At 68.0% G+C, this 56524-nt stretch carries 47 protein-coding genes and 3 pseudogenes (1 of these 50 cut by a window edge); 24 read left to right on the forward strand and 26 right to left on the reverse strand.

Annotated features, from left to right (window positions below):
- The 3 genes in view from ACFQ7Q_RS01080 to ACFQ7Q_RS01090 are tightly spaced (each overlapping or abutting the next) and all read left to right on the forward strand, a layout consistent with a single transcriptional unit that may run on beyond the window.
- Positions 1-92: the 3' end of an acyltransferase gene (locus tag ACFQ7Q_RS01080; protein WP_383547997.1), read on the forward strand. It extends 1075 nt beyond the left edge of the window; 92 of the gene's 1167 nt are visible here — the last part of the coding sequence; its start codon lies off the left edge, out of view; its stop codon occupies positions 90-92.
- Positions 85-1416, forward strand: a complete 1332-nt coding sequence (locus ACFQ7Q_RS01085; protein ID WP_383548000.1) for a sensor histidine kinase — start codon at positions 85-87, stop codon at positions 1414-1416. Before ACFQ7Q_RS01080 ends, ACFQ7Q_RS01085 begins: the two co-directional genes overlap by 8 nt.
- Positions 1413-2090 carry a response regulator gene (locus tag ACFQ7Q_RS01090; RefSeq protein WP_383548003.1) on the forward strand — a complete coding sequence of 226 codons (678 nt, stop codon included), beginning with the start codon at positions 1413-1415 and terminating at the stop codon, positions 2088-2090. Before ACFQ7Q_RS01085 ends, ACFQ7Q_RS01090 begins: the two co-directional genes overlap by 4 nt.
- 79 nt (positions 2091-2169) lie before the next feature.
- Here ACFQ7Q_RS01090 and ACFQ7Q_RS01095 read toward each other — a convergent pair whose 3' ends face one another.
- The 5 genes and pseudogenes from ACFQ7Q_RS01095 to ACFQ7Q_RS01115 all read right to left on the reverse strand — a co-directional run bounded on the left by ACFQ7Q_RS01095 (position 2170) and on the right by ACFQ7Q_RS01115 (position 6682).
- Complete coding sequence (locus ACFQ7Q_RS01095) at positions 2170-2991, reverse strand: hypothetical protein (protein WP_383548006.1); 822 nt, start codon at positions 2989-2991, stop codon at positions 2170-2172.
- On the reverse strand, positions 2991-4265 hold the full coding sequence (locus ACFQ7Q_RS01100) for a VWA domain-containing protein (RefSeq protein WP_383548008.1): 1275 nt from the start codon (positions 4263-4265) through the stop codon (positions 2991-2993). Before ACFQ7Q_RS01100 ends, ACFQ7Q_RS01095 begins: the two co-directional genes overlap by 1 nt.
- A gap of 107 nt (positions 4266-4372) precedes the next feature.
- Positions 4373-4473, reverse strand: a pseudogene (locus tag ACFQ7Q_RS01105) (flavodoxin family protein); the annotation flags it as partial.
- Between the two features lie 150 nt (positions 4474-4623).
- Positions 4624-5262 (reverse strand): annotated as a pseudogene (locus tag ACFQ7Q_RS01110) (IS5 family transposase); the annotation flags it as partial.
- Between the two features lie 52 nt (positions 5263-5314).
- Positions 5315-6682, reverse strand: a complete 1368-nt coding sequence (locus ACFQ7Q_RS01115) for a TerD family protein (RefSeq protein WP_383548011.1) — start codon at positions 6680-6682, stop codon at positions 5315-5317.
- Positions 6683-7330: 648 nt separating this feature from the next.
- On the opposite strand from ACFQ7Q_RS01115, the gene ACFQ7Q_RS01120 reads away from it, so the two are divergent.
- The 6 genes and pseudogenes from ACFQ7Q_RS01120 (at position 7331) to ACFQ7Q_RS01145 (ending at position 12530) form a co-directional block, all read left to right on the forward strand.
- Positions 7331-7930, forward strand: a complete 600-nt coding sequence (locus tag ACFQ7Q_RS01120; protein ID WP_383548014.1) for a TetR/AcrR family transcriptional regulator — start codon at positions 7331-7333, stop codon at positions 7928-7930.
- Positions 7931-8005: 75 nt separating this feature from the next.
- Positions 8006-9228 (forward strand): annotated as a pseudogene (locus ACFQ7Q_RS01125) (acyl-CoA dehydrogenase family protein).
- Positions 9225-10040 carry an SDR family NAD(P)-dependent oxidoreductase gene (locus ACFQ7Q_RS01130; protein ID WP_383548016.1) on the forward strand — a complete coding sequence of 272 codons (816 nt, stop codon included), beginning with the start codon at positions 9225-9227 and terminating at the stop codon, positions 10038-10040. The pseudogene ACFQ7Q_RS01125 and the gene ACFQ7Q_RS01130 overlap by 4 nt, the downstream one beginning before the upstream one ends.
- Entirely contained in the window at positions 9977-10795 is an 819-nt protein-coding gene (locus tag ACFQ7Q_RS01135) for an SDR family oxidoreductase (RefSeq protein WP_383548019.1), read from the forward strand. Before ACFQ7Q_RS01130 ends, ACFQ7Q_RS01135 begins: the two co-directional genes overlap by 64 nt.
- Complete coding sequence (locus ACFQ7Q_RS01140) at positions 10795-11865, forward strand: phosphotransferase family protein (protein ID WP_383548022.1); 1071 nt, start codon at positions 10795-10797, stop codon at positions 11863-11865. The genes ACFQ7Q_RS01135 and ACFQ7Q_RS01140 overlap by 1 nt, the downstream gene beginning before the upstream one ends.
- Positions 11866-11882: 17 nt before the next feature.
- Positions 11883-12530, forward strand: a complete 648-nt coding sequence (locus tag ACFQ7Q_RS01145) for a histidine phosphatase family protein (RefSeq protein ID WP_383548026.1) — start codon at positions 11883-11885, stop codon at positions 12528-12530.
- 46 nt (positions 12531-12576) lie between these two features.
- Here ACFQ7Q_RS01145 and ACFQ7Q_RS01150 read toward each other — a convergent pair whose 3' ends face one another.
- Positions 12577-13182 carry a TetR/AcrR family transcriptional regulator gene (locus tag ACFQ7Q_RS01150; RefSeq protein ID WP_383548029.1) on the reverse strand — a complete coding sequence of 202 codons (606 nt, stop codon included), beginning with the start codon at positions 13180-13182 and terminating at the stop codon, positions 12577-12579.
- A 100-nt stretch (positions 13183-13282) separates the two neighbouring features.
- Between ACFQ7Q_RS01150 and ACFQ7Q_RS01155 the strand changes: the two genes are divergently transcribed.
- A complete protein-coding gene (locus ACFQ7Q_RS01155; protein ID WP_383548032.1) occupies positions 13283-14533 on the forward strand; it encodes an NADH:flavin oxidoreductase/NADH oxidase family protein in 1251 nt (416 codons plus the stop codon).
- A 708-nt stretch (positions 14534-15241) separates the two neighbouring features.
- Here the strand turns inward: ACFQ7Q_RS01155 and ACFQ7Q_RS01160 are convergent.
- Complete coding sequence (locus ACFQ7Q_RS01160) at positions 15242-16840, reverse strand: succinic semialdehyde dehydrogenase (RefSeq protein ID WP_383548035.1); 1599 nt, start codon at positions 16838-16840, stop codon at positions 15242-15244.
- Between the two features lie 22 nt (positions 16841-16862).
- Positions 16863-17783, reverse strand: coding sequence for an acetoacetate decarboxylase family protein (locus ACFQ7Q_RS01165; protein WP_383548038.1), 921 nt, complete (start codon positions 17781-17783; stop codon positions 16863-16865).
- 849 nt (positions 17784-18632) lie between these two features.
- Here ACFQ7Q_RS01165 and ACFQ7Q_RS01170 point away from each other — a divergent pair.
- The gene (locus ACFQ7Q_RS01170; RefSeq protein WP_383548040.1) at positions 18633-19838 is read left to right on the forward strand and encodes a helix-turn-helix domain-containing protein; all 1206 of its coding nucleotides are present in this window, start codon (positions 18633-18635) and stop codon (positions 19836-19838) included.
- Positions 19839-20147: 309 nt separating this feature from the next.
- On the opposite strand, the gene ACFQ7Q_RS01175 is transcribed toward ACFQ7Q_RS01170, so the two are convergent.
- Entirely contained in the window at positions 20148-21395 is a 1248-nt protein-coding gene (locus tag ACFQ7Q_RS01175) for an NADH:flavin oxidoreductase/NADH oxidase family protein (RefSeq protein WP_383548043.1), read from the reverse strand.
- A 103-nt stretch (positions 21396-21498) separates the two neighbouring features.
- Here ACFQ7Q_RS01175 and ACFQ7Q_RS01180 point away from each other — a divergent pair, with 103 nt between their 5' ends.
- On the forward strand, positions 21499-21627 hold the full coding sequence (locus tag ACFQ7Q_RS01180) for a hypothetical protein (protein ID WP_383548045.1): 129 nt from the start codon (positions 21499-21501) through the stop codon (positions 21625-21627).
- 201 nt (positions 21628-21828) lie between these two features.
- Here the strand turns inward: ACFQ7Q_RS01180 and ACFQ7Q_RS01185 are convergent, their stop codons facing one another.
- Both ACFQ7Q_RS01185 and ACFQ7Q_RS01190 read right to left on the reverse strand, forming a co-directional pair.
- Positions 21829-22803 (reverse strand): alpha/beta hydrolase, encoded by a 975-nt coding sequence (locus ACFQ7Q_RS01185; RefSeq protein WP_383548048.1) that lies wholly within the window; start codon positions 22801-22803, stop codon positions 21829-21831.
- Between the two features lie 325 nt (positions 22804-23128).
- Complete coding sequence (locus tag ACFQ7Q_RS01190) at positions 23129-23731, reverse strand: TetR family transcriptional regulator (RefSeq protein WP_383548051.1); 603 nt, start codon at positions 23729-23731, stop codon at positions 23129-23131.
- A gap of 203 nt (positions 23732-23934) precedes the next feature.
- On the opposite strand from ACFQ7Q_RS01190, the gene ACFQ7Q_RS01195 reads away from it, so the two are divergent.
- The 8 genes from ACFQ7Q_RS01195 (at position 23935) to ACFQ7Q_RS01230 (ending at position 29778) form a co-directional block, all read left to right on the forward strand.
- On the forward strand, positions 23935-24651 hold the full coding sequence (locus ACFQ7Q_RS01195; protein ID WP_383548053.1) for a type 1 glutamine amidotransferase domain-containing protein: 717 nt from the start codon (positions 23935-23937) through the stop codon (positions 24649-24651).
- Positions 24652-24700: 49 nt separating this feature from the next.
- Complete coding sequence (locus tag ACFQ7Q_RS01200; RefSeq protein ID WP_383548056.1) at positions 24701-26134, forward strand: aldehyde dehydrogenase family protein; 1434 nt, start codon at positions 24701-24703, stop codon at positions 26132-26134.
- Positions 26131-27237 carry a saccharopine dehydrogenase family protein gene (locus tag ACFQ7Q_RS01205; RefSeq protein ID WP_383548059.1) on the forward strand — a complete coding sequence of 369 codons (1107 nt, stop codon included), beginning with the start codon at positions 26131-26133 and terminating at the stop codon, positions 27235-27237. The genes ACFQ7Q_RS01200 and ACFQ7Q_RS01205 overlap by 4 nt, the downstream gene beginning before the upstream one ends.
- A 270-nt stretch (positions 27238-27507) precedes the next feature.
- Positions 27508-27675: a hypothetical protein gene (locus ACFQ7Q_RS01210; RefSeq protein ID WP_383548062.1), complete on the forward strand. Its 168-nt coding sequence runs from the start codon at positions 27508-27510 to the stop codon at positions 27673-27675.
- 5 nt (positions 27676-27680) lie between these two features.
- The gene (locus ACFQ7Q_RS01215; RefSeq protein ID WP_383548065.1) at positions 27681-28280 is read left to right on the forward strand and encodes a sulfite oxidase-like oxidoreductase; all 600 of its coding nucleotides are present in this window, start codon (positions 27681-27683) and stop codon (positions 28278-28280) included.
- Positions 28280-28981, forward strand: a complete 702-nt coding sequence (locus ACFQ7Q_RS01220) for a ferredoxin reductase (protein WP_383548068.1) — start codon at positions 28280-28282, stop codon at positions 28979-28981. Before ACFQ7Q_RS01215 ends, ACFQ7Q_RS01220 begins: the two co-directional genes overlap by 1 nt.
- Before the next feature lie 32 nt (positions 28982-29013).
- Positions 29014-29298 (forward strand): DUF6510 family protein, encoded by a 285-nt coding sequence (locus ACFQ7Q_RS01225; protein WP_383548071.1) that lies wholly within the window; start codon positions 29014-29016, stop codon positions 29296-29298.
- Positions 29299-29325: 27 nt separating this feature from the next.
- Positions 29326-29778, forward strand: coding sequence for a DUF5709 domain-containing protein (locus ACFQ7Q_RS01230; protein WP_383548073.1), 453 nt, complete (start codon positions 29326-29328; stop codon positions 29776-29778).
- Between the two features lie 21 nt (positions 29779-29799).
- On the opposite strand, the gene ACFQ7Q_RS01235 is transcribed toward ACFQ7Q_RS01230, so the two are convergent.
- From ACFQ7Q_RS01235 to ACFQ7Q_RS01255, 5 genes are all read right to left on the reverse strand, one after another.
- Complete coding sequence (locus ACFQ7Q_RS01235; protein ID WP_383548310.1) at positions 29800-31140, reverse strand: MFS transporter; 1341 nt, start codon at positions 31138-31140, stop codon at positions 29800-29802.
- A gap of 69 nt (positions 31141-31209) precedes the next feature.
- Positions 31210-32310 (reverse strand): phosphotransferase family protein, encoded by a 1101-nt coding sequence (locus ACFQ7Q_RS01240; RefSeq protein ID WP_383548313.1) that lies wholly within the window; start codon positions 32308-32310, stop codon positions 31210-31212.
- Positions 32310-33548: an acyl-CoA dehydrogenase family protein gene (locus ACFQ7Q_RS01245; protein ID WP_383548076.1), complete on the reverse strand. Its 1239-nt coding sequence runs from the start codon at positions 33546-33548 to the stop codon at positions 32310-32312. Before ACFQ7Q_RS01245 ends, ACFQ7Q_RS01240 begins: the two co-directional genes overlap by 1 nt.
- Before the next feature lie 58 nt (positions 33549-33606).
- Positions 33607-34389, reverse strand: coding sequence for an SDR family oxidoreductase (locus ACFQ7Q_RS01250; protein WP_383548078.1), 783 nt, complete (start codon positions 34387-34389; stop codon positions 33607-33609).
- 5 nt (positions 34390-34394) lie between these two features.
- Positions 34395-35969 carry an AMP-binding protein gene (locus ACFQ7Q_RS01255; RefSeq protein ID WP_383548081.1) on the reverse strand — a complete coding sequence of 525 codons (1575 nt, stop codon included), beginning with the start codon at positions 35967-35969 and terminating at the stop codon, positions 34395-34397.
- 357 nt (positions 35970-36326) lie between these two features.
- Between ACFQ7Q_RS01255 and ACFQ7Q_RS01260 the strand changes: the two genes are divergently transcribed.
- On the forward strand, positions 36327-36953 hold the full coding sequence (locus ACFQ7Q_RS01260; protein ID WP_383548084.1) for a TetR/AcrR family transcriptional regulator: 627 nt from the start codon (positions 36327-36329) through the stop codon (positions 36951-36953).
- A 53-nt stretch (positions 36954-37006) separates the two neighbouring features.
- On the opposite strand, the gene ACFQ7Q_RS01265 is transcribed toward ACFQ7Q_RS01260, so the two are convergent.
- The 5 genes from ACFQ7Q_RS01265 to ACFQ7Q_RS01285 form a co-directional block, all read right to left on the reverse strand.
- Positions 37007-39007 (reverse strand): neutral/alkaline ceramidase, encoded by a 2001-nt coding sequence (locus tag ACFQ7Q_RS01265; RefSeq protein WP_383548316.1) that lies wholly within the window; start codon positions 39005-39007, stop codon positions 37007-37009.
- Positions 39008-39313: 306 nt separating this feature from the next.
- Positions 39314-40312, reverse strand: coding sequence for an alanine racemase (locus ACFQ7Q_RS01270; RefSeq protein WP_383548087.1), 999 nt, complete (start codon positions 40310-40312; stop codon positions 39314-39316).
- Positions 40299-41702 carry a D-arabinono-1,4-lactone oxidase gene (locus ACFQ7Q_RS01275; protein ID WP_383548089.1) on the reverse strand — a complete coding sequence of 468 codons (1404 nt, stop codon included), beginning with the start codon at positions 41700-41702 and terminating at the stop codon, positions 40299-40301. The genes ACFQ7Q_RS01270 and ACFQ7Q_RS01275 overlap by 14 nt, the downstream gene beginning before the upstream one ends.
- A 76-nt stretch (positions 41703-41778) precedes the next feature.
- Positions 41779-43245 (reverse strand): aldehyde dehydrogenase family protein, encoded by a 1467-nt coding sequence (locus tag ACFQ7Q_RS01280; protein ID WP_383548092.1) that lies wholly within the window; start codon positions 43243-43245, stop codon positions 41779-41781.
- A 241-nt stretch (positions 43246-43486) separates the two neighbouring features.
- A complete protein-coding gene (locus ACFQ7Q_RS01285; RefSeq protein WP_383548095.1) occupies positions 43487-44056 on the reverse strand; it encodes a TetR/AcrR family transcriptional regulator in 570 nt (189 codons plus the stop codon).
- A gap of 147 nt (positions 44057-44203) precedes the next feature.
- Here ACFQ7Q_RS01285 and ACFQ7Q_RS01290 point away from each other — a divergent pair, with 147 nt between their 5' ends.
- Positions 44204-46429, forward strand: coding sequence for an MMPL family transporter (locus ACFQ7Q_RS01290; RefSeq protein ID WP_383548098.1), 2226 nt, complete (start codon positions 44204-44206; stop codon positions 46427-46429).
- A gap of 397 nt (positions 46430-46826) precedes the next feature.
- Here the strand turns inward: ACFQ7Q_RS01290 and ACFQ7Q_RS01295 are convergent, their stop codons facing one another.
- Positions 46827-47939, reverse strand: coding sequence for a PucR family transcriptional regulator (locus tag ACFQ7Q_RS01295; RefSeq protein ID WP_383548101.1), 1113 nt, complete (start codon positions 47937-47939; stop codon positions 46827-46829).
- 205 nt (positions 47940-48144) lie between these two features.
- Here ACFQ7Q_RS01295 and ACFQ7Q_RS01300 point away from each other — a divergent pair, with 205 nt between their 5' ends.
- Positions 48145-49632 carry a long-chain fatty acid--CoA ligase gene (locus tag ACFQ7Q_RS01300; protein WP_383548103.1) on the forward strand — a complete coding sequence of 496 codons (1488 nt, stop codon included), beginning with the start codon at positions 48145-48147 and terminating at the stop codon, positions 49630-49632.
- Between the two features lie 160 nt (positions 49633-49792).
- Here ACFQ7Q_RS01300 and ACFQ7Q_RS01305 read toward each other — a convergent pair whose 3' ends face one another.
- Positions 49793-51265 (reverse strand): catalase, encoded by a 1473-nt coding sequence (locus ACFQ7Q_RS01305; RefSeq protein WP_383548106.1) that lies wholly within the window; start codon positions 51263-51265, stop codon positions 49793-49795.
- Positions 51266-51630: 365 nt separating this feature from the next.
- Here ACFQ7Q_RS01305 and ACFQ7Q_RS01310 point away from each other — a divergent pair, with 365 nt between their 5' ends.
- Entirely contained in the window at positions 51631-52590 is a 960-nt protein-coding gene (locus ACFQ7Q_RS01310; protein WP_383548109.1) for an NAD(P)H-quinone oxidoreductase, read from the forward strand.
- Positions 52591-52743: 153 nt separating this feature from the next.
- On the opposite strand, the gene ACFQ7Q_RS01315 is transcribed toward ACFQ7Q_RS01310, so the two are convergent.
- From ACFQ7Q_RS01315 to ACFQ7Q_RS01325, 3 genes are all read right to left on the reverse strand, one after another.
- A complete protein-coding gene (locus ACFQ7Q_RS01315; protein WP_383548111.1) occupies positions 52744-53676 on the reverse strand; it encodes a LysR family transcriptional regulator in 933 nt (310 codons plus the stop codon).
- A gap of 421 nt (positions 53677-54097) precedes the next feature.
- Positions 54098-55282, reverse strand: coding sequence for an MFS transporter (locus ACFQ7Q_RS01320; RefSeq protein ID WP_383548114.1), 1185 nt, complete (start codon positions 55280-55282; stop codon positions 54098-54100).
- Positions 55283-55334: 52 nt separating this feature from the next.
- Positions 55335-56012: a TetR/AcrR family transcriptional regulator gene (locus tag ACFQ7Q_RS01325; protein ID WP_383548116.1), complete on the reverse strand. Its 678-nt coding sequence runs from the start codon at positions 56010-56012 to the stop codon at positions 55335-55337.
- Positions 56013-56524 lie beyond the last annotated feature (512 nt).

The following is a 56524-nucleotide window of genomic DNA, read 5'->3' on the forward strand; positions in this document are numbered from 1 at the left end:
GCGTCGCCGCGTTCCGTACGTACGAACAGGGCGGCCGCCGCCCCGCCCGCGAGAGGCGACCCGAGGTGAGCAAGGAGATCCGACGTGCCTAGGCTGGACGCAGCGGACGAGGGGGAACAGGTGGGGGAGGGTTACGGGCGGACCCTGATGGGCGCCCTGGGCCGGGTGCCGCGCACCCTGCGCGAGGACCTCTGGACGATGGCCCGCGACCCGCTGCCCCGCCAGGCGTGGTTCGGCTGGCTGCCGCACGGACACCTCGTGCTGCTCGCCCTCGTCGCGGGCCTGGCCAAGATGGCCGAGTACGTCAGCGCCATACCGGACCTCACGGGACCCGTGCAGCTGCTCATCGTCCTCCAGGCCGCGGCCCTGGTCCTCGCGCTGAGCCGTCCCGTGCCGGCCTGGTGGCTCTCCACGGTCACCCTGTTCCTGACCGCGGAGATCGCCGAGTCGACCGTCGGACCCGACCTGGTGTGGCCCTGGAGCGTCTGGGGCATCGTGGTCCACACCTTCGTGGTGCTGCTGCTCGCCCTGCGCGTCCCACTCCGTGTCACCGTCGTCACCCTCGTGATCACCGTGCTGTCCGGAGTGGTCAACACCGTTGTTCCCACGGGCTTTCCGCACAACGAGGACCTCGGCGGCGGCGCCATCGCCTTCGCGACCGCGGCGGTGGTGGGAGCCTCGCTGCGGATGAGCCGAGTGGCGCGGACCCAGCTCGTCGCCCAGGAGGTCATCACCGCCGAGGAACGGTCCCGGCGCACGCTTCTGGAGGAGCGCGGCCGGATCGCCCGCGAGCTGCACGACGTCGTCGCCCACCACATGTCGGTCATCTCCATCCAGGCCCAGGTCGCCCCCCACCTGGTCGAGAACCCCTCCGACGAGCTGAGGGAGAACCTCGCCGGCATCCGGCAGAACGCCGTCGAGGCGCTGACCGAACTGCGCCGGGTCCTGGGCGTCCTACGGGCGGAGGACCCGGCAGCCGACGGTGTGCCGCACACCCCCCAGCCCACCCTGGACAGGCTCGACGAACTCCTCGACAACGTCCGTGCCGCCGGGCTCACCGTCGACGCGACCACCACGGGAGAACGCCGTCCGCTCTCGCCGGGCGTCGAACTCTCCGCGTACCGCATCGTCCAGGAGGCGCTGAGCAACGCGATGCGGCACGCGCCGGGGGCGAGAGTCCGGGTGGAGACCGGCCATCTCGCGGCCGGGCTCACCCTCCGGATCACCAACACCCCACCGAACCGACGCACCGACCTCTCCGCGGCCCCGCTCTCGCCGGGCCTCGGGCACGGCCTGCTCGGCATGCGCGAGCGCACGGCCATGCTGGGCGGCGAACTCACAGCAGGACCCACTCCGGACGGCGGCTACGAGGTGACCGCCACCCTCCCCATCGAACTCCGCAAGGACGGCACATGACGAGCAGTACGATCCGGGTCCTCATCGTCGACGACCAGATGATGGTCCGGCAGGGCTTCACCGTGCTGCTCGACGCCGAGCCCGGCATCCAGGTCGTCGGACAGGCCGTGGACGGCGAGGAGGCCGTCGCCAAGGTCGCCGAACTCGCCCCCGACGTCGTCCTGATGGACATCCGGATGCCCGGCATAGGCGGCATCGAGGCCACCCGCCTCATCACCGGGCCCGCCGACGCCGCCGTGAAGGTGCTCGTCCTGACCACCTTCGACCTCGACGAGTACGTGTACGAGGCGCTGCGCGCCGGCGCCTCCGGGTTCCTCCTCAAGGACGCCTCGGCCGACGAACTCGCCCATGCGGTACGGGTGGTGGCGGGCGGCGACGCACTGCTCGCGCCCAACCTCACGAAGCGCCTCATCGCCGAATTCTCCCGGCTGAGCGCGGGACCCCGAGCCCCGCGCCTGGACCGCGTCGGCGATCTGACGGAACGCGAGACCGAGGTCCTGAGCCTGATCGCCAACGGGCTCTCCAACGCCGAGATAGCCTCCCGGCTGGTCGTCGCCGAACAGACCGTCAAGACCCATGTGAGCCGCATCCTGATCAAGCTCGGTCTGCGTGACCGGACCCAGGCGGCGGTGTACGCCTACGACACCGGCCTGGTCCGCCCGGCCGGCCACTGACGCACGCGGTACCGCGCTCAGGAAAGGGGAGCGGCCGCGACTGTCCAGGACAGCCGCGGCCGCTCGTTCGGTCCGGTCGTCAGACGGCCGGAGGTACCCGTGACGGGCGGCCGGAGCCGCGGGTCAGGGAGTAGCCGCCGATGCCGGCGAGCGCGCCGAGGACTCCGCCGACGGCGGTCCAGACCCATCGGTCGGACCACCAGCCCGAGGACCAGCCGTCCTCGGGAGCCCGCGCCTCGACCGCCGACGGCGTGTCGCCCGCGGCCGCGTCCTCCGTCGTGGCACCCGGCACCAGCGGCGCAGCGAGCGTGCCGTCGCCCGCGTACGCGCCGCCCTTCTCCGCGGAGACCGCACCCACCCGAGCCGTGAACGGCTGACCGAGGTCGTCCTCGGGGATGCCGGTGACCGTCAGCCGGACGTAATAGCTGCCGGGCAGCGGGTCGTTGTCCCAGGTCTCTGCCCAGGGGCGGACCGTGCGCAGGGTGCAGGACAGCTCCACGGAGCCGGCGTCCTTCGCCGCGTTCCGGGACTGCATCCCGTACATGCACGGCTGACGGCGGCGCAGTCCGTCGTAGACGTCGATCCGCCAGGTCGAGGCGCCGTGCCGGGCGGCGGCCTCGGGGAGCGCGACCGAGGCGGTCACGGTGGGCCGCTGCCCGGTGTCCGCGGGGAACACCCAGTAGAGGTAGTCACCCGTGGAGGCCTCGGCCGTGGCCTGCTGGCCCTGCTTGAACGCGGCGGCGGTGCGGAAGGTGGTGCCCGCCTCCGTCGGCCCGGCCGTCGCGGAGGCGCTCGCGCTGCCGCTCGGGGACGGCGTGTCCGCGAGGGCGGGCACGACGCCCGGGCCGAGGAGCCCGGCGCCCGCTAGGAGGACGGTGGTCAGCGTGCGTACGGTACGCATCAGTTGGTCCTCCAGACGGCGACGCGCCAGCGGGACACCCAGCCCCACAGCAGACCACCCACGAAACCGGCCAGTACCAGCACGCCGAGCAGCCACCAGCCACGTCCGAGGCCGAAGGCGGCCACGTCGGACGCCTCGTCGGGCGCGTCGACCAGGTCGACGGTCAGCTCGATCGGCATTCCCGGGGTCGTCTTCACCGACGGCGGCGCGGAGAAGGAGTTGCTGACCTGGAGGCAGACGGTCTCCGCCGCGGGCTTGCCGTCCGAGTCGATGTCGTCGAGCGGCGGCTTGGGATAGCGCAGACCGGTCGAGATGACGTCCGTACGTCCGTCGCCCGCCTCGGAACCCCGTACGACCTCACGGCCGTGCACGGTCACCGCGCGCAGCAGGACGCCGTAGTCGTCGTTGACGGCGCGGTCGGCGGCCACGCTCACCGAGGCGCGCAGCTCCTGTCCGGGCAGCACGTCGACGCGGTACCAGCGGTGGCGGCCGAAGACCTGGCGGTCGGTGTAGAGGCCGGGCTTGAGCTGCGGGGCGTCCGCGCAGCGCTCGGCGCCCTCGGTCGCCACCGGGGTGACCACCGGGTCCGCCGCACGGTCGACCAGCTGGCGGACCCTCTTGGAGAGTTCCTCGGTGTGCCTGACCGAGGTGTACGTACCGCCGGTCGCCTCGGCGATACAGGTGAGCTGCTGCCGGATCTTGGCGTTCGGCACCAGGCCCAGCGTGTCGATGGTCAGATGGATGCCCTTGGCGGCGATGTCGCGGGCCACCTCGCAGGGGTCGAGCGGGGCGCAGGTGTCCTCCCCGTCCGTGATGAGCACGATCCGGCGGGTGGCGTCACCGCCCTTGAGGTCCTCGGCCGCACCGAGCAGCGCGGGGCCGATCGGGGTCCAGCCGGTGGGGGCCAGCGTGGCCACCGCCGTCTTCGCCTCGGTCCGGTCGAGAGGGCCGACGGGGTAGAGCTGCCTGGTGTCCTCGCAACCCTTCTTCCGGTCCGGTCCGGGATAGTCGGCGCCGAGCGTGCGTATGCCGAGCTGCACCTCCTCGGGCACGGCGTCGAGCACCTCGTTGAAGGCCTGCTTGGCAGCGGCCATCCGGGACTGGCCGTCGATGTCGCGGGCCCGCATCGAGCCGCTGACGTCGAGGACCAGCTCGACCTTGGGGGGTTCCTTCGCCGCCGGTTCGTCGGCGGCGGCGCCGGTCGGGACGAGCCCGACGGCCAGGGCGGCGAGCAGCGCGCAGGCTCCGGTCGCCAGCCGTTTTCTCGTGATCATCTGCCGGATCGTAGGGATGATCGTCCGACAATCCAAAACGACGCCGTGCGCGGACTCCTGAGGAGGCGTCCGCGCGCGGACGCCGAGCGGTCAGGCCGACCGTGCCGGCGGTGTTCCGGGTTCGGGAAATCCGCTCGGCAGCCGGCGTCCCAGGCCGTGCGCTGGTTGCCGTGCGGGGGATGCCGCCCGCGCGCTTGAGCATCCCCGCCGGATAGGACCTGTCCGGCACCCGCCAGGTGTCAACGCGGCCGACTGGATCCCGGTGCGGAAGTCGCCGCCGCCCACCGGCGCCTCGTCCTCGAACGCTGAGGCCCCCGTGCCGCCCCTGTCTCCGACGCTACGAGCCGCCACTGACCGACCTGTCGGCGGGCTGCGGGATCACCGCACGGATACCTCGCCGCCGGCGATGCTCACGCATCGCGCGGGATGGATACGCGTGGTCCGCCAGAACGGCGTCTGGCCGGGTTCGCGGTCTTCCCGGCCCGCTTCGCGGAACACGGATGCCTGCCATGACCACCTCGAAGGCCGGCGCGTCGCCCGCCTGGCCCGCGGGGACGCGGAGGACCAAGGGCCGTGCATGGCTGTCGCTGACGAGATGGACCTTCGTACTCAGGCCGCCGCGGGAATGTCCGAGCGCGTGGTCATCGGGCTCGGCCCGAAATGACGCCCCCTTTCTGGCTTCGGCGGCGTGCTGGTGAGCCCGGCAGACGGTGGAGTCCACCGACACAGTCCAGCCGATTTCGTCAGCGTCGTCGGCCGCTGCCTGGAGCGCGGCGAGGATCCGTTCCCAGGTGCCGTCCACGGCCCACCTGAGCAGCCGTTTGTGAGCGGTCTGGAATGAGCCCAGCTCGTCCGACAGGTCCCTCCAGGGCAACCCGGTGCGGTACTTCCACGCGATGGCCTCCAGGGTTCGACGATGGTCGGCCCATCGCCGACCACGGACCGGATCGGCCGGCATCAACGGCTCGATCCGGTCCCACATCGCATCAGTGATCACCCACCGGACAGAAACATCCGATCAACCGACGAGCAGATCAAGGAGACACGCTCTAGCGACGCCATACCCTTCGCGCCCCTCGGGACGGCTCGCTCGGGTCAGCCGGATCGAGGGTGAGTTCCCACCGGTGCCTGCTCTTGTCGATGGTGACCAGGATGGGCCCGCTGGGCAGGGCGACCTTTTCCCGGACCCGGCGACCGTTCCACTCGTGCACGAGCCGCTTGGCAGGGAGCCTCAGGTCACTGGGGGAGTCACCCCAGTGGTAGTGCATCTGGAACCAGCCCTCGTGCGGGTCCTCCGCCCGCACCTTCAACTCGGCCGCGGGGCCGGTGTGGACGAAGACTTCCCGACCGCTGCCCGCGATGGTGCCGAAGTCCAGCGGCAGGGCTGCCGACAGGGGCAGGACGGTGAGCTGCCACGCCCCGGAGTTGCGCACCTTCAGGGTGAGCGGCCCGCCCTTGCGGTTGGGCACCATCAGGGTTCGGCCGTAGTGATCAGGCAGGTCGGACAGGAAGACATCGTCCTCGTGGCCGGATATCTTGACGGAGATGAAGTTGTACTCCTCCGTCCGTGCCTCCAGGATCACCGGCTCCCCGTCGGGCGGAAACGGCAGATCCACAGTGACCGTCTTCGCACCCTTGCCGCGATAGACGCACGGCTCGAACGCGAAGAAGCCGGTCGTCCAGGACGGGGGCTCGAGGGATGCGCCGACGGCGGGCGTCGCGGCGGCGTACGCGGGCGCGAACCCGGCGGGCGCGGAAACAGGCGGAATGGGTGAGGTGGGGTACGTCGCGGAATCGCTCGACGGGCCGGGCCCGGACGACACCTGGTCCGCCCTGTACACATCCGGCCCCGGTACCGACGGAGCCCCGGGAGCCACCACGCCGGAGCCCGTCTTGCCCACACCGGCGAGCGGCACTGGGCCGGACGTGGAGGGCACGGCCGGCGACGCCGAGGGGACCACCAGCGCCGGTGGTGACACCGCCGTCACCGCCCCCGCGCCCCCTACGTCCTGCGTCAGGCCCGCGAGCCCGTCTGCGTAGCCCTGCCCCACCGCGCGGAACCGCCATGCCCCATCGCGCCGGTACAGCTCACCCAGCACGAACGCGGTCTCGGTGGTGGCGTCCGTGACCGCGTACTGCGCGACGATGGTTCCGTCGAGCGTGCTCAACTGGGCGTAGAGACCGCGGACCTGTCCGAAGGTCCCGTCTGCGCAGGATCCGACTATCAGTACCCGCTGGACGTCGGGTTCGACGCGGAGCAGGTCCAACTCCAGCCATTCGGCGAGCTGTCCGGCGCTTTGTCCCGTGCCGACGTGCCGAACGGCGCCCGAGGGGTGGACGGGCCGGTCGTGGAAGACGATGTCGGCATCGCCGCGCACCGCTCCGGTCGCGTCGAGCAGAAGGGCCGCGGCTGACACGGTCGGCGCACCTGGCACCGACTGTCGGCCCACGGCAACACGCAGAGGGACGGCGGGGGCGGGCGCGTTCGCACCCTTGATCATGTGCGTCATACGGCACATGGTGGCATTGGGGCAGACACCAGGAGAAGATCTCCGGCGCGGCACACGCCATTCCAAACACGCCATTTCAACAGGGCACTTCGTCAAGGTCAGCGGGATCGCAACGCTCCTGTCGCTCGCCGCTGAAACAGGCCGGAGGAAGATTCGGTGCTCTTCGCGTCGCCTTCAGTGCTCGGTTGCGATAGTCCGGGCGGCGGCCGAACGCAGTGCCACCGCAGGACGACAATGACGCGCGGGTCGCGGTGGAGTCGCTTCACCTTCCAGTAGTCGAGTCAGGTCCACACGTCAGGCTCGTCGCCCTCGGCGGCGAACCACGCCGGGCCGACGGGCGTGGGATTCTCCAGCTGTCGGGCGGTGTGACGTGTGTCAGCGGTAGAACTGCCGGAGTTCCTGATGTGTGCGCCGTGTACATTAATTGCATGAGTGAGCGGTGTCAACATTCGGTGGGCTCGTCCAGATCTGCTGCCCAACAGGCGGCTGACCTGGAGATTGTCGGGCGATGCGCTTGCTTGTCGAGCATCGCTCAACAAGCTATGGTCGGCGGCCATGACTGCGAAGTCCGTACCGGCCCGTGTACGGCTGAAGCCAGAAGAGCGCAGGGCTCAGCTGATCAGCATCGGCCTGCGCCTGCTCACCACCCGTCCCATCCATGAGATGTCCATCGACGAGGTGGCCGCCGAGGCGGGCATCTCCCGCGGGCTGCTCTTCCACTACTTCCCGACCAAACGGGACTACTACGTCGCAGTGGTCCAGGCGGGCGGACGTCGGCTGCTTCTTCACGCCAAGGCGCCGGACGAGGGAATGCCGACGCAACGGGTACGCGGGATCGTCGACGGCTTCGTGTCCTTCGTGCAGCGCCGCAAGAGCAACTACGTGGCCGTCGTGCGGGCCGCGGCGGGCGGCGACGAACTGGTGCTGGAAGTCTTCGAGGAAAACCGAGGGATCCTCACCGATCGTGTCCTGGAGGCCGCCGGGGTCCAGACGCCTACGCCGCTGCACCGGCTGGCCGTGCGCGGCTGGCTGGCCATGGCGGAAGAGATGGCCATCAGCGCCACCGACGAGGTCATCGCCAAGGCCGACCTCGTCGATCTCCTTGTGAGCGGTCTGGAACGGATCATGGAACGGTTCGCCACGGGCCACCACTGACATCGACGGGCAAGCACCCCCCCCGCATGCACGTCTGCTCGCTCACTGAGCGATGCTCGACAAGAATGGAAGCGCATGGACTTCGGACACTCACCCAAGACACGCCAGTACATCGAGCGCGTCAGCGGATTCATGACGTCGCAAGTCCTGCCGCGCGAGCGGGAGTACGTCACGGCGCTGCGGGATGAGAACGACCGCTGGGCGTCCATCCAGTCCATCACCGAAGAAATCAGGGCCAAGGCGAGAACAGCCGGGCTGTGGAACCTGTTCCTCCCCGACCCCAGCCATGGCGCCGGTCTCACCAACACCGAATACGCGCCCCTGGCCGAACTCATGGGCCGCTCGCTTATAGCGCCCGAGATCTTCAACTGCAACGCGCCCGACGCCGGCAACGCCGAAGTCCTGCTCCACTACGGCAGCGACGAGCAGCGCCGGCGCTGGATGGAACCACTGCTGCGCGGCGAGATCCGCTCGGCCTTCTGCATGACCGAGCCGGACGTGGCCTCCTCCGACGCCGCCAACATGGTCGCCACCACCATCGTGGACGGCGACACCATCGTCCTCAACGGCCACAAGTGGTGGAGCACGGGCATCGGGCACCCGGACTGCCGCTTCGTCATCTTCATGGGCCCTGCCGATCCCGAAGCCCCGCGCCATGCCCGCCACTCCATGGTGCTCGCCCCCTCGAGACCCCCGGCGTGCGCATTGAACAGATGCTGCCTGTGTACGGCTACCTCGACGAGCCCTACGGTCATGGAGAGGTGTCCTTCTCCAACGTCCGCCTCCCGTCGGACGCCGTCATTGCCGGCCCGGGCCGCGGCTTCGAGATCGCCCAGGGCAGGCTCGGCCCCGGACGCATCCACCACTGCATGCGACTCATCGGACTCGCCGAGAACGCCCTGGAACTCGCCTGCAAGCGGGCGGTGTCCCGCACCGCCTTCGGCAAGCCGCCGAGCAACCTCGGTGGCAACCGCGAACGCATCGCCAAGGCCAGGATCGCCATCAACCAGTCCCGGCTCCAGGTCCTGCATGCCGCCTGGCTCCTGGACACGATTGGCGCCGCCGGCGCCATCAGCGAACTGTCCCAGGCCAAGGCGGCCGTTCCGGCAATGGCCTGCGAAGTGATCGACATGGCGATCCAGCTCCACGGCGGCGCAGGCCTCTCCGACGACTTCCCCCTCGCCGCCTCCATCGCCGCCGCCCGCGCCCGACGCCTGGCCGACGGCCCCGACGAGGTCCACCTCGGCGTCATCGCCCGCGCCGAACTCGGCCGATACCGCACCCGGGACGCGGCATGAGCAAGCGCGTCCTTATCACCGGCGGGACTTCCGGACTCGGGCGCGCCCTGGCCGAGCGCTACGCCGCCGCCGGAAACCGTGTCCTGATCGCTGACTCCAACTGCCCGGACGAACTGCCCGCGGGAGCGGTCTCGTTCATCCGTCTCGACGTGCGCATACACGACGACTGGCAACGTGCCCTTCGCTGGTGCGAGAACTACTGGGACGGCCTGGACATCCTGGTCAACAACGCCGGAGTCACAGCAGCCGGACGCATCGAACAGCTCCAGAGCGATGACTGGGACTGGATCCTCGACATCAACCTCAAAGGCGTCGCCAAGGGTTGCCAGACCTTCGTCCCGCTGTTCAAGCAGCAGGGCAGCGGTCACATCGTCAACATCGCCTCCTCCGCCGGCCTGCTGAACACACCCGGCGCGACCTCGTACAACGCCTCGAAGGCCGCCGTCGTCTCCCTGTCCGCAACCATTCGGCAGGAACTGGCACCCTTCGGAATCAGCACCACCGTCATCTGCCCCGGCCCCGTCCGTACCAACCTCAGGGCAGAACTGCACAGCCCAGACCCGGGCTTGGCCGAACTCGCCGACCAAGCGATCCAGGGCTCCTCCCACACCGCGGAGCGGGTGGTCAGACGGATCGCCGAGGCAGTCGACAAGAGGAACTTCCTCGTCCTCACTCATCCCGAAGACCGGCGTGCCCTGTGCCTCAAGCGGCTGTTCCCGCGGGTGGCGGACGCGCAAGCCGCAAGGAGATGGCGGCGCACAGCCATGAAACTCAAGGCCCGCCACCCCCAGGAGCAAGGGGAGGCGGCGTGACCCTGAGGGGCAAGATACTCATCACCGGGGCGAGTTCAGGCCTTGGTGAGCGGATGGCCCGCATCTTCGCCGCCCAGGGCCGCGATCTCGCACTGTGCGCGCGCCGCACCGACCGTCTACAGGCAGTCCGCGATGAACTTCTCGCCGCCCACCCGGGCATCAAGGTGTCCATACGCAGCCTCGACGTCAACGACCACCAGCAGGTCTTCCGCGTTTTCCGCGCTCTGCGTGAAGACCTGGACGGCCTGGACCGGATCATCGTCAACGCAGGCCTGGGCAAGGGAAAGCCGATCGGCACCGGCCACTTCGACGCCAACCTGCAGACCGCCCAGACCAACTTCACCGCGGCTCTCGCCCAGTGCGAGGCCGCCATGGAGGTCTTCCGCGCCCAGAGATCCGGCCACCTTGTGGTCGTCTCGTCGATGAGCGCCATGCGCGGCCTTCCCCGCAACCTCACGACATACGCGGCCAGCAAGGCCGGCCTCTCCGCCCTGGCCGAAGGCATCCGGGCCGAGATGACCGTCACCCGCACACCGGTCGCCGTCACCACACTCCACCCCGGCTACATCGCCACCGACCTGAGCGCGGGCGCGGCCAGGACCCCACTGATGACGTCCACCGAGAAGGGAGCCCGCGCCATGGTCAGAGCCATCGAACGCGAGCGCCCCGAAGCAAAAGTGCCCGCCTGGCCCTGGATACCCATGGGAATCCTCATACGCCACCTGCCCCTGCGACTCGTGGCCAAGGGGAGCTGATGAACGACACGAAGCAGAGCGCTGTCCGCGCCGAGGACGCATTCGACGTCGAAAGCACGCACGCCTGGCTGACGCAGCAGATCGAAGGCCTTTCAGGCCCCAGCCCCGACGTCGTGCAGTTCACGGGCGGCGCTTCGAACCTCACATACCTGCTGAGCTATCCGCACCTCGGCACGGAACTGATCCTGCGCCGCCCGCCAGTGGGCAAGAAGGCCGGCTCCGCGCACGACATGGCCCGCGAGTACCGCGTTCAGCAGGACCTGAAGCCCGTCTTCCCGCTCGTTCCCACGGTCCGGGCTCTGTGCCAGGACCCCAGCATCATCGGCTCCGACTTCTATGTCATGGACAAGGTCCCCGGGCTCATCCTCCGCGGCACACTCCCGCGCGGCATGAACCTGGGACCGGATCGGGCCCGGTCGCTCTCGGAAGCCTTCGTCGACACCCTTGCCGACCTGCACCGGGTCGAGCCTGCAGCGGCCGGACTCACCGACCTCGGCAAAGGGGAAGGCTACGTCCGCCGACAGGTCGAAGGCTGGACCCGCCGCTACGCACAAGCCCGCACCTGGAACACGCCCAGCTTCCGGCGCGTGACGGCCTGGCTCGCCGACCACCAGCCCGACGACGCCGCCATCTGCGTCGTCCACAACGACTGGCGCCTGGACAACCTCGTCCTCGACGAGCAGTCCCTGCAGGTCACCGGAGTTCTCGACTGGGAACTGGCCACCCTGGGCGATCCGCTGATGGACCTCGGCAGCTCCATGGCCTACTGGGTACAGGCCGACGACGGCCGCATAGCCCAGACGATGCGCCGCCAACCCAGCCATCTGCCCGGCATGCTCACCCGAACAGAGATCGTCGAACGGTACTGCGACCGGACGGGCCTGTCAGCCGAGAACTGGCCCTTCTACGAGGTCTTCGGCCTGTTCCGGTTGGCCGTGATCGCCCAACAGATCTACTACCGCTACCACCACAAGCAGACCCGCAACCCGGCCTTCCGCAACCTCTGGATGGCCGTCAACCACCTCGACCGCCGCTGCCGCTCCACCATCCGCCGCACCGGCGGCAGCTGACAGGCAGGAAGACCTCTATGCCCCTCATCTGCCTCGTCCGCCACGGCCAGGCGTCCGCCGCCACCGACGACTACGACGTTCTGTCCAGCCTCGGCCGCACTCAGGCTTCCGCCGCCGGCCAGGAACTCGCCCGCCGAGGACTGCGTGACCCGTACCTCGTCGCCGGCACCCTCCACCGCCAGCGTGACACGGCCCGTATCGCTGCCGAAGCAGCCGGATTCCACGGACCGCTCCACCAGGACGCACGCTGGAACGAGTACGACCACATAGCCTTGCTGGACCGGTACGCTCTGCCCCGCGGCAAGGAGCGGTCCATGCAGGACTTGCTCGATCACGCCCTGACGGCATGGATGAAGGACGCCGGCCCCGCCGAAGGCGGCACCTGGACCGCGTTCGAGGAAGGCGCCCGCGCCGCGCTGGCCGAGCTGCCCGCCGCGCTCGGCCGGGGACGCGATGCAGTCGTATTCACCTCGGCCGGCCTGCTCGCCGCAGTATGCGGTGCACTGCTCTCACTGCCGAACGAAGGCGTCGTCGCACTCAACCGCGTAGCCGTCAATGCATCCATCACCACCCTGGCAGTAGGCGGATCCGGGACCACCCTCCTGACCTTCAACGAGCACGCCCATTTCGCCGGTGACCGTCGACAGATGCTCACCTACCGGTGAACCCGCCGCCTGACGTGCCGGCATGGAGCATTCCCGTCCCTGCTGGTCAGCCGGCCGCGACCGCCGCCTGGATTGCGGGGGCGGCGGCGAACAGGGCAAACACGGAGCCGCGGACCTGCTTGGCGACGACCTCCGGAGTGGAGGCGTCGAGCTTTCCGTCGAGGTGCAGGAACGCCAGGCCGTGAACGAGAGCCCACACGGTGGTCGACAGCGCGTCGGTGTCATCTGCGCCGGGGAAGGCGTCGCGAACGATGCCCCGGACGTACGCGGAGATGGCTTCCGTCGCAGCGACACGTTCCTCGCTGGTCGGATCGCAGGGCTCGGCGAACATGGCACGGAACAGCGCAGGGTGCTCAAGTGCGAACTGGACGTAGGCGACGGCGACAGCGGCCAGGTCGTCCGGGGTCGACGGGGCGGGATGGGCCGCCGTCAGGTGCTCGGCAAGCTCCCGATACCCCTCTGCGGCGACCGCCGAGACGAGCGCTTCGCGGTCCGCGTAGTGACGGTAGGGGGCCGTGGCGGAGACGCCGGCCCGACGTGCGACCGCACGCAGGGACAGGCCCGCGCTGCCGTCCTCCTCCAGTAGTTCCCGCGCTGCCCGCAGGCAGGCAGCACGCAGATCACCGTGATGGTACGTGCTGTTCTGTGACATGGGCCACACTCACTCTCTTAATGTACTCACTGCTTACATTGCAGCCCTAATGTGAACGGTGCATACATCATAAGTGATCGAAATGGAAGAGGAAACTGGGATGACCAGTGAGCTGTTCTCTCCGCTGCTGCTGCGCTCCGGGCAGGTACTGAAGAACCGGATCGCCAAGGCGGCCATGGAGGAGAACATGGCTGCCGACGGCCAGCTCCCCGGCGAGCAGGTGCTCACCCTTTACCGCCGCTGGGCTGCAGGCGGTGCCGGTCTGGTGATCACCGGCAACGTCATGGTCCACGCCGAAGCGCTGACCGCCCCCGCCGGGATCGTCCTCGACGAGCAGTCGCCCCTCAAGCCCTTCACCGACTGGGCGAAGACGGCAAAGGCCGGCGGAGCGTCGGCCTGGATGCAGATCAACCACCCTGGCCGACAGGTCGCCTCCGACATGCCCGGCGTCGTGTGGGGCCCAACCGACATCGGCGTCAACATGGGCAAACGCAGCAACCGCTTCGGCCGACCGACCGCCATGAGCCCCCAGCAGATCGACGACACCGTGACAAGGTTCGCCGTCACAGCCCACCGTGCTGAGAAGGCAGGCTTCGACGGTGTCGAGATCCACGCCGCCCACGGCTACCTCCTCTCACAGTTCCTCTCTCCCCTGGTCAACAAGCGCACCGACCGCTGGGGCGGCTCGCTGGAGAACCGGGCCCGGATGCTGCTGGACATCGTCTACTACGTCCGATCGTCCGTCTCGCCGGCCTTCGCTGTGGCCGTCAAACTCAACTCCGCCGACTTCCAGCATGGCGGCTTCGAACCCGATGACGCCCGCCAAGTGATCGAGATGCTCGAACCCCTCGGCGTCGACATGGTCGAACTGTCCGGCGGCAGCTACGAAAGCCCCGCCATGACCGGCCGCCCTGCCGACAACCGGACCCAGGCCCGCGAAGCCTACTTCCTCGACCTCGCCAGGGACCTCGTCAAGACCAGCCCGCTGCCGCTGATGCTCACCGGCGGCATCACCCGCCTCGTCACCGCAGAGCGCGTCCTCGACAGCGGCGTCGCAGTCGTCGGCATGGGCACCGCGATCACCCTCACTCCCGACCTCCCCAACCGTTGGAAGCACCACCGTGAAGCCGACCGCATGATGGAACCGGTGACCTGGTCCGACAAATCCCTCGCCTCCGCCGCCAGCATGGCCCGGGTGCGCCACCAGATGCGCCGCATCGCCCGTGGACGCAACGCCAAGTTCGGCACCAGCCCAACGCTCGCCCTCATATCCGAACGCCGCAGGCAGCGCCGTGCCCTGCGCAGGTACCGCGTCTGGCTGACCACGACGAGGAGGCCGAAGCCGAGGTGAGTCGCACGACGTGGCCAGAAGACTTCCCGAGTCGCCCGGCCCCCTAGGCTCACTGCTCGGTCAGGCGTACCAGCCATGAGGCGACCGCTAAAGCACAGGCCCCACCATGCCGCTTTGGGGGCGTATGTCAGCCTCCTTGGCGGCGTGCGCCATCGCTGCGCCCCTCGTATAGCTCCCGGCGCGGCTATGGAAGCGGTCGTGTTTCGTGAAGTCGGAGCTTGGGTGACCTTTCGAGGCGAGCAGGCCGTCGGCGCCTGCCATTTCCGGCAGGACCTCGACGCTGGAAGCGCCCCGGACATAGCGAGAAGCCTCGGCTTCAGCCGGGGAGGAGTCACTCCATCGTTGAACCGTTCGGGGAGCGCCGGGAGGCCGGATGTGAACCTCCCGGACCGCTACCGACCTGCGTGAGCGGCGCAACGCTGCGCCCGTGCCGGCGCACTGTCCGGGCTGTGCAAGGCCGGTGAGGGGCGATCCGCGGAAGGCGGCCCAGGTCCCTTGTGGTGGCAGGGAAGACGGGTGCCGACGCTTGGTGACGAGGGCTATGCGTCCGAGTTCCATGTGGTTGCGGGAAGCAACGGTGATTCGAACGGCGGCGTGCCGCAGACAGATACAGGCTTCGACCAGTTCATTGGTCTCGAAGGGTGAGACGACGGACTGGTCGAAGCCTGTATGCATGTTGGGCGGACGCTGCTTGGGGGCGATCGCTGTTCAGCGCATGCCTATGGCCTTCATGACCTTGAGCGTGCCAGTCAGCATTTTGGCCCAGGTTTCGGGGGAGATGCTGGTGGGCGGATAGAAGCCCTGAAGGCGCTGGTGGGCGACGGTCTGGGCTTCGGTGTACTTGAGGATGCCGTCTGCGCCGTGACGTCGGCCGAGTCCGGAGTCGCCCATGCCTCCCATGGGAGCATCGATGCTTCCCCAGGCTGCGGCGAAGGCCTCGTTGACGTTGACCGTGCCCGCGTGCACGCGAGCAGCGACAGCCCGGCCGCGGGCGCCGTTGCGCGACCACACACTGGCGTTCAGGCCGTAAGCGGTGGCGTTGGCTCGTTCGATGGCCTCGTCGACGTCGCGGAAGGAGTAGACGGAGACGACCGGGCCGAAGGTCTCGTGGCTGTGGAGCGTCATGTCGGGGATGACGTCGGTGAGGATGGTCGGCTCGTAGAACAGGGGACCGAGGTCGGGGCGCGCCTTGCCGCCGGCGAGCACGGTGGCGCCCTTGGCGATGGCGTCGTCGACGTGTTCGGTGACGGTCTTGAGCTGGGACGGGGTGGTGAGGCTGCCGACGTCGATGCTGTAGTCGTACGCGGCGCCGATCTCGAGCTTCTTGGTCCGTGCGACGAACGCGGCGACGAACCTGTCGCGGATGCATTCGGCCACGTAGAGACGCTCGATGGAGACGCACAGCTGCCCGGCGGAGGGGAAGCAGGCGTTGACGGCGCCTTCAGCGGCCTTCTCGATGTCGGCGTCATCCAGGACGATCATGGCGTTCTTGCCGCCGAGTTCGAGGGAGGAGCCGATGAGGCGCTTGCCGGCGTCGCTCGCGATCTGACGCCCGGTGGCGGTGGAGCCTGTGAACATCATGTAGTTGGCGTTGTCCATCAGCGCACCGCCGATGGAACTGCCCCGGCCGATCACCATCTGCCACACATCGGCCGGCAGACCCGCCTCGTACATGAGGTTCATGGACCACAGGGCGGTGAGGGCGGTCTGGGTGTCGGGCTTCTGCACGACGGCATTGCCGGCCATGAGCGCTGCGATGGTGTCGCTGGCGGCCATGCTGAGCGGGTAGTTCCACGGCGAGATCACGGTGACGACACCCTTGGGGTGACGCAGCTCGGTCGTGTGGGTCAGCAGCGGGATCGCGCCGCGGCGGCGCTTGGGGCTCAGGTACTTGCCGGCGTTGCGGGCGTAGTAGCGCGAGACGATGCCGATGTCGACGACCTCGAGGTAGGCGTCGCGGCGGGTCTTGCCGTTCTCGGCCTGCATCAGGTCCAGCGCCTCCTCCTGCCTGGCCAGGACGAGGTCGTGGTAGCGCAGCAGAATCCGCTTGCGCTCGGCGATCGAGGTGGCAGCCCAGGACTTCTGCGCGATCCGCGCCCGCCCGAATGCGGCCGCGACGTCCTCGGGGGTGGAGACGGGGAAGTCGGCCAAGGGCACGCCGGTGTAGGGGGCGCTGGTGGTGACCCGCGCGGCGTTCGGTGCGGCCGAGACCCGTGCGGTCAGCTGCGCGAGCAGGGCCGGGGTGATGGACGCGGGCAGGCCCAGTCCGCGGGCGACCGTGGGGCGGCTGGCGTGGTCGGTGACCATGGCAGAACTCCTTGCTTTGCTGCTACTTGTTCCGGCTCTGGACCGATGTGGGCACCGGCATGTGGAGGGCGGCCTGGCCCTCGGTCATGACGTCGAACTGGATGGTCCGCCCCGGCTTGAGCGACCGCAGGTCGTCGGACATGCGGCCCTCACCGAGCTGAAGGGTGATGCCGCGGGTGCTGCGCGTCGTGCCGGCGTTCAGCACGTTGGTCTGGTTCAGAGTGGAGTGCCACGCGCCGTCGATCGTCGTGTACGAGGTGAGCGAGCCGACGCGCTCCCCGCTCACATAGGCCCTCTGGGTCGGGGTGTCCGCCAGGAGCGACAGGTCGACTCCGCCGGCGTCGTTGGCCACGCGGGCGGTCGTCCGGTTGCCGTTGATGTCGACATCGAGCCCGGTGACCCACTTGGGGAAGCCGTAGCCGTCGTGGCCGCGGACCTGGGCGATGTCCGAACTCACGGGCAGGGACAGCACGTAGGAGCTGAGGTGCTCGTTCTTCAGGCCGGAGACTAGGTCGAAGAACCCGAGCTTTCCATGCCGGGCGGGCTTGACCGCGATGCCGACGGCCGCTTCGGTGTAGAAGTCGATGTCGCACACGTCGTACCGGAAGAACATGACCGAGACCAGGCCGAGGCCAGGCACGATCTCCAGCGGCGAGAGCTCCTCGGGCAGTCGCCTGCGGATCGCTCGGGACGGCGCCGTCATCGTGAGCCGGGCGGTGGAGACCGTGTAGTAGAAGTTCGGGGTGAGCGTGGAGCCGATCGGAGAGTCGACCCTGATCTTGGGCAACTGGCGAAAGAAGTCCACGCTGCTGACACGGGGGTCGCGGGCGATCTCGTCAAGGTCGGGGTTCATCCGGTAGCGGTCGTACATGCCGCCCTTCGGGACCGTTACCTCACGGCCGCCCAGGTCGACCTTGACGGTGTCCTTCTGCGTCGAAGACATGCGAGGGTTCCTCCTTCTGATGTGAGCGGTGTATACATGACTGTAAGGGACTATGTAAGCACCGTCAACAATGGAGTGCGGGAATCTTGTGGACGGATCGACGGCCGAACCGAAGCGGCGTTCCGCCACCTTTCGCTGGGCTCTTCGAGCGAGGAAGCGCCAGTGTCGGGGGCCTGCGCCTCCGCTGCCCTTGCTCGCGGGTTGACCGTTGTGGAGTACGGGACCTGGAGGAGCTGCCCCTTGCGCTGCCGTTTCAGGGAAATCTGCAGGTTGGAAGGCCAAGGTGCGCTCTGCGATCCCCGCCTGCGCCTGCGCTATCCGATGGTGGGCGGTGCTCCGCTTGTGCTGCCGCCCCCCGGGACTCAGGTGTCCCGCACTGCGTGGGCCATCGCCCGTGTGAGGCGCGGCGTTCCCTCTTTCACATCGCGGGCAGAGCCCTTGACTCGGCGCGCGGACTCAGTAAATCCTGCCCTTACCGAGCGATCGCTCGGTAAGGGCGGGCGGTCTTGCGAAGTGAGCAGCGCGGACGGGCAGTTGCGAGACGCAGGCCCGAGCAGCAAACCCTGCGAAGGACGGCCAGAGCCGGCCGCAGGGCGCCGATGACCGGGGAGCGTCCCCTGGTCTGAATCGTGAGGAGCTGGCCATGTCACCTGGGACTTTGACCGGAGCCAGACGAAAGATCATGCGGGTACCCCTGGACGGGCCGGGTCTGAGAACCCTCACCTTCGCCGACTCCCCGACGAGAGCCACAGGGGGAACCGCATCCGCTTCCCCGGCGCGCACTCAGGCCGGCCCTGGGTTAGTACCGGACATCTCTCGGACCACCCGCAACACGACCCCACCGAACCGATGAACCGACTCGCCTGGAGCGCCGTACCCAAGCCGCTCGTCGAGCAGTTCACCGCCTCCGCGCTGGCTGAGTCGGCCAGCCTGGCCGAGGCAATCCTCCACGACATCCGCGACAACTTCCCGCAACTGCATCTCGTGGAAGACGAATCCGGCGCGCCCAAGGCCCTCCTCGGAATCCAAAGCGCCCTTGAGGGCTTCGTCCTCCACCTCGTGTCAGGGACGACTGCCCCTCGCTTGCCTTCAGGGGTGTTTCAGGAGTTCGGAAAGGCAGAGGGGCTGAGCGGACGCAGTCTCGATCTGCTCCAAGCCGTGTACCGGCTCGGCGTCAGACTTGCCTGGCGCAGGTTCGCCGAGATCGGCCAGCAGATCGACATTGCCGCGCCGGCCATGTACGAACTCGTAGAGGCTGGCTTCACCTACCTCGACGGACTGGTCGAGCAATCGGTCCGAGGCTACGCCGAGGCGATGGCCAGGCAGGAGAGCGAACGCCTGCAGCTGCAGCGGGCACTGATCGACGGATTGTTGTCCGGTCACCACTCCGACCCCGCGACTGCCCTAGCGGCTCTCTCCACACGCATCGAGTGGGAGATGCCGAGCACTGTCGCCGTCGGCTTGCTGCTCAGGCCAACACGAGAGGCGGTCACGCCAGCCCTGGGGCAAGGCATTCTCCTCGACATGGAGAGCGAGCAGCCGCGCATCCTCATCCCTGCCCCGGACGAAGCAGGCCGAGCCGACCACGTCCGCCGGGCTGTCGTCGGCTGGTCGGGCATGATCGGACCGACGGTGCCCCTCGCGGATGCGCAGGCCTCGCTGCGCTGGGCGGAGAGCGGCGTGCAACTGATTCAGGACGGGCTCCTGCCCCGTGGTGAGGTCCAGCGCTGCACCGACCACACGGAGGAGCTCATCCTGCTGCCTTCCTGCGACCTCATCGATGCTGCAGCCCTGCGCCTGCTCGCACCGCTGAGCGAGGTCGGCGCGACCCAGGCACGCCATCTGGCCGTGACCCTTCTGGCCTGGATCGAAACCTCCGGCAGCGCCACGGACATCGCCGATCAGCTGGGCATCCACCCTCAGACCGCCCGCTACCGCCTTCGTCAGCTTCGCGAACTGTGGGGAGACAGCCTCAACGACCCTGACCAGCGATTCGAGATGCTCCTCGTCCTGCGCTCTCAACGCCTGCGAGGCACACTGTTCGGTGGCGAGTAGGAGCCGCCTCACCCGCAGGAGACAGGCGCCGTCGACGCAGCGCAAGGCGAAGAAGCATCACGCCGAAGCCTTAAGGAGACCGGCGAGAAAGGCGGCTCTCGGCTCAATGGCGGCACGCGAACAGCTCGATCACGACTGGATGAGGGCGCCCGCCTATGTGATCGCGTGGGGCGCCTCATGAGATCGGGTGCCTTGGCATAGGAGGCGACTCGCTGCAGCAAGCGCCGGACTCCGGGGACCGGCAGCGAGAAGATCGCCGATGGCGTCATGAGCGGACCGGTGTCCGCTGAGACGCCATCGGCGACCGTCTTAGGCCTCGGTAGCCCGGGGCTTGGCCAGCCAAGCGCGGTAGTTGCGCAAGGCGCGTTGCTGCTTGCGGCGTTCCGATATCAGGGCGATCGCCGGGTGGGTGCCGGGCTTGGGTTTGCGTCCACGGGCGAGCCGGCGCATCTGGTGGCGCACCTGGGCCATGCTGGCGGCGGAGGCGAGGGCCTTGTCGGGCCAAGTCACCGGCCGCATGCCCCGGTCGGCCTCGCGGCCCTGACGCCAGCGCTCGGGGAGGTCCGGGGTGATGGCGAGTGCGGTGCCCATGCCGAGAACCGAGACGCCGCTGTCGAGAACCTTCTCCGCGGTGACGCGGCGAGTGATCCCGCCAGTGAGCATCAGGGGCAGCGGGCTGGTCTTGACGAGGTCCTTGGCGAGGTCGAGGAAGTAGGCCTCGCGGGCCTGCGTACGGTCGTCGGCCGGCCGGCCTGTCATGGCGGGGCTTTCGTAGCTGCCGCCGGACAGCTCGACCATGTCGACGCCCAGGTGATCGAGCATCTCGATCACCTGGCGCGCGTCATCGGCGCCGAAACCACCACGCTGGAAGTCGGCGGAGTTGAGCTTGACCGCGACCGCGAAAGAGGAGGAGACAGCTGCACGGACGGCGCGGACGATGTCCAGCAGCATCCGGGCCCGGTTCTCCAGCGAACCGCCCCACTCGTCAGTGCGCTTGTTGACCAGCGGAGAGAGGAACTGCGACAGGAGATAGCCGTGGGCGGCATGGATCTCGACACCGTCGAAACCGGCTTCCTCGGCACGACGAGCGGTGACCACGTAGCGCGCCACGGTCTCGTGGATCTGCTGGGGCGTCATGGCGGTGGGGCGGCCGAAGCGGCTGCTGTGCTTGCCCAGGCTGACGCCGATGTCGGTCGGGCCCCACACGACACCGGGCATGTCGGAGGCGACCTGTCGCCCGGGGTGGTTGATCTGCATCCAGATCGACCCGCCGCCGGACTTGCCGGCCTTCGCCCACTCGATGAAAGGCTCCAGGGGGGCGTGCTCGTCGAGCACGACACCGGCAGGCCCGGTCAGAGCCTCGGCGTGGACCATTACGTTGCCGGTGATCAACAGACCGGTGCCGCCGGCGGCCCAGCGCTGGTACAGCGACAGCAGCTGCCCGTCGGGGAGCTGGCCGTCGTCGGCCATGTTCTCCTCCATGGCCGCCTTCGCAATCCGGTTCTTCAGCACCTGCCCGGAGCGCAGGGTCAGCGGCGAGAACAGCTCGCTGGTCATCCCGTTCTCTCTTCCATTTCGACTACTTACGATGTATGCACTACTTACATTAGGGCATCAATGTAATCATCGTAAACATCGCGAGGTGTGGGGTACGTCGCAGATGGACGGCCGTCCCGCCACGGAGATCGGCGCACGGCCGTCCGCAGGGCAGGTGGAGCTGCTCAAGAGGGACGGCAGAGCCGTGGACGCGGCGGTCGCAGGCGCGGTGCTCCTTGCCTGCTGGGCGTGATGGGGAAGCCGCAGCGTGGAGCGCAGGGAGGGGGCGTCAGCTGACGGCGTGGCACACGGTGAGGTGGCAGTGCCAGAACGATTGCGAGGAGCCCGTTTGGGGCGGGGATCCATAGGGCCCGGCTACGAGAAAGGGGCCTGTCAGTGCCGTGGTGGCGCTGACAGGCCCAGCCTGACCCGGCGTGCGCTGAGGCGCGCGGGCTCAGTTGTCGTGGAGTGCGGTTCTGAGGGCGTCGATGGCGAGTTTGCGTGCGACGTTGGCGGCGCGGGTGTCGCGGAGGCTGTCCAGAAGGAGGAAGTCGTGGACCATGGCCGCGACGCGGACGGACGTGACGTCGACGCCGGCCTCGCGGAGCTTGTTGGCGTACTGCTCGCCCTCGTCACGCAGGACGTCGGCCTCGTCGGTGATCACCAAGGTCGTCGGGAGGCCCTTCAGCTGTTCGAGGCTTGCCTGCAGGGGGGAGGCGTGGTGCTCGGCGCGCTGGGCGGGGTCGGTGGTGTAGGCGTCCCAGAACCACTTCATGCCGTCGCGGGTGAGGAAGTAGCCCTCGGCGAACTGGAGGTAGGAGGGGGTGTCGAAGTCGGCGTTGGTCACCGGGTAGAGCAGCACCTGAGCTTTGAGGTCGATGCCGCCGCGCTCCTTGTTCATCAGCGCGAAGACCGTCGACATGCAGCCGCCGACCGACTCACCGGTCACCGCCACCCGGGACGTGTCCAGACCGTGTTCCGCGCCGTGTTCCATGACCCACTGGCCGACGGCGTAGTTCTGTTCGACCTGGGTGGGGTACTTCGCTTCGGGTGCGCGGTCGTAGACGGGGAAGACGCCTGCGGCGCCGGCTCCGACCGTGAGTTCGCGGAAGAGGCGGTCGTGGGTCTTGTCGTCGCCGAAGACCCAGCCGGCGCCGTGGATGTAGAAGACGACGGGCAGCGGTCCGGTGGCTCCCTTGGGTCGGATGATGCGCGTGCGGACCGTTCCCCACTCGCCCGCGTCGACGTCGACCCATTCCTCGTCGACCTCGGGCTTGGGCACGCTGGGGTCGACCTGCAGGCTGAGGAGGATGTCGCGGCCCTTCTCGGGCGGGACCTCGTAGATCCGGGGGTGGGGGTCGGTCGCCTCGCACAGCTCCTTCGCGGCCGGCTCAAGGTAAGGCGTGATCGGAGGAGGAAGCTCAGTCATGTCGACTCCGTTGTCACGAGCACACAGTGCCCTGTTCCTGCGGCCTCAGCGGCCGCGGGCTGGTGATCCCCCGCCTCGGGCGTCGATGCCCGGAATCCATCGTTCGCGCCGCATCCACTCCCCGCAACCTGGCCGCAAGAGGCAAGCGTCAACGCCTCCCACGCTGCTGCTGGACCCTGTTGTCCGCAAGGCAGCTGGTGTCACAGACGTGGCGTCCTGGTGCCTGCGGCCTGTGAGCGTGGTCGGTTCGTCATCCTGCCCCACGGCATGGCAGAACCCGAAGCCCTCGCAGGCCCAGAAGCGATAAGCCCAGGTGAAGAAGTGATCAGGCGTGGCGGAATTCCACGAACCCGAACACGTCATCGATGAGAGCGGGAAGGGAAAGGTCTGCGCTGCTGTCAGACCAGCGCATCAGGGCAACGTCGAAGCAGCCCAGTGCAGTGTTGATCATCGTCTGCGCCCTGAGTTCGGCGTCGGGACCGTCGGGATCGAGTCGGGAGGCAATCTCGGGAACGAGGACGTCGGTCCAGGCCAGGTGCTTCTCCAGATAGCGGGCGCGCAGGCCGGGCGTGCGACAGATGACGCGTGTGGCGCGCTTCCAGTGCTCCCTGTCGCTGTCCATCTGGAGTGCTGCCGTCTGAAAGGCGGCGCGCAGCGCGTTCCATACGGGGGCTTTGTCGAGGTGCCGGAGCAGTTCGTCCCGGACCTCGTCGGCGGAGGGGATGCTGTCGCCGAAGACGACATCCTCCTTGTTGCTGAAGTAGCGGAAGAAGCTGCGCTGGGAGATGCCTGCAGCCGCGACGATGTCGGCGACGGTCACCTGGTCGAAGCCTGTGGTGTCGAAGAGCTCGAGGGCAGTGTCGGCCAAGGCTTGAGTGACGGCTTGGCGGGTCTTGATACGCAGGCCGGGCGTGGTGGTCTCCCTCATGCGAAAAGGCTATCAGTGCCAGACTTGGCAGTCTGTGCCAATAATGACGTACGCTGCCAAGCAATGAGGTTGAGGCCTCAGGTGGGACCGGTCGCTCAGGCCCCCCTCGAGGCAGATGATGATTTCTGTCCAATAGCGACAGATCTGCAGGTATGCCCGCCGTCTTGGCGGTGAAGCCATCCAAGGTGGGAGGAAAGGTCGTCATGACCAGGGTGTTGTTTGTTGTGTCCGCGGCGGATCGCTGGACGTTGCGGGACGGGGAGGTGCATCCGTCGGGATTCTGGGGTGAGGAGCTGGCGATGCCTCACAAGATCTTTTCGGCGGCGGGATGGGAGATCGTCATCGCGACGCCGGGCGGGAAGGTTCCGACGCTGGACCGGCTGAGCATGTCGCGGACGGCAGGGATGCCGTCGAAGCTGCGCGAGGTGGCTGCCTACTTGGAGTCGATCAAGGGCGAGCTGGACGATCCGCGGGTACTGGCGGACGTGGATCCGGATGATTTCGATGTGGTGTTCTACCCGGGTGGGCACGGCCCGATGGAGGACTTGTCGGTGGATCCGGTGTCGGGTGCGCTGATCACACGGGTGTTGCGTTCGGGGAAGCCGCTGGCGTTGTTGTGCCATGCGCCGGCTGCGGCGTTCGCGGCGCAGAACGAGGACGGGTCGTGGCCGTTCACGGGCTATCGGATGACGGGGCTGTCGAACCTGGAGGAGAAGTTCAACAGCTTCGGCCGAAAGGCGGTGTGGTTGCTGGAGGATCGACTGCGGGAGAGCGGAGCTGAGTACTCCAAGTCACGTCTGCCGCTGCGGCCGTACGTGGTCGTCGACCGCAACGTGTACACGGGGCAGAACCCGCCGTCCTCCGAACGCCTCGCAGAACGCCTCGTCTCCGATGTCAGCGCAGCGACGACGCCCCGCTAGCCGCACCTCCGCTCCGACGCCCACACCACCGCCTGGAAGGCACACGCCCATGCCCGGCACCTCCGCCCCCATCGCACAGCATGACCTGGACATCCCGGAGACCGTCATGCGCCTGCGGGCCACCTTCGACTCAGGTCTCACCCGGCCGGCCACCTGGCGCCGACGCCAGCTCCATGCCCTGCGCCGCCTCCTCAAGGACAACACCTCGGCCATCGAAGAGGCCCTCTACGACGACCTGCGCAAAGGGCGCACCGAGTCGCACCTCACCGAGATCGGCGGAGTCCTCGCCGAGATCGAGCATGCCCTGCGTCACCTCGACCGCTGGATGAGGCCCCGGCGGGTCGCCGTACCCATGAACATCAAGCCGGCGACGGCCCGGATCCACCCCGAACCCCTCGGCGTCTGCCTGATCGTCGCGCCCTGGAACTATCCGCTGACACTCACACTGAACCCACTGGTCGGCGCACTGGCAGCCGGTAATGCAGCCGTCGTCAAACCGAGCGAACTCGCACCCGCCACCAGCACCCTGCTCGCAGACCTCCTGCCCCGCTACCTGGAGGCCGTCGCCGTCGTCGAAGGGGCGGTCGAGGAGACCACCGCGCTGCTCGCGCAGCGCTTCGACCACATCTTCTACACCGGCAACGGCACCGTCGGCCGCATCGTGGCCGCCGCCGCGGCGAAGAACCTGACCCCCATCACCCTCGAACTCGGCGGCAAATCACCCGTCTTCATCGACGAGACCGCCGACATGGCCGTCACCGCGCGCCGACTGGCCTGGGGAAAGTTCACCAACGCAGGCCAGACCTGCGTCGCACCCGACTACGTCCTCGTCACACACGCCGCCCGCGATTCCCTCCTGGCCGAACTGCCAAAAGCCATCCACCAGATGTTCGGCACCAACCCCCGCACCAGCGCCGACTACGGGCGGATCGTCAACGCCCGCCACTTTCAGCGCCTGACCGGACTCACCACAGAAGGCGACCTCCTCACCGGAGGCGTCTCCGACGCGGCGGAGCGTTACATCGCCCCCACCGTGCTGACCGACGTACCACCCGAGGCACCCGCCATGACCGAGGAGATCTTCGGACCGATCCTCCCGATCCTGGCCGTACGTGGCGTCGACGACGCCATCGACTTCATCAACGCCAGAGACAAGCCTCTCTCCCTGTACGCGTTCACCCGCGACAAAGCAGCCCGCCAAGCCCTGCTGGAGAAGACCTCCTCCGGAGGACTCGTCTACAACGCGACGATGGTCCACCTCGGCGTCCCGAACCTGCCGTTCGGCGGCGTCGGCGAATCAGGCATGGGCGCCTACCACGGCAAGACATCCTTCGACACCTTCAGCCACCGCAGGCCGGTCCTGTCCAAGCCCACCAGACCGGACACCCTGCGCCTCATCTACGCACCGCACACCTCCCGCTCCTTCGCCTTCATCGCCAAGGCCGTCTCCCGCACCCACCCGCTCCTGGGCAGGCGGCGATGAGCAACCGCATCATCCTGCTCGGCGCCACCGGATACACCGGGAACCTCGTCCTCAACGCCCTGATACGCAGAGGAGTCAGGCCGACAGTCGCCGGACGCAATCCCACCGCGCTGGCCGCGCTCGCCCAACGCTTCGGTGGACTCGACCACTTGGTCGTCGATGCCGCCACACCCGACGACCTGAGAAAACACCTGCAGCGAGGCGACGTACTGATCAGCACAGTCGGTCCCTTCGAACGCTTCGGATTCCCCGTCGCGCAGGCCGCCGCGGATGCAGGCGCCCACTACCTCGACTCCAGCGGCGAAGTCGGATTCGTCCGAACCCTGCACGACCGGCACCACCAGCGCGCCCGTGAGACAGGTGTCGTGATGCTGCCGGCCTTCGGCTACGACTACGTGCCAGGCATCCTCGCTGCAGCCCTTGCCATCCAGAAGGCCGAAGGAGCCGCACGCAGCGTCGACATCGGCTACTTCTCCACAGGCCCCATCTGGCGCGGTATCAGCCAGGGCACACGCGCCACCATGCGCGACGGCATGACCCTGCCCTCGGCACGCTGGCACCGACACCGGCTCACCGACGAACGCACCGCTTCCCGCGTCCGCCGCTTCACCGTCCGAGGCCGTCACAAGTCGGCGTTCCTCGTCTCCGGCACCGAAGTGGTCTTCCTGCCACGAGAGTTCCCGGCACTGGAAGACGTCACCGTCTACAATGGTTGGTTCCCCCCACTCAGCCGCTTCATCTCCCTCTACTCGGCCCTCGCCAACGCCACCACACGCCTACCGGCAGGCAGCAAGGTGACCGACGCGCTGACCCGCCCGCTGCTCATCGGCCCACAAGGCGGTCCCAGCGCCGCCCTTCGAGTACGGATCCCCTCACACGTCGTCGCCGTCGCCTCCTCCGGCATCCCGGGCACCGCCCCGCTCGCAGAGGTCCACCTGGAAGGCCCCAACCCCTACAGCCTCACCGGCGAGCTCATCGCGTGGGCGGCCCACCACATCGCCACCCACCCCGATGTCACGCCCGGAGTCGTCGGACCCACCATGGCCTTCGGGCTCGACACACTCCAGACGAACTGCGCCGAGCTCGGGCTCATCACGGTCTGACCGGCAGCCACCCTCAGGCATCACATCCCCTTCGGATTGCGGCACAGAACCTCCCCGACAAGGGCCGGTGGCTGCCGGCGGCACCGGGCCCAAAGGCACGCAACAGCGACCCCCACGCCAGGTTGCGCGTGCGCAGCAGGCGGGGATCATGGGGGAGAAGAGGACACAGCGCGCCGTGCCCCCGCGGCCGCCGCCCGTGCGGCCGTCGCGCCCGCCCAGCCCTGCCGGCGACAAGGCAGCCAATAGCCTCAGCATCACCAAGAGGTTCACATGAACGAACCCGGCGATCCCCTCGCCTCGTGGACCGGCCGCCTCCTCCGGCTCGGCGTCGGCATTGCGCCCCAAGACGCCCGGAAATTCGTGCACGACCTGTACGCCCAGGCTCAGTCAGACCTCGACAGTGAGCGGGCGGAGGCCGACTTCGAGCGAGAGGAATGAACCCCATGGGCAGCTTGTCACCAGGGTTCCATGGGAAGACCCATGCGTTCGAAGGCCGACTGCCACCAGGGCAGTACCCGACGGAATCATTTCCCGTCCTGTCCGCAGGGCCCACCCCTCACATCCCCACCGACCGGTGGTCCTTCACCGTGACCACCGAGCTTGGGGAGACCCGGACCTGGACGTGGGACCAGATGATGGCCCTTCCCCAGGAGGAGCCCACAGTCGACATCCACTGCGTCACCCGGTGGTCGAAGTTCGACACCCACTGGCGCGGCGTCTCCCTCGACGTCTTCCTCGACGAGGTCGAGACCGCCTCCGAATTCGTCGTCGCCGAATCCTTCGACGGCTACACCACCAACCTTCCGCTGGAGGACGTGACCGACGGCAAGGCATGGCTGGCGCACACCTTCGACGGCTACTCACTCGCCCCTGACCATGGCGGACCGGCTCGACTCGTCATCCCGCACCTCTACTTCTGGAAGTCGGCCAAGTGGGTCAAGGGCCTCATCCTCACACCGGACAACGAGCCCGGCTTCTGGGAATCGGCCGGCTACCACGAGTACGGCGACCCGTGGCGTGAGCAGCGCTACTGGAGCGACTGATGCACGGCTGGCAACGCGCCCGCCTCACGGAGCGGACGGAACAGACCGCGACCGGCCGCACCCTGAAGCTCGAGGTTCGGCAATGGCCAGGACACCTCCCGGGCCAGCACGTCGACATACGGCTGACGGCAGGAGACGGATACCAGGCCGTACGCAGCTACTCTCTGGCCGCTCCCGCCGACGCCGACGGCATTGAGCTGGGGATCCAGGCCGCCCTCGGAGGCGAGGTCTCCCCGTACCTGGCCGACGATCTTCCTGTGGGCGCCGAGGTCGAGGTCAAAGGACCCCTCGGAGGATGGTTCGTATGGACGCCGCAGGAACCAGGCCCGCTCCTGCTGATAGCCGGAGGCTCCGGCATCGTGCCGTTGATGGCGATGCTCCGCGCACGGCTCGCGTCCGCGTCGCACGAGACCTGCACGCTGCTCTACTCCGTCCGAGGCCCGGACGAGGTCTGGTACGCCGCTGAACTCGACTCCGCGGCTCACCACGTCCGCGTCCGACGCCTCTACACCCGCCTTGCACCCAACGACTCCGAGCGCCCCGCGGGGCGCATGACCACACTCGACCTGCCGGACCTTCCACCCTCCGCGGAATGCCGCTGTTACGTCTGCGGCCCGACCGGATTCGTCGAGCACGTCAGCGACCTCCTTCTGACCATCGGGTACGCACCCGACCAGATCCGTACCGAACGCTTTGGCTGACACCCCCACGCCGCACGGTGAGGAACCCTGCCATGAACGAACACCCCCTGTACCTCGACGGCAACGCCCTGGCCGGCCCTCTCGGGGAGGTCTTCACGATCGACCCGACCACCGCCTGGCGGCTGTGCCCCTCCTGTCGTCTACCGGCAACCATGGCCCAGTTGCACGTCTACGGCCCCGAACCCGGCATGACCGCCCGCTGCCCCGGCTGCGCAGCCATCGCACTGCGCGTCGTCACCCAGCCCGAGTACCTCTGGCTGCAGCTGGGCAGCGGAGCAGGCGCCTTCCGCTTCGCCCGACCCCACGTCATGCCGTGAATCGCGGCGGAGCGAGGGGAGTTGCACATGACCGAGTCCGAGGCATGGGGCGACGACGTCTACCAGCCTGACGGAAGCGAGGTCCAGGACGACGCGGGCGTCCTGGACAACGAGGACACCCTCTACGCATTCGGGGGAGACCCGCTGGACGAAGGGTACTCACCGCCTGAAAGGCCCCTGGGCGTCGAGCACTCGGGTGTCACCGCGGCCGAGAGGGCACGCGGCGAGTCCCTCGACGAGCGGCTCGCGGAGGAGGAACCCGACCTTGCGCTTGCCGACGGTGACGGAATCGGCGACGCGACGGACACCGATGGCGAACTCCTCGACGACCAGGTCGGTAGCAGCCGAGCCGGCCGTCTGATGTCCGAGGACCAGGGGACCGGCCCCGTCGTCTCCGAACTGAACGCCCGGGACCTCGGCCTCGACGGTGGCGCGGCCTCAGCCGAAGAGGCCGCGATGCACATCGTCGACGAGGAATGAGCCCGGGATTTGCCCGCTCGTTCAGGCGTCCTTCAGATGAATGCCCTTCGTCTCCCGCATGAGGTAGCACGCGACGCCGGTGAACACGCACAGCAGCATGATGTAGAAGCTGGAGAGCCGGGCCACACCGAGGTCGATGAAGAGCTGGTTCAGATACGGCGCGGTACCGCCGAACACGGCCACGGACACCGAGTAGGCGAAGCCGATCGCCTGCGTCCGCACCCGCGTCGGGAAGTTCTCCGACATGGTGGCGGACAGCAGTGCCCCGGGGATGGCCACGACGGTCAGAGCCACCGAGGCCGCCACCAGCAGCGTCCAGCCCTCCGCACCGATCACCCCCGTGAGCGGGATCTGCAGCACACTCATCAGCACCGCGAACGTGATCATCATCGGACGCCGGCCGACCCTGTCGGACAGACGGCCCCACAGAGGCAGAGTGACCAGAGCGACACACTGCGCCCCGACCGAACACCAGTAGGCGACGCCTGCGCCCATGCCCTTCTGGGTGATGGCGTAGGTCGAGACGTACGAGGTCCAGGTGTAGTGGGCAGCGGTGATGCCCGAGGTCATCATGATGACGAGCAGCACGGCACGAGCCACCTGCCCCTTGGGCAGCGGCCGGACCTCGGCGCCCGACTTCTCCTCGGCGAACACATCGCTCTCGTCCATGCTGCGCCGCAGGTACAGCGCAGCGAGGGCCAGGAAGGCGCCGAGGATGAAGGGGATGCGCCAGCCCCACTGGGCGACCTCGCTGTCGGAGAGCACGGACGTCACGACTCCGCCCACCGAGAAGGCGATGGCCGACCCGCCGAAGATCGCGACGAACACGATGCTTCCCCACAGCCCACGGCGTTCGTTCGGCGCGATCTCCGCGACGTAGGTGTTGGCCGTCGCGGACTCACCGCCGTGGGCGAATCCCTGCGTCATGCGGGCGAGCAGAAGGATCAGCGACGCCCAGGCCCCCAGGGTGGTGTAGGTGGGCATGAGCCCGATGACGAGACTGCCGCCGGCCATCATCAGCATGGTGGTGACCAGCACGAACTTGCGGCCGCGCCGGTCGGCGACCCGTCCGAAGACGATCCCTCCCAGCGGGCGCATGAGGAACCCCACCGCGAAGACGGCGAGGGTGGACAGCAGCGCCGACACCCCGTCGGACGCGTTGAACATGACGGTGGCGATGAACGGGGCGAAGACGGCGTAGGCGCTCCACTCGTACCACTCGAGGACGTTCCCGACCGTGCTGGCGATGAGGGACTTCCGCTTCGAGCGCAGGTTGGGCTCGACTGGGTTCTGTCCACGGTCGCGGTTCCGGTCTCTGCTTGTGCGTTGCTCACGTGCGGCTCCTTCACTGTTTTCGGGCAGGGGGAAGCGAGGTCTGGCACTCGGTAGTGGGTAGTGACGTGAACAGGTGTGCCGGGACGCTGTCGGGCGTCAGCGGCGGGGAGCCGCCGTCAGCCCGGCGTGCTGCGCGGCCATTTCCAGCAGACGGGGAACACCCGTCTCGAGCGACGGCCCGAAGACCGTGTCGTTCGGGCGCTCGCCACGCCGCCAGCGGGTGTGGATGGCCTCGCAGAAGATCGCTGCTTTCCAGAGGGCGAGTGTCTGGTACCAGGGGAGCGGGGTGAGATCGAGGCCCATGCGGGACCGGTAGCGCTCTGCCAGCTGGTGCCTGGTGAGATAGCCCTGCGCCCGGGTCACCGGGGTGAGTTCGAGCGGGGTGGTCAAGATGCCCGCCTCGGAGTAGGTGGCGGTGACGTATCCGAGGTCAGCCAGAGGGTCACCGAGCGTCGCCATCTCCCAGTCGAGGATCGCGAGGACCTTGGCGGGCGCCTGCGGAGCGAACATGAGATTGCCCATGCGGTAGTCGCCGTGCACCACCGAGGCTGTCTGGCTGGCCGGCAGGTTGCGAGCGAGCCAGTCCGCGATCCACTCCACCGCGGGCAGGCTGCGCGTGGTGTTGACCTCCCACAGGCCGCGGAACCGTTCGACCTGGCGCCGGAGATATCCGTCGGGGGAGCCCAGAGAGGCGAGCTCCCCTCGGGTCACGTCGACGCTGTGCAGAGAGACGAGGGTATCGATGACCGCCTCGCTGGTGGCCCGGCGCTGTTCGATGGGGGAGAGGTGGGCTGGGATCGTGTCGGTGACGACCGTCCCGTCGAGCCGGCCCATGAGGTAGAACGGCACGCCCAGGAGCGACTCGTCCTCGCAGACGGCGACGATCTCCGGGACCGGTACCCCGTGCCAATGGAGGATCTTCTGAATACGGGCCTCGCGCACCATGTCGTGCGTCGACTTCGGCAGCGGAGGGCGCGGACCACGACGCAGGACGACGAACTCGCCGCCGCGCTCGATCAGGTAGGTGACGTTGGAGTGGCCGTCGCCGATGCGCTGCCACGCGAGCGGGCCGCGCCCTACATCATGCGTGTCGAGGAAGGCAGTGGCCGCGTCGACGACCAGCAAGGGAGGGCTTTCGAGGTGGCCGGCCCGGTCCCAGCTCGCGACGACCTCCACTCCATCGGGGACGGTGTGCATCACGCGGCCCCGTCCCGCCCGACGACGGCATCGCCGATGTACAGCTCACCGGCCCGGACCGCAGCGCTACGGCCGGCCGACGCCCGGCGGGCGATGGCCCACTTGTGGGTCTCGTTGGAGCCGTCATAGATACGGAACGGGCGGACCTCGTTCAGGAACTGCGCCAGAGGGAGCCCATCGGAGACCCCGTCCCCGCCACAGATCTGAATGGAACGGTCGACCACCCGGAAGATCGCCTCCGAGCAGTGCACCTTCGCGATCGAGGACATCGCCGACCCCGACTTCGGGTCGGTGTGCAGGAGCGCCGCGGTCTTGGTGATGATCGCGTCGGACGTCTCGATGTCGATCACCGATTCGGCGATCAGGTTCTGCGCCAGGCCGAGGGAGTCGATAGGACCACCGAACAGCTCCCGTCTCCCGGCCCGGTCCAACGCGATGTCGTGCGCCCGTCGGGCCAGTCCCAGCCACCGCATGCAGTGGGTCAGGCGCGCCGGTCCGAGCCGCACCTGGGCATATCGGAAGCCGAGCCCCACCTCACCCAGGACTGCTTCGTCGGGTACGAAGCAGTCCTCGAGGTACAGGTGCGGATGGCCGCCGTCGATGGACCGGTCGACGGTGTGGATCGACTCGCCGACCCTGATGCCGGGGTTCGTCATGTCGACGAGGAACATGGTGGCCCCCTCGGGGGAACCGTCCACGGCCGGGGTGCGCGCCATGACGATGCAGAATCCGGCGCCGACGGCGCCGGATGTGAACCGCTTGTGGCCGTCGATGATCCAGCCGCTCGCGGTGCGCACGGCCTTGGTCCGCAGGGCCGCCGGGTCGGAGCCGGCTCCCGGGTGAGGCTCGGTCATGCCGAAGCAGGACCGGATCTCGCCCGCGGCCAGAGGAACGAGGTACCGCTGCCTCTGACCTTCGGTCGCGATCAGGTTGAGCATGTGCATGTTTCCCTCGTCGGGGGCCATGCAGTTGAGCGCGCTGGGGCCGATCGGTGAGTAGCCGGCCTCCTGAAGGATCGGGGACCAGTACTCGATGGGCACCCCTTGCCCGCCGTACTCCTTCGGCACGTGCGGCGCGAAGACGCCGGCGTCCTTCGCTGCCGCCTGCAGCCGGTCGCGTGTGACCTGGTCGAGACGGCCGCCCGGCACGGGTTCCTCGTCGATCACGATCTCGCGTATGAAGCGACGCGTGCGCTCACGGAGCTCCGCCACCTCGGGAGGAAGGTGAGTGAAGGTCATGACAGTCCTTTCATGGTCCGGTGAGAGGTGAGGCTCGAGGCGGGTTCCGGCCCGGCCGTCATGCGGTGCCGCCGGCGACCGCGAGACCGCCGTCGACGGTGAGGACACGACCGGTGACCCAGGAGGAGTCGTCCGAGGCCAGGAAGGCAACGGCGGAGGCGATGTCCGAAGGATCACCCAGGCGCCGCATCGGATAACTCATGGCCACCTCGGCCTCCTTGCCCTCGTACAGGGCCTCGGCGAACCGTGTCTTCACCACCGCCGGTGCCACAGCGTTGACGCGGATCTCCGGGCCGAGTTCGGCGGCCAGGGTCCGGGTCAGGTGCGACACCGCGGCCTTGCTCACGCCGTAGAGACCGATTCCGGGCGCCGGTGTATCTCCGGTCACCGAGGAGATGTTCACGACGGCGCCGTGGCCTTCGGAGAATCCGAGCTTCTCGTGGGCCACCGCGTCCTGCACCCAGGCGAGGGTGGCGAGAACGTTGACCTCGAGAACCTTGCGGGCGGCGTCCAGGTCCAGCTCGACGAGGGGGCCGTACGCCGGATTGATGCCCGCGTTGTTCACAAGGATGTCGAGTGCGCCGAACTCGCGTGCGACGGTGTCGAAGACTTCGCGGCGGTGCTCGGGGTCGTCCGCCTTGCCGGCCACGGTGATGACGCTGCCTTGGGGGAGAGAGGACGCGGCTTCTTCCAGTTGTTCGGCTCTGCGAGCGGTGAGGCAGACACGCGCGCCTTCGGACACGAGCCGATCGGCGATCGCGAGGCCGATTCCCCGGCTCGCGCCGGTCACGATGGCGGTACGGCCCGAGAAACGGCCCCGGTCGGTGACGTTCTGGTTCAACGAATTCAGCCCTTCGAAGGGAGGGACGGAGTGCTGCTCGGATTGCGGAGCTCGGCGCGCCGGATCTTGCCGCTCTGGGTCTTGGGCAGGTCGACGATGAAATTGACCCGTCGCGGGCACTTGTAGGCCGCCAGGCGATCCCGGGAGAAGGCGATCAGCTCCTCCTGCGTGGCGCTCAGGCCCGCCTTGAGTGAGACGTAGGCGACGACGGCCTCTCCGCGGTAGTCGTCCGGCTCGCCGATGACGGCCGCCTCGAGCACCGACGGGTGCTCGTACAGCGCGTCCTCGACCTCACGCGGCCAGACCTTGTACCCGGAGACGTTGATCTGGTCCTTGAGCCGGTCCACCAGGTAGACCCAGCCCTGCGCATCGATGATGGCGACATCGCCGCTACGCAGCCGTCCCTGCGGCATCGTCTGCTTGGTGGCCTCGCGCTGCCCCCAGTACCCGGGCACCACCTGGGGCCCGCTCAACTCCAGTTCGCCTTGCTCGCCGCTGGGGACCGGATTGCCGTGCAGGTCCACGACACGTGCCGTGAGGTGCGGGAGCGGCTTCCCGATGGACAGCGTCCCGCTCGGCAGATGAATCGGCGCCCTGCGCCCCGGAGGAACGGCGATGACGGCGGACGTCGTCTCGGTCATTCCGTAGCCGTTGTGGATGTAGACGCCGAACCGCTCCCGGAACCGCTCGACGGTCGCCGGCGGGATCGGCGCACCTCCGGAGTACAGGGTCTTCACCGACACGAAGTGCCTCGGTTCGGCCTGCGGGAGCTCGTAGATCGCGTTGAACGCCGTGATGGAGCCGATGGTGAAGGTCACCCCGTGCTCGGCGAAGGCCTCCAGGACGACCTCGGGGTGGAATCGGCCCGTGAGAACGAGCGTCGTCTCGGTGAGCAGGGAGATCGTCGCGTTGACCACCGCGCCGGTGATGTGGAACAGCGGGGCGATGGCAAGCACCACGTCCCCGTCGCTCACGTCGGCCCACGACGCGTAGGTCGTCACCACGCTCAGGACGTTGCCGTGGGTGTTCATGGCGCCCTTCGGTGGCCCCGTCGTCCCGGAGGTGTAGGTCAAGAACGCCAAGTCGTCACGGGTCAGCCGGACCGGCGTGGGCCGGGAACCGCTGAACTCCTCGATCAGCGCCACGACGTCGCCGTCCGGTGCCGGGGCGGGGCGTCGCGTCGTCGCGAAGACCCGCGGGTCGCTGCGTGACTGGTAGTCCAGCGCCGACGCGCTGATCAGCCACTGGACAGTGCTGCCTGCCAGGGTGCCGAGCGTCTCCTCGACGTCCGCGTCCGCGCATACGATCCCGACGGCCCCGGCATCGTCGACGATCCGGCGGAGCTCGTGCCGCCGGTACATCGGGTTGAGCCCCATCGCCGTGGCGCCGAGCTTCCACAGGGCCAACAGCACCAGCGTGTACTGGGGAATGTTCTGCAGGTACACACCGACGCGGTCGCCTCTCTTGGTCCCGCGGGCCTCGAACGCGGCGGCGAGGGCGTCTGACGCCGCGTCCACGTCCTGCACTGACAGGGAGCCGTCGAAATAGCGCAGCGCCGTGGCGACCGGATTCTTCGCCACGCGTGCTTTCCACGCGGCCACAAGAGAGTCGTGGACGACCGTCACCTCTGCTGTGATGTCGGCCGAAGGCAAGGAATCCCACTGTGGGTCATCAGGAACCGTCACTTCTCGTCCCTCCTTCCTGCGTCATGCGCAGGCGTGGTTACCGAGCGCTCGCTCGGTGCGACATGCGTCAAACTATGGCTACCGAGCGCTCGCTCGGTAGAGCTGTGCGAAACTATGGTTACCGAGCGCTCGCTCGGTGAAGGATTGATGCGGCGGAAGCGCCATGTCAAGAGGTTCGCCCCGGGCCGTGGACAAGGGAGCCTGCGTGGGCTGCATACTGAGCGACGAAGATCCGGGGGCAAGGGGAGCGCTGTGACCAAGACCGAAGCCGGTACGTCCTGGAGGACGTACTCAGCCAGTGGACTGCCACCCATCCTCGAGACCGCACTGGCCTGCTTCATGGAGCACGGCTACCACGGGACGACGATCCGGACGGTGGCCTCCCGGGCGGAACTCTCCGTGCCAGGGCTCTACTACCACTACGAATCCAAGCAGGCACTGCTCGTCGCCCTCGTCTCCTATGCCATGGACGACCTGTGGCAACGCAGCACCGCGGCCCTGGAAGAAGCCGGCGACGACACCCAGCGGAGGCTGGACCTGCTCGTGGAATGCCTCGTGCTGTTCCACGCCCACCGACGAGACCTCGCGTTCATCGCCTACAGCGAGATCCGCAGCCTCACCGGGGATGCCCGCACCACCTACATCGCCGCCCGAGACCGTCAGCAGCGCCTCATGGACCGCGTCATCGAGGACGGTGTCGCGCAAGGGGCCTTCGTCACCCCGTACCCGCGCGAGGCCAGCAGGGCGATCGTCACCATGTGTACGGGCGTCTCGCAGTGGTACCGCGCCGACGGCGAGCACTCCCCGCAGGAGCTCGCGGAGCGGTACCGCGAGATGACACGCATGACAGTGGGCGCACTGGCAGCGCCTCGGCCCTGACGGACCGGCTCGTCATGCCTCCACCATGGCGCGCCACCGCGGACGCTATGTCGTCAGGAGACGGTGAAGGGGCGGGAGACGCCGGTGAACGCGGTGATCGCTCCCGTGAGGCCGTTCTTCGCGTCGCCGTAGTGGGCGATCCGGTACGTGCCCGGTGGGGTGCCGGGCGTGATGTCCCAGGTGATGGTCGCGGTGGACTCGCCGGTCAGAGTGCTGGTGCGCTGCCAGCGGTACTTCGTCTGCCAGTCGCCGTCATCGAGGTGCCGTATCCAGCTGCCGTCCTTCAGCTGCTGGACCTCCAGGAAGGTGCTGCGGCGGCGCAGATTGTTCTTGGGGTGTCCGGTGACGAAGACCACGGTCACCGCCTGGCCTGCCTGGTAGCCGGCCCCTGCATTGGTGAGGACCTGGCCGTAGGAGCGGAGCATGCCGGGGCTGTCCAGGATGACGCCGGGCTGGACGTTCAGCGTGCCGATGGCCGGGTCGGGCGGCAGCTCGCCTAGCGGGAGGGTGATGCCATTGCGCAGCGCGGAGGCCAGCTTGGTGAACTCCTGCTGGTAGGCGGACGTGGTGTATTTGCCGAACAGCGTGGAGGCGCCCTCGTACTGCTGGCCCTCGTACTCCTCGGGTGTGGTGACGTACTGGCTGTAGCCGTTGGTGTAGCCCTGCATGAGCACGTTCTCCAGGGGGACGCCGAGTTCCTCGGCCACGGCTCGGCGGATGCGGAGTCCGGCGACGATGGTGTACTCGGCGGGGCCGCCGATCAGGTAGAGCTGGCCGATCTTGAGCAGCTGCAGGGGCAGGACGTTGGGGGTCGCCTGGAGCAGTCCGCTGGGGACGACCGAGGTCTTGGGCGCCTGTTCGTCGGCGAGCCATTGCGGAACCGCGGAGTTGATCTGCTCGATCAGCGGCGCGAGTGGAGATGGCGTGCCCTCGATCAGGCCGGGGATACCCGGTCCGTCCTCGAGGCTGCCGGCCAGAGTGGACAGGCCGATGACGCCCGAACTGGTGTGATGGGTCCGGCCGTCGGGGGTGTAGCGGCCGTCGACCTGGACCTGGGACATGTCGACGTAGCGCAGCAGGGAGTCGATGCCGCCGCTGATCGGGGTGGCGGCACGAGCGTGGATCTGCTGCGCGGCGTTGGACTGTCGCAGGCCGATGATCCGGGTGTTCTCGAACTCGTCCTCGGTGGGGCCGGATCCGGGCCTGAGATTGAGGTTGGGAGACATGTCGCCGGCGTTGGTCTGGGGGAAGGCGGCCACGAAGCCGGGCGTGCCGTCGAGGTAGCGCACCCCGGCTGTGTCGTGTTCCCACGTGTAGGAGGCGTAGCCCTTGTTGTCGCCGCTGATCAGCGTGTTGGTGTTGGTCATGGAAGTGCCGTGGGTGGGGAACCAGCTGATCGCGCCGACATCCGTGTGGCCCTGACGGAAGCGCAGCACGGTCATCGTGGAGTCGATGCCGAGGGGGTAGACGTCCTTGTCCGCCTGTGGGTTGCGCTCGAAGGCGGGGAGGGAGCGGTTGACGCTGGCGTCGGTGAGCTCGCCGCGGCCGAGGGTGATCGTGCCGGGCTTGAGGTCGGCGTGGGCGGCGCTGATCGCCTCGACGATGCCGGAGACCACGGCGTCGAAGTTCTGCTGCTGGAAGCCGCCGATCGACAGGTTGTAGACGAGGTCGTGGGCACACCCGCCCGGTCCGGAGTGGGTGTGGGTCGCGCTGAGGGAGACGTTCTGCTCGGTGTAGGCGGTGCCGTGCGTGGTGGCCAGCCGGGCCAGCACCTCGTGGAAGACGGCGAACGGTAGGAGGCCTTGGTCGGTGTTACACCAGGCGATGCGGTTGCCGTTCGCGGGGTCGACGATGATGAACGCCCTTGCCCTCAGACGCTGGTGGATGCCACTGGTCTGCTGGCTGATCATGGAGTAGCCCATCATGCCGCTCTCGGCTGCGGCGCCGGTGATGTCGGCGATTCCGCGGCCGACCAAGTACGGGGACGAGGCGGGCTTGTCCGCTGCAGCGGCCTGGCCGGTGCCGAGCGCCATGCCGCCGACGACCGCGGCCATCAGCTGAAGTCCTCGCCTGCGGGTGAATGCTGTCGTTTCCACGTTTCCTGCCTTCGTGTCGATGGAGGGGGTACCGGTCGGGGCACGACCTGGACGACCGCAGAGTTTGCGATCGGTGGAGTGGCTCTCAGATGGCGCCGCCGGTTATGGCACGGCCACTGCGCCATCGGGCGCAGTGGCCGCTGTAGTCGGTGCCGAGATGTTCTGGCGAGCATCAGTGATGCTGGGAAGCCGCCGATCGGCGCTACTGGCACTTTCTGCTTCCTTGCGGAGCGGGACACACAGAGGTGCCCCGCTCCGCGATCATCACCAGCCCCGCATGTCGACCGGCCACTGCTCGAGTACCTGCGTGCCGTCGACCAGGTGCATGGTGTCGTGGAGTGCCACGGTGGGATCGACGTGGGCGGGGCGCACCCGGATGAGGTCTCCCACGGCTGGTTGCGGCATGCCGTCGGTGCGGAACGTGGTGTGTTCGTCGGAGCAGAACCAGACCTCGGTGCCGTCAATGCTCGGAAGCCCGTGGTCAAGGCTGAGCGACTTCAGGCCGACGTCGACGACGGCCCAGCCGGCCGACACCGAGATGACCCGGCCAAGAACGAACAGCGCCTGCTGGAAGGGCTGGCCGAGCTGCTGGTAGGCGGTGTCCATGAGGGCGTATGAGCCCGCCTGGATCTCGTTGGCCCACGTGTTGACGCTGTAGGTACCGGTTCCTCCTGCGCTGATCAACTCGCCCCCGACGTCGGCGCTCGCGGCGAGCAGATGTTGCATCGCTTGCTCCGTCTGGGCCCGGCGCTGCTCCTCCTGGTGCATCAGCATGAGGTGACCCTCGTAGCCCATGACGCCGCGCACGACCAGTCCGGCTCCTCGGGCGAGGTCGGCGAGCCGGCCGGCTTCGCCTGGCGCGCAGCCGCATCGTGGCAGTCCGACGTTGACGTCGATGACGACCTCACGGACCCCGCCGGCAACGGCGGCCTCGATCGTCTCGGTCGAGTCCACGGCGACTGTCACTCGGTGTCCGTCCTTTGCGAGACGTCCCAGGCGCCGGGTGTCGAGGACCTCGTTGGCCAGCAGGAGGTCCGTGCCCAGGCCGGCCGCGGCCATGGCCTCGACCTCGCGGATCGTCGCGCACGTGAAGCCGTGATGACCGTTGGCGTACTGGAGCCGGGCCAGACTGGTGCACTTGTGTGCTTTGACGTGCGGCCGGAGGCGTGCGCCGGGCAGCGCGGTACTCATCGTGTCGAGGTTGTGCCGCAGTGCCGCCTGCTCGACCAGGAGAGCGGGCGTCTGCAGTTCAGTGATCAGCATGCGTCTGCTGTCCCTTCTGAGTCTGAATGCCGGCCTGGACGGAGCCGTTGGCCGACGGTGTGGTGCTCGGGCCCCCTACGGGTCCGAGCACTCGGCGCAGGTGGGCGTTGGTGAACGTCCCCTGCGGGTCGAGCTGTGAGCGGACCGTCTGGAATCGATCCCACGCCGGGTAGCGTGCGGCAAGTTCGGCCGCCTCCATCAGGTGCCGTTTGCCCCAGTGAGGCCGGCCCTCGACAGCCAGGGCGATGTCCTGAACAGCCCGGAAGTACGGCTCCCAAGGCATGCCCTGGTACATGTGGACGGCGAGGTATGCAGTCTCCCGGCCAAAGGCCGGACTCAGATGGGACAGTTCGTCGGGGGCCACGAACCGGACCTCGATCGGGAAGCCCACGTCAAGACGATCACGGTCGATCACCCGCTGGATTTCCTGGAGAACGTCGGCGCATGCGGCGCGCGGTACCGCCCACTCCATCTCGGTGAACCGCACCGAGCGCTTGCTGGCGAAGACGCGGTAGCTCTGATCGACGTACTCGGACGGCGCCATGAGCCGGGTGATGGCCCGGTTCAGGCGCGGGATCTGGGACGGGAAGCGGCGCCCCGCACGGCACACTGCATCGAGAATGCCGTTCTCGGCGAACTCGGCGATGTTCTGTGCCAGCTCACGTGGCGGCCGGACAGCCTCATCGGTGCGATTGTTCACCTTCACCAAGGCGGTATCGGTGTGGGGAAAGAGGAAGAACTCGAAGTGATCGTTCGTGTCGACGAGTTCGTCCAGACGTCCAAGCGTCTCTTCGAGGCGCATGGATCTGCTCTCGGCCCGCAGCGCGAAGGCCGGTACGACGCGCAAGGTATAGCTTGTGATCACCCCGAGGGCGCCAAGGCTCACGCGGGCCGCCTGCAGGACCTCCGGCTCGGCGTTCGTACAGCTCAGCTGGGTGCCGTCGGCCAGCACGAGGTCGAGGGCCTCGATCTGGGTGGCGAGATTCCCCAGCTTCCGGCCCGTTCCGTGGGTGCCTGTGGACATGGCCCCCGCGATGCTCTGCCGGTCGATGTCGCCGAGGTTGGGCAGTGCAAGTCCGTGCTGGGCGAGCTGGACGTTCAGATCAGCCAGGCGGGTACCTGCGCCGACGGTGACCAACCCTGCCTCGGGATCGACGTGCTGCAGGCCGCTCAGCCGGTCCAGGTTCAGCAACAGGCCGTCGGTACAGACCTGGTCGCTGAACGAGTGGCCGGCTCCAACGACGCGGACGGTCTGGCCCGCCGCGGCCGCACTGCTTGTGGCACTGGCGAGTTCGTCGACCGACCGCGGCTGCAGGATCCGGCTGGGCCTGCAGGTCTCGTCGCCGGCCCAGTTGGTCCAGGCGCCGCTCGGGCTCATGTTCTGGCTCATCCTTCCACCGCCCGCGTCGGGACGTTCTCGACCGTCTTCTCGTCTGCCGCCACCTGCTCCTTCGGCCCGGGCCCAGTCATTCGGCACCCTCCGCACCGAGTTCGGAGGCGACGACCCCGCTGAGCACGTCCCCGTAGGGCGGGAACATCACATCGATCAGGTCGTCCTTGCCGCGCCTGACGATGCCGCGCGGGTTGGAGAACTCCCGGAAGCCGTCCACGCCGTGGTGGCGGCCATGGCCGCTGCGGCCGATCCCGCCGAAACCGAGCGCCGGCACGGCACCCTGCACCGCACAGGTGTTGACGCACGCCCCGCCGGAAACGGTGGTGGCCAAGACCTGCTCCGCGGCATCGCGGTCCTGCGCGAAGACGTACAGCCCCAGAGGCCGATCGCCGTCGTTGATGTAGGAGACGGCGTCCTCGATCCGGTCGTAGGGCTTGATCGGCAGGATCGGGCCGAAGATCTCTTCGCGCATGAGGGCGAGGTCGTCGGGCGGGTCGACCACGAGTGTCAGCGGCATCTGGCGGGTGGCCGTGTTCGGGCCGACATCACCGATCTGTACCACCTCCACGCCCCGGGCCCTGGCTTCCTCGACCAGGCCTATGAGCCGGTTCAGGTGGCGTTCGGTGATGATGCCCGTACAGTCCGGCGAGGAGGCGAAACCCGGCACCTGCTCCCGCATGTGCGTCTTCACCAGCTCGATGACCCGGGCCATGGCTTCCCGCGGAACCAGGCAGTAGTCGACGGTGATGCACATCTGCCCGCTCTTCACGAGCTTCGCCCCGACGATCTGCGCAACGGTGTCCGCAGTAACGCTGTCCTCGTGCACGATCGCGGGGCACTTGCCTCCGAGTTCGAGCGTGGTCGGCACCAGGTTCTCGGCGGCCGCGCGGGCGACCAGACGCCCGACCTCGGGGTTCCCGGTGTACAGCAGGTGGTCCCACGGCAGGGTCGGGAACTCCCGAGCCAGGTCCAGCCCGCCGGCGACGACGGTGACCTGCTCGGGGTCGAAGGCCTCGGCCATCATCTCGCGCAGCAGTGCCGAGCATGCCGGGGTGTACTCCGACGGCTTGATGATCACCCGGTTCCCGGCAGCGAGCATGTCGGCGAGGGGACCGAGCGAGAGATCGAACGGAAAGTTCCAGGGCGAGATCAGCCCGATGACGCCCTTGGGCTGATAGCTCATCGAGACGTCCGCTGTTCCCAGAAGCCCGGCTCCGGCCGGGCGGGCGTCCGGCGCCATCCACGCTTCGAGGTGCTCAGCGGCGAAGACGGCACGTCCGGCGACACCGAGGATCTCGACGAGGTCGGCGAACCCCTCGGGGTGCACCGCGAAGTCCGCCGACAGCGCTTCCCGGATCCGGTGCCGGTACCCGGTGATCACTCCGGCCAGCGCCTCCAGGTTCAGGCGGCGCTGATCGATACCCGATGCGGGATCGCGCAGAACAGCCGCCCTCTGTGCGGCGAACGCGGCATGCAACTCGGCAATGGCGTCGGCGTCGCCTTGACCGTCACCAGAGCCGACGGTTTTCGTAAAGTTCATCGCTCTCCCCTTGGCCCATCGCGGAAGGCTCATGGTCGCGGCGAGCTGGGCACAAGGTGAAACACCAATATCGGCAGCTTCTACAACCTGGAGGCTGTGGATCTGCACCCGTACCTTCGCTGTGCTCCTTCCTCGCGGCTGTCGAGGGGGAGCATCGGGGACGAGGGGGTCCGGTGGCTTTGCGGCTCCGGACATGCCGCTGTGCTCCCGGCCGGGTATGCGGAGGGGGAGACGGGGTCGATCAGCCAGGCTGCAGGGTGGCGGCCGCGGCGCGGATGAAGGTCATGGCGGTCTCCAGGTCGCCCGGCTCGGATCGGTGAGTCAGCTCACCGATCACACTTGCCGCGGTGGCCGCCAGGATGCGCGGGGCGAAATCGTCGGGGCGCCAGCCCCGCTCTTCGGCGAGGAGTCGGGCGCCGTCCTGGATGACGTCGGTCAGCCGGCCCCGGCAGAGCCCCTTGAGCTGAGGGTTGGACTCCAGCATCCGGTCGTAGAGCCCGTCGAACTTGTCCGGAGACTCCGCCTGTTCGCGCAGCCACTGCTCCACGGTGTCGAGGATGCCCTGCCCGGCAGGTCTGGCATGCAGCGCCGCGGCCAGCTGGTCGACGAACGAGTTGAAGTGCTCCATCGCCAGTTCCATCTTGGTCGGGAAGTACAGCGTGACCGTGCGCGGTGAGACCTCGGCCGCTTCGGCGATGTCGGCGATGCTCGTGGTGTCGAAGCCCCGCTCGGCGAACAGCTCGTAAGCGGCGGTGAGGATCGCTTCCCTGCGCCGAGCCTTGCTGCGTTCCCTGAGGCTGTCACCCGTCATACCAGAAGCTTACCAGCGGTAGCGAATTTACATTCGACTGTAAAAATACTTTACTGTGCAGCGTGTGGTGGAGGTGACCGCTCTGACCCTCCACCACACATCTCTTCAGCCCCCTTGATCAGGGCTTCGACCGGTTAGGAATGCACCATGGCCTCACGCCTATACGCCTGGGCGCGCTGGATGGTTCGCCGCCGCCGCTGGGTGATAGCCACGTGGATCGTCCTTCTCGGGGTCGTCGGTGGCCTGGGCGCGACCCTGCACGGAAAGACGACCACAGAGTTCACAGTCCCCGGTGTCGAAGCGCAGCAGGCGCAGGACCTTCTGAAGGAGAAGTTCCCCCCGGCCGCCGGTGGCGTCGTACGGATCGTCGTCGCAGCCCCTGAAGGGAAGACCGTCACTGACCCGGCGCAGCAGCAGGCGCTCGACGCCGCCCTCCACAAGGCAGCGTCGGTGCCCGGCGTCATCACCGTCTCGCAGCCGGCCTCAGCCGGTACGGTCTCGGCTGACCGGACCATCGCGTACGCCGATGTCCGCTTCGCAGAGGAAGCGTCCAAGGTCGAGCAATCCGCCAAGGACGAACTGTCCACCGTGATGCAGCCCCTTCGGGATGCCGGAATGCAGGTCGAGCTCGGCGGCTCGGCCATGCTGCCGCAGTCCGAGGCGGGAGGCCCGGCCGAACTGGTCGGCGTCGTACTCGCCTTCGTGATTCTCGCTGTCGCGCTCGGCTCCGTCGTTGCTGCAGGACTGCCCCTGGTGACCGCGCTCCTGGGCGTGGCCGTCGGTGTGCTCGGCACACTGTTCGTCTCCGGCTTCGTGCAGATGACGGGCACCGCGACCGTCCTGGCGCTGATGATCGGCCTGGCGGTCGGGATCGACTATGCGCTGTTCGTCATCTCCCGGCACCGCGAGCAACTCACCGACCCCGAGACGGACTGGGAGGAGTCGATCGCACGCGCCACCGCCACGGCCGGCAGCGCGGTCGTCTTCGCCGGAGCCACAGTCGTCATCGCCCTGGCCGCACTCGCCATCACAGGCATCCCGTTCCTCACGATCATGGGCCTGGCCGGCGCCGGAACCGTACTGATCGCCGTCCTGGTCGCCATCAGCCTGCTTCCGGCGGTACTCGGCGTGTTCGGCGAGCGGATGCGCCCACGCCCCAAGCGAAAGAACAAGTACACGGACCGTCCCGCCGGTGCCGGGGGTCTGTCCTGGGCCCGAATGGTCACCCGCAAGCCGGCCCTCGTCCTGCTCGCCGGCGTCGTAGGACTGCTGGCGCTAGCCCTGCCCGCCCGTGACCTGCGCCTCGGCCTGCCCAGCTACGCCTCACAGCCCGAGGCCAGCACCCAGCACAAGAGCTACGACCTGCTCACCGAGGGCTTCGGGCCCGGCTTCAACGCCACCCTCATCACCGTGGTGGACACCGAGCACATCCCGCAGAGCCGGCGGCAGGCCACCGTGACCCAGCTGCGTGGTGCGCTGGCCGCGGACAAGAACGTGGCCGTCGTCTCGCGCACGGTGTCCAGCCCCTCCGGCGGCGTCGTGGTCATGGGAGTAGTGCCGAAGTCGAGCCCCGACGCTCAGGCCACGGCCGATCTGGTCCACCGCATGCGAGACCAGGCACCCAAGGTCGCCGAAGCAGGCGGAGCCCTCTACATCACCGGGCAGACCGCCATGGCCCTCGACGTCGCCGGCAAGCTCGGAGACGCTCTGCCCCTCTTCCTCGGCATCATCGTCATCCTGGCGCTGATTCTCCTGGCCATCGCCTTCCGATCGATCCTGGTACCGCTCAAGGCGGCACTCGGCTTCCTGCTCTCGGTCGGCGCGAGCCTGGGCGCCTCGGTGTGGGTCTTCCAGCAGGGCCACCTGAACGGCCTGCTCGACGTGGCAGCCACCGGACCGGTCACCAGCTTCCTCCCGGTCCTGCTCACCGGTGTGCTCTTCGGCCTCGCCATGGACTACGAGGTGTTCCTCGTCAGCCGGATGCGCGAACACTACGAACACAGCAAGGATCCCGCCGAAGCGATTGCCCAGGGCGTCTCCAGCAGCGCACGAGTTGTCGTGGCTGCCGCACTGATCATGGTCGCGGTCTTCGGCGGCTTCATTTTCAACGAAGACCCGATCGTCAAGGCCATCGGCTTCGCGCTCGCCATCGGCGTGTTCATCGACGCCTTCGTCGTGCGCATGACGCTCGTGCCCGCCGCCATGGCCCTGCTCGGACGACGCGCCTGGAGCATGCCCCGCTGGCTCGACCGGCTGCTCCCGGACGTCGACATCGAAGGCGCGCGTCTGCCGATGGCGGCCCCAGCCGAACCTGCCGCGCAACCGCAAACCGAGACGAAGACCCCGAACGGCAAGACGGCCACCCGGGTCTGAACACCCCAATCTCCGAGACCGCCGGCGCCGTGGGGGCCCGGCTACCTCGGGCCACACCCTGCGCCTCCTGTGGGACAGGAGGCGCAGGGTGCTTCTGCGTACCCGCCGAAGACCACTGCTCGGTCCTTGCCGGCCAAGTCGTGCTCTCCGGCGAGCCTCCAGGCGCCTGTTGCGCCAGGCGGCACATGCGAGCCGTGACAACGGTGGTGAATCGCGTCGCGGAAACTGCCCTGATCGGCGGGCCCGTAGCTGCAGTGGTCACCGCATGCGGAACAAGAGGGCTCAGGAGGCGTCGAGTTCGGCGAACTTCACTCGGCGAGTATCCAGGCGGCCGCTGCCACCGTTTGAACAGCACGCTGCAGGAGCGATGTTGCGGTGACTGCATCCGCAGAACTCATCACTTTGACTTTCCCCGCGGGTCGCGCACCGCCAGGAGTGCCGCGCCGATGTCCGCCGTCGCCCGAGGGTCGGCGAGGGAGCGGCCTATCAGCCTTTCCACGCGGCGCAAGCGGTAGCGGACGGTATTGGGGTGGACGAACAAGCCCTGAGCAGCGGCGCCAGCGGAGCCGGCGGCAGCGAACCAGTGCTCCAGTGTCTTCAGGAGGCGGTTTCGTTCCGGAGCCGGCAGATCGATCACCGGCTGGAGGACGGCCTCCACCAAGTGCGCCGCCTCGGCCGGTGCCGCGGCGACAACCATGGCCAGTGGGTTGTCGTCGAATCGTGCGACACCGGTACAGCCGTTTCGTAGACCCGCCAGGGCCAGACGGGCGAAGCGCAAAGCCTGTGGGGTGTCCTGCAGGGCCTGGAAGCGCGGGCTGTAGCCGATACGGGCAGGAGCGCGGCGCAGGATGCGCAGGCAGGCAGCCTCCGCCGTCGCGGTCGGCAGGGCGATCAAGGCGAGCTGCTGGTCGGGCAACAGGTGCCAGATGGAAGGAAGTTGCTCCTGTCGCAGAGCAGTCTCCACTCCGGCAAGCGGCTCTTCGCCAGGAGCTCCGGATTCTGCAACGGCGACTGCGTAGGGGCCGTGTTCGGGCAGCCCCAGCTCACGTGCCGCTTCCCGCAGGGTGCGGTCCGTGATGATGCTCGTGAACAGGGCCTCGACCAGGGCGGAACGCCTCGCCTGCCCCTGCGAAGTCAGCTCGGCGGTCGCTTCCCGGTAGGCCTCCGCGGTGGCCGCCGCGTACAGGCCGAACGACGCCCAGAACCGTGTCGACTCCGAGAGAAGAACGTCAGCCGAGACCTCGGGCCGGATGCGTGCCTCCGCAAGGATCTCCGCCCACAACAGCTCGGATCCGATGCGATACGCGTGCAGCGTGTCCACCAGCGGAACACCCTGCTGCGCGCGAGCGCGGCCGGTCTCGCGCGCTGAGCGCGCATCCAGGGCGTCTCCGTGGCGGAGGCTGGTCAGAATGAGGTCCGCGTTGTCGACGCAGGAACGATGCAGCGAGTCGAAGGGGACCAGTGACTCGTCCCTGTAGGCATCAATCTCAGAGCGGATGCGCAGCGCCATCCGCTCAGACAGTTCCGGAAGCCTCGCCTGAAGCGCTGAAGCGACGCCCGAGAGTCTCATTCCGGCAGCCTAGTGCCCCTGTTTTGTCCCTGGCGACAATCTGGAGGGACGGGTGCTGTTGCGCTGCCCATAGGTCGTGAGTCCATGCGCCTGCAGGATGTCTGTGGTGTAAACATTCGATGATGTTGCGTAACGGAGGCGCGTCATGGCCAATCTGGCAGGGTTCCTCGTAGAGACGGCGGGGCGGCAGCCCGAGCGCCCCGCACTGCGCCTGGGTGAGCAGGTCGTCACCTATGCGGAGCTGGACGAACACAGCGCACGCTGCGCCGCTCTGTTGAGGGCAGAGGGCGTGCAGCCGGGAGACCGGGTCGCGCTGATGCTGCCCAACGTTCCGGAGTTCGTAGTGCTGTACTACGGCGTTCTGCGTGCCGGAGCAGTCGTCGTTCCGATGAATCCGCTCCTGAAGACCCGGGAGTCCGAGTACCACCTCGCCGACTCCGGCGCGGTGTGGCTCTTCGAGTGGCATCAGGCACCGGGCGAAGGCTCGAAGGGGGCCGCTGCCGCAGGAGTGCGCCACACGGCTGTCGAACCCACTGCGTTCGCGGCCACGCTGGCCGGGCACGAGCCGCTGACCGAGGTAGCCAGCACGGACGGCGAGGACATGGCCGTCCTGCTGTACACCTCAGGCACCACCGGCCGTCCCAAGGGGGCTGTCCTTACTCACGCCGGCCTGCGGCACAACACCGAGGTCAACGGCGTTCAGGTTCAGCGGATGACGCCTGAGGACGTAGTGGTGGGCTGCCTCCCGCTGTTCCACATCTTCGGGCAGATCTGCACCATGAGCGCGGCCGTCCGCAGCGGAGCCTCGCTCGTCCTCATCCCGCGCTTCGACCCGCAGACCGTTCTGGACGCCATCGCCCGTGAACGGGCCACCGTTTTCGAGGGCGTACCGACGATGTACGCGGCGCTGCTCCAGCATCTGTCGGAGGCGGACGTGTCGACACTGCGGATGTGCATCTCCGGTGGAGCTTCGCTGCCGGTGGAGATCCTGCACGGCTTCGAGCGGCGCTTCGGTTGTCCGGTCCTCGAGGGATTCGGCATGTCCGAGACCAGCCCGGTGGTCACCTTCAACCATCCCGATCGGCCACGCAAGGCCGGCTCCATCGGCACCCCCATCCGCGACGTCGAGGTACGGCTCCTCGATGAGAAGGGCCAGGAGGTGGCTCCCGGAGAGATCGGCGAACTGTCCGTCCGCGGACCCAACGTGATGAAGGGCTACTGGAACCGCCCCGAGGAGACGGAGGCCGCCATCCCCGACGGCTGGCTGCGCACCGGCGACCTCGCCCGCGCCGACGAGGACGGCTACCTCTACATCGTCGACCGCAAGAAGGACATGATCATCCGCGGCGGCTACAACGTCTACCCGCGCGAGATCGAGGAGGTCCTCCATGAGCACCCGGCCGTTGCCCTCGCCGCCGTCGTGGGCATCCCGCATGCCGAACTGGGCGAGCAGGTCGCAGCCGTGGTTGTACTGCGGCCCGCTGTGCAGGCCACCCCTGAAGAACTGCAGGAGTACGTCAAGGAGCGCGTCGCGGCCTACAAGTACCCGCGTCACGTGATGCTCGTCGACAAGCTCCCGTTGGGGCCGAGCGGCAAGATCTTGAAGAGAGAGATCATCCTGCCGACGGTATAAAGCCGTACCCAACCCGACGGCGTCGTCGCTCCGGGACGAGCAGTCCACCCGCTTTCCACCGCCCCGGAAGGCAGGGTGGACGGCTTGGGGGCGGCCACTTTGGCTACGCGTATCTTCTGCTCAGGCGTCAGTCTGGCCGCGCAGCAGGCTGCCCCCTGGTTCACTCCTTCCGCGTACCCGCCTGCTCGGCGCGGACGCCCTCGGAGATGCGCTTGCCGAGGGCCGCGTCGATGTTCGTCCAGTACGTGAAGGCCCGCTCCAGGACCGGCTCGCTCACCCCGTCGAGGAGGTGGCCGACCACGTTGTCCACGAGCCGGTCGCGGGCGGCGTCGTCCAGGACCTCGCGCACGAGGGTGCCGGGCTGACCCCAGTCGTCGTCCTCAGGGTGCGAGACGTAGGCCGTCCGGGTGATCTCACCGTCGGCGGTCCAGCTCGGCGGGCGCCCGTACCGCTCGGTGTCCGCTGCGGGCCCGCCCTTGGAGTTCGGCGCGTAGACCGGATCGGACGTCTTCCGGTACGCCATCGCCCCGTCCTTCGAGTAGGTGTGGACGTCGACGACGGGCGCGTTCACCGGAAGCTGCTGGTAGTTGACGCCGATGCGGGCCCGGTGGGCGTCCGCGTACGAGAAGAGCCGGGCGAGCAGCATCCGGTCGGGGCTGGGTCCGATGCCCGGGACGAAGTTGTTCGGCTGGAACGCCGCCTGCTCGATCTCTGCGTGATTGTCGGTGGGGTTGCGGTCCAGGGTCATACGGCCCACCGGGATGAGTGGGTAGTCACCGTGCGGCCAGACCTTGGTGAGGTCGAACGGGTTGAACCGGTAGGCCGCCGCCTCCGCGTACGGCATCACCTGCACGTGCAGCGTCCACGACGGGAAGTTCCCGTCCCGGATGTGCTCGAACAGGTCCCGCATGTGGAAGTCCGGGTCGACCCCTGCCATCCGGTCCGCTTCTTCCTGGGTGAAGAACTCGATGCCCTGGTCGGTCTTGAAGTGGTACTTCACCCAGAACCGCTCACCGGACTCGTTGATCCACATGTAGGTGTGTGAGGTGTACCCGTTCATGTGGCGCCAGGTGCGCGGGATGCCGCGGTCTCCCATCAGCCAGGTGACCTGGTGCGCGGACTCGGGGGAGAGGGTCCAGAAATCCCACTGCATGTCGTGGTCGCGCAGGTTGCTGTCGGCGCGGCGCTTCTGGGACCGGATGAAGTGCTGGAACTTCATCGGGTCCTTCACGAAGAAGACCGGCGTGTTGTTGCCGACCATGTCGTAGTTGCCCTGGGAGGTGTAGAACTTCACCGCGAAGCCGCGCGGGTCCCGCCAGGTGTCCGGGCTGCCGCGCTCGCCGGCCACCGTGGAGAAGCGGATCACCAGATCGGTGCGAGTCCCCGGCTGGAACAGCGCCGCCTTGGTGAAGCGGCTGACGTCATGGGTGACCTCGAAACGGCCGAACGCGCCGCTGCCTTTGGCATGCGGCTGGCGTTCCGGGATCCGCTCCCGGTTGAACTGCGCCATCTGCTCGATCAGGTACGCGTCCTGGAGGAGGATCGGACCCCCGGGACCCACCGTCAGCGAATGCTCGTCGCTCTCCACCGGGGCGCCGGAGTCGGTCGTCGTCGCGGGTCGGCTCTCGGTCATGGCTCTGCTGCCTTTCGTCGTCGCGCACGACCACCCTCTTCCTCCCCGGTGAAAGCCGCTACCTGAGGGCGTGACTGCGGCACTCCGCTATCGATCGGACACGCCCTGGGGCGCGTTTTGCGTGCACGACGGGGCCTGTCTGCCGTCGGGGCGAGGATCTGAAGGTCATCCCTCACGATGTTTGCGGCGCTTACTTCTCTCGGTTAATGTGAGTGATGTACACATTGGACTCTCGGTGACCCGGCACCGGCCGGATCGCTCCCCGCGCCAGCAGCCACACTCCTGGCCCGGCCGGTGCGCCACACCTTCTGCCGAGGCAGGATCACACGGGAGTCCTCCATCTCGGTTGTCTGAACGGAGTCGTCGTGAAGGCTGTGTCGATCAAGGAGTCTGGTGGTCCGGAGGTTCTGGAGTGGGTGGAGGTCGAGGATCCGACGCCTGCCGCGGGTGAGGTGGTCATCGACGTGGTGGCCAGCGCTTTGAACCGGGCGGATGTCATGCAGCGGTGGGGGCTGTATCCGTTGCAGCCGGGCTGGTCGCCGTATCCGGGGCTGGAGGTCTCGGGTCGGATCGGCGCCATCGGTGAGGGAGTGACCGGCTGGCAGGTGGGTGATGAGGTCTGTGCGCTGCTGACCGGTGGCGGCTATGCACAGAAAGTCGCAGTTCCGGCCGGGCAGCTGCTGACGATTCCCAAGGGGGTCGGGCTGGTGGAGGCGGCCGGGCTGCCCGAGGTCACGGCCACGGTCTGGTCGAACATCGTCATGGCCGCGGGCCTGAAGACGGGGGAGACGATCCTGGTGCACGGTGGTGCCGGGGGCGTAGGCACGATGGCGATCCAGATCGCGAAGGCGCTGGGTGCTCGTGTGGTCACGACGGTCGGTGGGCCGGACAAGGTCGCGCGGGCGCGGGAGCTGGGTGCGGACGTGGCGATCGACTACCGCACCGAGGACTTCGTGGAGCACGGCCCGTATGACGTGATTCTCGATGTCATCGGTGGCGAATACCTGGAGCGCAACGTCCGGTCCCTGGCAGTCGACGGCCGGCTGGTCGTGATCGGTCTGCAGAAGGGGCTTGAGGGTCAGCTCAACCTCGCGGAGATTGTGTTCAAGCGGGCGTCGGTGCACGGCACGACCCTTCGGACCCGTTCCAAGGAACAGAAGGCCGCGATCGTGGCCGAGGTCCAGAAGAACGTGTGGCCCATGATCGAGAACGGCACGGTGAAGCTGGTTATCGACCAGACCGTTCCGATGGCCGACGCCGCCGAGGGGCACCGCCTCATGGAAGCCGGCGGCCACATCGGCAAGATCCTCCTCACTAACGACTGAACAGGCGTTGAGGGGACTCGGTACCACGACGGGCGATACGCGGCCGACACGCGGTCGCGGCTCCAGCGCGAACCGCACGATTGCGTGCCTGGAAGGGGGGGCAACAAGGTCCTCAGTGAACGCCTTGAGGCCCTCAGTGTGCCGCTGAAACGGTCAGCGGGGCTCGGGGGAGCCCTCGATCATCCGAACGATCCCAGATTCGCGGTTCCGTACTGTTTCCGCGGCGCCGACGAACGAGGCGACATGCGGAGTCAGTTGGTTGGAGCGGTGGGCCACGGCAACGATCGAGCCGGGGTGGTCGTCGATGGGGACGAACCTGACACCAGGGTGGGGTGAGTAGCGGCGCGCCGCTGCTGGGGTGATGCTGCAGGCCATCCCGGCGGCGACGACCTGCACTTCCTCGCTCTGCGAATGTGTTTCGACGAGGTTATGTGCGGACCTGCTGCTGCGGTGGCTCGCCAGGGTCCAGAAGTCCTGCCAGAGGGTGTCGTCAGTACGGCCGATGGCGATCGGTTCATCAAGAAGGTCCTGGACGCACACGCGTTCGCGGGATCCCAGCGGATGTCCGGTGCTCACCCCGGCCACGCAAGGTTCGGTGAACAGGGGTGTGGTCACAAGGCCGTGGGTAGAGCTCGGCAGGCGGATGAACGCGACGTCTGTCGTTGCACTGGACAGGCCGGCGGACGGGTCGGCGAAGCCGAACTCGTGCAACTCGACTCGGGCTTCAGGGTGGCGTCTGGTGAACTCACCGAGGATGTGAGTGGTCAGTTCAAGTGCGGCGCCGGCGATGAAGCCCACCCGCAAGGTGGCCTGTTCTCCTCGGCCTATGCTTCGGGCTTCGGTCACGCCCTGGTCGAAGCGGGCAAGTACTTCGCGGGCAGCCGCCAGAAAAGCCTGTCCTGCAGGGGTGAGCTCCACCTTGCGGGAGGTGCGCTGAAGCAACGGCGTCCCGATGTGGGCTTCCAGCTGGGAGATCTGTTTGCTCAGCGACTGCTGGGCGACGAAGAGCTTGCCGGCGGCGCGGGTGAAGTTCAGTTCCTCGGCGACCGTGACGAAAGAGCGCAGTCGGCGCAAGTTCAGATCCACTGCACCAGGGTTGTAGGTGCTGCCGGTATTTTGCAATGGCAAGAGCATCTCCGGTCTCACAATCGAGCAAGTGCTGACTCGGACGCAGGCCTTCCTCGAAGGTGCCGTCTACGTGCCGCTGGTCAGGCCGCCGTGTGACCTGTCCGAGCCTTGGTCGCATTCTGTGGATGCATCAGGCGTGACAATCCGGGGCTCAGTTGCCGTCCCGTTGCCACCGCAAGAAGGTCGCAGGCGCGATTCCACGTGCCGAACCGTCGGGCACATCTCACCACAGGGCACCGGTCCAATGGGCGGACGGCCCGGCTTGATGCCTCTGCAACCGCAACGGCTCAAGCCGGGCCCGCTGGCCCATTCATCAGAGGAGCCCAAGGTCCCGCAGAACGTGATCATTCATGATCAGGATCCAGTGTCACGGCCTCTCTCAACCGTGGTGGACCGGTACACGCCGGGTTACGACCCAGGCGATGACCAGGACCACGACCGGCAGCTGGAAAGCTGCAGGCGCCCCGGCGGCGTCGATGAGCACCCCGACTCCGACCGAGCCGAGCACTGCACCGATGTAGTTGAACAGGTTCACCCGGGCGATCACCTCGTCGCTGCGTTCTGGCAGGATCCGGCCGGCGGCATCGAATGCGACCGGGACGAGCACCCCGACGGCCAGACCGCTGACGGTGAAGCCGAGGACTGCGGGAACCGGTCCGGGAACGAGCACGACCACGAGCCCGCCGGCGACCCCTGACATGCTTGCGCCGGTCAGGAGCACACCGAACCCGAACCGCCGGATCAGCATGTCTGTTGCGAGCCGTGCCACCAGCACACCCACCTGGTACGCGATGTAGCCCAACGGAGCCAGCGCTGCCGCGAGGCCGAGGTCTGCCAAGTGCACCGTGCTCCAGGTGCTGATACCGGAGTCGATGGTGAAGGCAGCCAGGACGACCACGCCGGCAGCCATGACAGAGGCCCGCGGCAGGCGGTCCCGCTTGCCCCCGCGATCCTTGGGCCGGGCCTGTGCCGCACGACCGGGGTCCAAGAAGCGCACTCCGAAGACGCAGAAGGAGGCGTGCACCACCGCGGCACCGGCCAGAGCCGCTGCCACGCCGCTCACCGACAGGACGAACGACATCGACAGGCCACCGATGATGGCCCCGCTGGTGTAGAAGGCGAAGCAGCGCCCCAGGATGAGACGTCCCAGGCGGCGCTGGACAAGCACTCCCTGCATGCTCGACGCGGCATCCACCATGCCGAGCCCGGTTCCGTAGACGGCCGCTGCCACCACGAACGCCGGCATGCTGGGAGCGATCGCCAGAGCGGCCGTCGCGACGGCCTGGATACCGAAGCCGATCCGCACGGCACGCCGGCTGTTGGCACGCACGGCAATCAGGTCGGCGACGACCGACCCGGCCGCGGAGGCGACGCACACCCCGAGCAGGATGACGGCGATCGTGGTCGCGTCCAGGGATAGCCGCAGCTGGAAAGAAGGAAGCGAGGTGGAGACAACCCCGTAGCCGAAGCCCTGCAATGCGTACGTCGCTCCGACCGCCGTGAGCGCCGCTTTGCCGTTGCGCCAGCTCCCGAGGGCTTCGGGAGCCCGGGTTACGGCGGCCATCAGATGTATCCCGGGTGCTTGATGGACGCACACACGCGTTCATCTGTGTCTGTCAACATCGGTTGCTGTCCTTACGCGTGGGATGAGGGGAGGACGGACGGCTACGGCCGGGGTCGGACCGGTTGTGTTCCACAGCCGGCAGCGGGCTCGCCAAGGCTGCGAATGCGGCGGCAGCGAAAGCCGCGGTCTTGCGGGCTGCCTCGGTGTCGTGATCCGCCAGCCAGGTGGTGGTGATGCCGTCGATGAGTGCGACCAGGTGCCGCGCGAGCTCCTCCAGCGGGGCCGTCCACACGGACGAAGTGACCGTCGCGGCACTGCGCAGCAGGCCGGATGCGGTCTTGTAGTAGGACCGGTACTGGTCCCGCATCTGCCCGTGCTCGTCGTGTCTCCGCGCGAAGACGGCGAGCTCGAGCAGCGCCAGTTCACGCTGCGGATCCGCTTCGAGAAGGTCTATGTAGGTATCGAGCCCGCTGCGGATGGCTGCCTCGACCGACGTGCTGTCCAGCCAGGACAGTTCGGCCGCCAGGCGTTCCCCCTCCATGACGTTCTCGATCACCGCACGCATCAGCTCGTCGTGCGACGCGAAGACGTAGTGAAACGCTCCCAGCGGCATCCCGGCTTCGGACACGATGGCCCGCGTGCTTGCCGCCGCCACCCCATGCTCGGCGATGATTCTTATCGCGGCGGAAATGATCTCCTCGCGCCGTTGCTCCAGCGGTATGCGCCGCATCAGCAGCCTCCTTCGTTCAAGCGGCCGACTGCGGCTCGTAGCAGCTGCTCGGCGCAGGCGGGTGGCCCCTGTGCTTGGTCCCACATGCCCGCTCGGCCCCTGCGGGCCGGGCAGGGCTCTTCGGCGAGGCGCTCCAGGGCCCTAACGGCGCTGGACGATGCGTACGAGATCGCTGTCAGAGGCGGCGGATCGTCTCGCGAAACCTGACGTGACCTCCTGGTGCGCACCTGCAGAGGTCACGGCACGCCAGCTTCGTTTCCCTGATCGCACATCTGCTCCTACAGAGTTGGACGACCGTCCAACTCGGAGTATGGGAGCCCCTTGTTCCGCACCTCAATAGACCTGTCATGGCTTTTACTTGACGGAAATACGAGGTGTCGTTTGACCCTTGAAGGGAAATCTGCAAGGCATCCTGCCCGCAACACGGCCGCGCGCCGCCGGTCCGTCGCGCCCCGACTATGCGGCGTCATGGTGATGGCCGTGCCGCATCGAAAGTGCTAGGTGCGCACCAT

Source organism: Streptomyces sp. NPDC056527, assembly GCF_042794475.1.
Classification (GTDB): Bacteria; Actinomycetota; Actinomycetes; order Streptomycetales; family Streptomycetaceae; genus Streptomyces.

What these genes read in the sequence shown, in the direction of transcription:
- ACFQ7Q_RS01090 (WP_383548003.1), top strand. Translation starts at nt 1,413, where the DNA reads ATGACGAGCAGTACGATCCGGGTCCTCATCGTCGACGACCAGATGATG.
- ACFQ7Q_RS01095 (WP_383548006.1), bottom strand. Translation starts at nt 2,991, where the DNA reads ATGCGTACCGTACGCACGCTGACCACCGTCCTCCTAGCGGGCGCCGGG.
- ACFQ7Q_RS01100 (WP_383548008.1), bottom strand. Translation starts at nt 4,265, where the DNA reads ATGATCACGAGAAAACGGCTGGCGACCGGAGCCTGCGCGCTGCTCGCC.
- ACFQ7Q_RS01120 (WP_383548014.1), top strand. Translation starts at nt 7,331, where the DNA reads ATGACTGCGAAGTCCGTACCGGCCCGTGTACGGCTGAAGCCAGAAGAG.
- ACFQ7Q_RS01130 (WP_383548016.1), top strand. Translation starts at nt 9,225, where the DNA reads ATGAGCAAGCGCGTCCTTATCACCGGCGGGACTTCCGGACTCGGGCGC.
- ACFQ7Q_RS01135 (WP_383548019.1), top strand. Translation starts at nt 9,977, where the DNA reads ATGGCGGCGCACAGCCATGAAACTCAAGGCCCGCCACCCCCAGGAGCA.
- ACFQ7Q_RS01140 (WP_383548022.1), top strand. Translation starts at nt 10,795, where the DNA reads ATGAACGACACGAAGCAGAGCGCTGTCCGCGCCGAGGACGCATTCGAC.
- ACFQ7Q_RS01145 (WP_383548026.1), top strand. Translation starts at nt 11,883, where the DNA reads ATGCCCCTCATCTGCCTCGTCCGCCACGGCCAGGCGTCCGCCGCCACC.
- ACFQ7Q_RS01150 (WP_383548029.1), bottom strand. Translation starts at nt 13,182, where the DNA reads ATGTCACAGAACAGCACGTACCATCACGGTGATCTGCGTGCTGCCTGC.
- ACFQ7Q_RS01155 (WP_383548032.1), top strand. Translation starts at nt 13,283, where the DNA reads ATGACCAGTGAGCTGTTCTCTCCGCTGCTGCTGCGCTCCGGGCAGGTA.
- ACFQ7Q_RS01160 (WP_383548035.1), bottom strand. Translation starts at nt 16,840, where the DNA reads ATGGTCACCGACCACGCCAGCCGCCCCACGGTCGCCCGCGGACTGGGC.
- ACFQ7Q_RS01165 (WP_383548038.1), bottom strand. Translation starts at nt 17,783, where the DNA reads ATGTCTTCGACGCAGAAGGACACCGTCAAGGTCGACCTGGGCGGCCGT.
- ACFQ7Q_RS01170 (WP_383548040.1), top strand. Translation starts at nt 18,633, where the DNA reads ATGAACCGACTCGCCTGGAGCGCCGTACCCAAGCCGCTCGTCGAGCAG.
- ACFQ7Q_RS01175 (WP_383548043.1), bottom strand. Translation starts at nt 21,395, where the DNA reads ATGACCAGCGAGCTGTTCTCGCCGCTGACCCTGCGCTCCGGGCAGGTG.
- ACFQ7Q_RS01180 (WP_383548045.1), top strand. Translation starts at nt 21,499, where the DNA reads ATGGACGGCCGTCCCGCCACGGAGATCGGCGCACGGCCGTCCGCAGGG.
- ACFQ7Q_RS01185 (WP_383548048.1), bottom strand. Translation starts at nt 22,803, where the DNA reads ATGACTGAGCTTCCTCCTCCGATCACGCCTTACCTTGAGCCGGCCGCG.
- ACFQ7Q_RS01190 (WP_383548051.1), bottom strand. Translation starts at nt 23,731, where the DNA reads ATGAGGGAGACCACCACGCCCGGCCTGCGTATCAAGACCCGCCAAGCC.
- ACFQ7Q_RS01195 (WP_383548053.1), top strand. Translation starts at nt 23,935, where the DNA reads ATGACCAGGGTGTTGTTTGTTGTGTCCGCGGCGGATCGCTGGACGTTG.
- ACFQ7Q_RS01200 (WP_383548056.1), top strand. Translation starts at nt 24,701, where the DNA reads ATGCCCGGCACCTCCGCCCCCATCGCACAGCATGACCTGGACATCCCG.
- ACFQ7Q_RS01205 (WP_383548059.1), top strand. Translation starts at nt 26,131, where the DNA reads ATGAGCAACCGCATCATCCTGCTCGGCGCCACCGGATACACCGGGAAC.
- ACFQ7Q_RS01210 (WP_383548062.1), top strand. Translation starts at nt 27,508, where the DNA reads ATGAACGAACCCGGCGATCCCCTCGCCTCGTGGACCGGCCGCCTCCTC.
- ACFQ7Q_RS01215 (WP_383548065.1), top strand. Translation starts at nt 27,681, where the DNA reads ATGGGCAGCTTGTCACCAGGGTTCCATGGGAAGACCCATGCGTTCGAA.
- ACFQ7Q_RS01220 (WP_383548068.1), top strand. Translation starts at nt 28,280, where the DNA reads ATGCACGGCTGGCAACGCGCCCGCCTCACGGAGCGGACGGAACAGACC.
- ACFQ7Q_RS01225 (WP_383548071.1), top strand. Translation starts at nt 29,014, where the DNA reads ATGAACGAACACCCCCTGTACCTCGACGGCAACGCCCTGGCCGGCCCT.
- ACFQ7Q_RS01230 (WP_383548073.1), top strand. Translation starts at nt 29,326, where the DNA reads ATGACCGAGTCCGAGGCATGGGGCGACGACGTCTACCAGCCTGACGGA.
- ACFQ7Q_RS01240 (WP_383548313.1), bottom strand. Translation starts at nt 32,310, where the DNA reads ATGCACACCGTCCCCGATGGAGTGGAGGTCGTCGCGAGCTGGGACCGG.
- ACFQ7Q_RS01245 (WP_383548076.1), bottom strand. Translation starts at nt 33,548, where the DNA reads ATGACCTTCACTCACCTTCCTCCCGAGGTGGCGGAGCTCCGTGAGCGC.
- ACFQ7Q_RS01265 (WP_383548316.1), bottom strand. Translation starts at nt 39,007, where the DNA reads ATGGCCGCGGTCGTCGGCGGCATGGCGCTCGGCACCGGCCAGGCCGCT.
- ACFQ7Q_RS01270 (WP_383548087.1), bottom strand. Translation starts at nt 40,312, where the DNA reads ATGCTGATCACTGAACTGCAGACGCCCGCTCTCCTGGTCGAGCAGGCG.
- ACFQ7Q_RS01275 (WP_383548089.1), bottom strand. Translation starts at nt 41,702, where the DNA reads ATGAGCCAGAACATGAGCCCGAGCGGCGCCTGGACCAACTGGGCCGGC.
- ACFQ7Q_RS01280 (WP_383548092.1), bottom strand. Translation starts at nt 43,245, where the DNA reads ATGAACTTTACGAAAACCGTCGGCTCTGGTGACGGTCAAGGCGACGCC.
- ACFQ7Q_RS01285 (WP_383548095.1), bottom strand. Translation starts at nt 44,056, where the DNA reads ATGACGGGTGACAGCCTCAGGGAACGCAGCAAGGCTCGGCGCAGGGAA.
- ACFQ7Q_RS01290 (WP_383548098.1), top strand. Translation starts at nt 44,204, where the DNA reads ATGGCCTCACGCCTATACGCCTGGGCGCGCTGGATGGTTCGCCGCCGC.
- ACFQ7Q_RS01295 (WP_383548101.1), bottom strand. Translation starts at nt 47,939, where the DNA reads ATGGCGCTGCGCATCCGCTCTGAGATTGATGCCTACAGGGACGAGTCA.
- ACFQ7Q_RS01300 (WP_383548103.1), top strand. Translation starts at nt 48,145, where the DNA reads ATGGCCAATCTGGCAGGGTTCCTCGTAGAGACGGCGGGGCGGCAGCCC.
- ACFQ7Q_RS01305 (WP_383548106.1), bottom strand. Translation starts at nt 51,265, where the DNA reads ATGACCGAGAGCCGACCCGCGACGACGACCGACTCCGGCGCCCCGGTG.
- ACFQ7Q_RS01320 (WP_383548114.1), bottom strand. Translation starts at nt 55,282, where the DNA reads ATGGCCGCCGTAACCCGGGCTCCCGAAGCCCTCGGGAGCTGGCGCAAC.
- ACFQ7Q_RS01325 (WP_383548116.1), bottom strand. Translation starts at nt 56,012, where the DNA reads ATGCGGCGCATACCGCTGGAGCAACGGCGCGAGGAGATCATTTCCGCC.